This is a genomic window from Thermalbibacter longus (assembly GCF_023806485.1).
Lineage (GTDB): Bacteria > Chloroflexota > Chloroflexia > Thermomicrobiales > Thermomicrobiaceae > Thermalbibacter > Thermalbibacter longus.
Genome location: NZ_JAMSLR010000003.1, coordinates 343,828 through 400,352, shown reverse-complemented (window position 1 = coordinate 400,352; position 56,525 = coordinate 343,828). Strand labels below are relative to the sequence as shown.

Sequence of the window (56,525 nt, the reverse complement as noted above, 5' to 3'; positions counted from 1 at the left end):
GGGCAGCGCGTATGGAACCGGCACCCAGACGGTGGGTTGATCGGGCTGGGCACGTCACCGGTCAGAATGATCCGCTCTCGCTTCTTCTCCACCACTGGGTCGGGGATCGGCACAGCCGAGAGCAGCGCCTTGGTGTACGGGTGGAGCGGATCGTCGTAGAGCGAGTTGCGGTCTGCCAGCTCCACGATCTTGCCGAGGTACATCACTGCCACGCGGTCGGAGATGTGCCGGACGACGCTGAGGTCGTGGGCGATGAACAGGTAGGTCAGCTTGAATTGCTCTTGCAGCTCCTCGAGCAGGTTGATGATCTGGGCCTGGATCGAGACATCGAGCGCCGAGACGGGCTCGTCAGCCACGATGAACTCCGGGTCGGCGGCGAGTGCCCGGGCGATGCCGATGCGCTGCCGCTGGCCGCCGGAAAACTCGTGCGGGTAGCGGTTGGCGAAGTACGGGTTGAGCCCGACCGTCTCCAGCAACTCCTGGACGCGCTCGTTGCGCTGGTTCTTCGGTACCAGGTTGTGGATCTGCATCGGTTCGCTGATAATGCTGCCCACGGTCATGCGCGGGTTGAGCGAGGCATAGGGGTCCTGGAAGATCATCTGGAGATAGCGACGCATCTTCCGCATCTCGCCGGGGCTCAGCTTGGTCAGGTCGGTCCCCTTGAAGATGACCTCACCGGACGTCGGCTTGTAGAGCTGGAGGATGGCGCGGCCGGTCGTGCTCTTGCCGCAGCCGGACTCGCCCACCAGTCCTAGCGTCTCGCCCTTGTAGACCTGGAACGAGATGTGGTCGACCGCCTGGACCCATCCTACCCGGCGTTGCAGGATGATCCCGCGCGTGAGCGGGAAAAACATCACCAGGTCGCGGACGTCGAGCAAGACCTCGCGGCTCTGGCCGTCGCTCTGCTGTGGGGTCGCGCGCACCTCAGTCGCCATCGTTTGCCGTCACTCCTCCCTCACGCTTGCCCGTGGGCCCGGCCAGGCTCACCTCGTCCCAGAACCAGCAGGCCGAGCGATGCACCTCGTTTACGTCCATCAGCGGTGGGTTCTTCTGGCCGCACTTCTCTCGCGCGTAGTCGCAGCGCGGCATGAACGGGCACATGTCCGGCAGATCGATGAGGTCGGGCGGCAGGCCGCGGATCGGGTTCAACTTCTCCTTGCGCGGCGCGTCCAGCCGCGGGATCGAGTTCAGCAGGCCAACCGTGTAGGGATGCTTCGGATTGGCGAACAGCTCCTCCGTCGGCGCGGTCTCGACGATGTGACCGGCATACATGACGTTGATCCGGTCAGTCATGCCGGCGACGACGCCGAGGTCGTGCGTGATCAGGATCAGGGCGGTGTTGTGCTCGGCCTGGAGGTTTCGCATCAGGTCCAGGATCTGCGCCTGAATGGTCACGTCGAGCGCGGTCGTCGGCTCGTCGGCGATCAGCAAGGAGGGATTGCAGGAGAGGGCCATCGCGATCATCACGCGCTGGCGCATACCGCCGGAGAACTGGTGCGGGTACTGGTCCACCCGCTGCTCGGCGTTCGGGATGCCGACCATCTTGAGCAGCTCGATGCTGCGCTGGCGCGCCTGGCTCTTGGTCATGCCTAGGTGCAGCTCGAGCGCCTCGCTGATCTGCCGGTTGATGGTCAACACCGGGTTGAGCGAGGTCATCGGGTCCTGGAAGATCATGGCGATCTTCCGGCCACGGATGGAGCGCACCTCGTCATCGCTCATCTTGAGAACATCTTCACCCTCGAAGATGATCTCCCCGCTGACGATCTTGCCCGGCGGGCTGGGGATCAACCGCATGATCGAGAGTGCCGTGATACTCTTCCCACAGCCGCTCTCGCCCACGATGCCGAGCGTTTCACCAGGCATCAGGTTGAACGACACCCCGTCGACCGCCTTCACCACGCCATCCTGGGTGAAGAACTGGGTTCGGAGGTCTCGCACGTCAAGTAGCGGCTCCATCGCGTCTCCTTCGCCTCACGACCGCGCCACACCGACACCCAGACCACACAGATAAGAGCCAGAAGCGCTCCCGGCTGTCAAGCCGTTCGTTGCTTTCCAGCGTCGCGCTCTTCCTTGTGCCGCTCTCCCAGAACGCCCCCGATCCAGTCTCTGCGTGAGCGGTCAGGATCGCTGGGGGTACTGAACCGGAGTGTACCCATGCCGGATAGAGTCGTCAATACTCTGGTCTACAGCCGCAACCGCCATTGTTCGACGCCGTAGCGCAGCCGGAGGGCAGTTGCCGTGAGCGGTGGCGCCTCGATACGATCGGACCAGAGCACGGTCACCTTCGGGAAGCTGAGCGGCAAGGCCGGCAGATCCTTTAGAACGATCTCCTGCGCCTGCCGGTAGTGGGCCAGCCGCTCTTCCCGGTTGGTGGTCGCGACCGCCTGCGCGAGCAACGCATCCAGCTCGGCATTGGTGTAGTGCCCCATGTTGAGCCCGTCGAAGATCGAGTCGCTCGACCAGACGGTGCTCTGGTCCGGGTCGAGGTCCCACCGCACGCCGAGCAGCAGGACATCGAAGTCTCGCGTCTCGGTCGCCCGGCGACGGACATCGCTCCACTGCTCCAGCTCGAGCTGGACCTCGATGCCGATCTCCGCCCACTGCCGCTGCAGCCAGGTGGCCAGGGCCCGGCGAGTCGGATCGGCACCGGTCGCCACCAGCCGGAAGCTCAGTCGCTGGCCTTCCCGGTGGCGAATCCCGTCGGGCCCCACCTGCCAGCCGGACTCGTCGAGCAACCGGGCCGCCTGTTCCGGATCGTAGGAGTACTCGACCCCGGCTGGCCCCGCGGCCCAGGATGCCGGAGGCTGCGTCCCCCGAGCGACCTCAGCCTGGCCGTGCCAGATCTCGTCGATCATCCGCTGGCGATCCAGCGCCAGCATGAGAGCCTGCCGCACCCGGGGATCGAGGAAGAGCTCGCTCTTGCTCGAATCGAGTTGCAGGACCACCATCACCAGCTCGAAGCCAGGCAAAGATTGGACGCTGACCCCGTCGATCGCTGGGACTGCCCCAGCCTGCGCGGCGTCGACCACCGCCCAATCGATCAGGCCGTCCTGCAGCCCGGCGATCAGTTCGTCCATCGACCCGACGACCTTGTACGTGTACTGGGCCACCTGCGGCGTGCCACGGTAATACTGGGGGTTGCGCTCGAAGACGATCTGCTCCCCGCGCACCCACTGCTTAAGCATGAAGGGCCCGGTGCCGACGGCGCTGCTGAGCCCGAAGGGGTCAGTGATGAGCTGCTCCGGTTGGACGCCTGCCAGGACGTGCTCGGGCACGATGCCGAGGGTTGCCAGGGTCGGCAAGAAGGACGCATCCGGCCTGATCAGCTCGATGACGACAGTCCGCGGATCGACGACGCTGACCACCTTCACCCGCTCGGCCAGGCGCGAGTAGCGCGGCGAGCGGGCGTTTACGTCCAGCATTGTCCGGTAGGTGAACTCGACGTCGCGGGCTGTGAACGGCTGGCCGTCGTGCCAGCGTACGCCGTCCCGGAGATGAAACGTATAGCGCACGCCATCATCGCTGACATCCCAGGAGTCGGTCAATGCCGGAGCGATCTCGCCGGTCGCCGGGTCGACCGTGACCAGGCTGTCGAACACGAGACGGCTGAGCTCTTCGGATACCGGGTCAGCCACGAAGAGGGGGTTGAGCGTTCGCGGCTCCTCGAGACCAGCTTCGACGATCGAGGAGCGCTGGGTTGGCTGTGGCACTTGGGTAGGGACGACTGTCTGTGCCGGACCCGCGGCCTGCCCGGTCACTGGCGCGGCACCGCTTGCCTGACCCGGCGCATCATTCGGTGCTGGCGTCGAGCCCGAGCCGCCGCGCTGGCAACCGGCCAGCAGGAGCGCGGCGATGACCACGAGCAGGATCGCGCCCTGCCAATCGTGCCGCTTCACCCTCACCGTTCCCGCGCCACCTCGTCCCCGCGCTCGCGTCGGCAGCAGGCCCGTACCGTCGGGGGCAAGCGTACCACTTCTCGACCGGGTGGCCGAAAGCCCGTCTCCCAGCTACCCCTAGTCAACCCTTGCGGGGCTGGCCCGAGGGCCTTGTCCCTATCGAGCGCCTGCGGGCTGTTCGATCTTGACCCGGGTCAGATAGTGCTGGTAGGGCGACTCCTCACCGCGCACCAGGGCGAAGAAGACCTGCTGCAGCCGGGCCGTGATCGGCCCGATCTGGCCGTTTCCGACCGGCCGGCCGTCGATCGAGCCGATCGGCGCGATCTGAACGCCGGTTCCGCAGAGGAACGCCTCATCGCAGATGTACAGCTCGCTCCGGTCGATCTCCCGCTCCTCGATCGGAATGCCCAGATCTCGCGCGAACTCCAGGAGCGAGCGCCGGGTGATTCCCTCGAGAATATCGGCCGTGACCGGGGTGGTAATCAGCGCGCCACCGCGGACGATGAAGAGATTCGCTCCGCTCCCCTCGGCCACCTTTCCGGCCGCATTGAGCATGATGGCGTCGTCGAATCCGCACTCCTCGGCCTGGTCGCGAGCCAGGGCGGAGTTGATATAGGCACCGCTCACCTTCCCACGGCTGGGAACGATATTGTCTTCGACTCGCCGCCACGAGGAGACCATGAGCCGGATCGGGTGGGTGATCGGCAGGTACTCCTGGAGCGGGATCATGTAGATCGCGAGCTCGTCGCGAATACCCTTCAGCTTCGGCCCGAGCTCTAGGTCAGCCTTGTAGATGAATGGCCGGATATAGATATCGAAGGTGGGAGCGTTCCGTTTGACCAGCTCGACGATGATCTCGGCCACTCGGTCGGCGTCGTACGGCAGCTCAGCGCGCAGGAAGCGCGCCGACTGCATCAGCCGCCGGGCATGGTCCGGGAGGCGGAAGATGTTGATCGTCTCGCCGTCGCGGTCGAGGTAGCCGCGGATGCCACCGAACACCCCTGTCCCGTACTGGAGGGCATGGGTCGCGATGCTGACCTTGGCCTGATCAGCAGGGACGAATTCCCCTTCGAAGAAGGCGTACGGTAAGAGCTTGCTCTGAACCATGACTCGCTCCGTTCCTCACTACCAGCCGCCCGCGCTCAAGACGCTCCCAGGCTACCCCTTCCTCGCCGCCTCGATCAGTGCCCGCCCGCTCGCCGCCAGCAGAGCCGTGGTATTGGCCGCCACCATCCGGAAACCGCGCTCGATCTGGCGACGTGCCAGCTCCGGCGTCGTCGCCGTCGTGCCGAGTGGCACCCGCCCATCGACCTGCCGGACCACCTGCTCGACGACAGCCTGCACCTCCGGATGGAGCGGCTGACCAGGGTATCCCATCGACTGTGCCAGATCGTTGGGACCGACGAACAGGAGATCGATCCCAGGAACCTCGAGAATCTCCGGCAGCCGCTCTACCGCGGCCAGGCTCTCGATCTGCACGATGGCCAGCGTCTCCGCATTCGCCTGCGCGGTGTAGTCGGAGAGGGACTGCTGGAGCCCGAAACCCGCGGCGCGCACCCCGGCAATCCCGCGCCGACCATGCGGATAGTACCGAGCAGCGGTGACAACGGCCCTCGCCTCATCAGCGCTGTTGACCTGAGGCACCATGATGCCTCCGGCTCCGATATCGAGGTAGCGCAGGATCACCTGCTGCGCGTTCTGCGGCACCCGGATGATGGGAGTCGCTCCGCCCGCCTCGGCCGCCAGCACCATATGGTAGGCCGACTCCACGGAAGTCGGCCCGTGCTCGGCATCGATCAGGACGAAGTCGAACCCGATCAGCCCGCAGATCTCGGCCAGCTCTGCCGAGGGATAGGGTACGAAGCACCCGATTACCGCCTCGCCGGCCTGGAGCTTCCGCTTCACTTTGTTCTCTCGCATCTGCGCCGCTACACTTCCCCGCGAAACCCTGCACGCCCGGCGGCATTCTACAACGCCCGTCACTCGGCGCAACCGCGCTTCGGTTTGCCTTGACCCTCATTTGTACGGTCCAGTATAGTATGCTAGTTGCGCATCTCCGCCAGGAGAGGCGCTGATTCGGAGGTCCCAACGATGATCACGACGCACCTTCACAACGATACGGTCATCAACGTGGCCCAGCTCCTGAAGGCGCGCGTCGGCGCAATGCGTACCGTCACCGTTCATCTCGACGACCTCGCGCTCGACCAGGATCTGGAGGCTCGCTCCCTGGACGCGGGGCTCAAGTTCACGCGTATCGCATCGGGCATCCTGGTGAGCGGCGAGGTTACGGTCACTTCCCCACAGGTCTGCGCGCGCTGTCTCACGGAGTTCGAGGCCACCTACGCCGAGTCATTCGAAGCGGAATACTGGCCGAGCATCGACGTGTTCACCGGTGTGCCGCTACCGGAGCCGAGCGACGACGAGATCTTCGTCATCGACGAGAATCACCAGCTCGACCTGCGCGAGATCCTTCGCCAGGTAGCGATCCTGGCCCAGCCGATCCGGCCGGTGTGCGGTCCGGACTGTCCTGGGTTCCAGACGCTCCTGCCCGAGAGCGAGGAGAGCACAGACGCGCGCTTCGCGGTCCTGCAGACGCTGCTCGAGGACCGCGCGGATTGAGCAGGTAAGGGATCTGGATGGAGCGCCCCCAGGGCGAGTCACCTGGGGGCGTTCGAGCAGGGAAAGGAACTGCCCGCCATGGGAGCACTGCCAAAGCATCGCGTCAGCCGGCGTCGCCAGGGTAACCGGCGCCGGCACCACTACCTGAAGCTGCCGCAGCTCATGACCTGTCCATCCTGTGGGGAGAAGAAGATGACCCACTACGTCTGCCCCAACTGCGGCACGTACCGGGGCCGGCAGGTCATCGAGATGAACCGCGCGAGCCGGCGCAGCCGGCGTACAACCGAATAGGGGCGCGAGAGGATCGCCCGGTCCTCCCGGCCATCGCCGGCTAGGGCCGGGCCGGCCGATCGCATGGCCGCGTCGACGCGGGAACGGGAGGGGTTCGGCAGTGGCCGGACGGCGTGCAGCGATCACGGGGTGGGGCGCCTACGTCCCTGAACAGGTCCTGACTAACCAGGACCTGGAGCGGATGGTCGACACGTCCGACGAGTGGATCGTCACCCGCACGGGTATCCGCGAGCGCCGAATCGCCAGCCCGGCCGAAACCACGCTCCAGATGGCGACTATCGCCGCTCGCCGCGCCGTTGCCATCGCCGGCATCGATCCTCGCCAGCTCGATCTGGTCGTGTTCGCCACGGTGACGCCAGATCTGCTGATGCCGGCCACAGCCTCGTTGCTCCAGGCCGAACTGGGGGCCACTCGCGCCGGAGCGTTCGACCTGGCCGCCGCCTGCTCGGGCTTCGTATACGGCCTCACCGTGGGCGCTCAGTTCATCGCCACTGGCGCGGCCGACGCTGTTCTGGTCGTCGGCGCTGACGCGCTGACGCGCTGGGTCGACTTCACTGATCGCAGCACCTGCGTCCTCTTCGGCGACGGCGCGGGCGCGGTCGTGCTCCAGGCGACGACTGCGGAGGAGGGCGTGCTCTCTAGCGTCCTCGGCTCGGACGGCACCGGGGCCATGCACTTGTATCTCGACGGCTTCCGAGAGCTGCTGAGCGCGAACGGCACCCTGCCATCCAAACGCCCTTATATGCGCATGCAGGGCAGTGAGGTCTTCCGCTTCTCCGTCCGGGTGATGGGCGAGGCCGCCATCGAAGCCATCGCCAGGGCTGGGCTGCGGCTGGACGATATCGACCTGCTGATTCCACACCAGGCCAATCTGCGGATCATCGACGCGGCCGCCAAGCGGCTCGGTCTACCGGCAGAGAAGGTATGGGTAAACCTCGACCGCTACGGCAACACCTCCGCTGCCTCCGTGCCGATCTGCCTGGCCGAGGCCGCTGATGCCGGCGCCCTCCGACCAGGCATGAACCTCGTCCTGGTCGCCTTCGGGGCCGGGCTCTCCTGGGCTGCGAGCGTCGTGCGTTGGGGCTGGAGCGGCGTTCCGGGACGGGAGTAGCGGATGAGCGCAGTCGCCTGGGTCTTCCCCGGCCAGGGAAGCCAGAGAGTCGGCATGGGCCGCGAGCTGGCCCAGCGAGAACCGATCGCTCGCGAGACCTTCGAGACCGCCGACGATGTCCTCGGGTTTCCGCTCTCACACCTCATCTTCGAAGGGCCGGAGGACGAGCTGGCGGCCACTCGCAACCAGCAGCCGGCGATTCTGGCGACCAGCATCGCCTACTGGCGTACCCTCAGCCAGCGCGGTGTGCTCCCGCCGCCCGTTTGCCTCGCCGGGCACAGCCTGGGCGAGTACACAGCGCTCGTCGCCGCCGGCAGCATCGACTTCACCGACGCCGTCCGGCTGGTTCGGCGTCGCGGTGAGTTGATGGAAGAGCACGGGCTGGGGGGTATGGTGGCCGTCATCGGGCTGGATCTCGAGGCACTGGCCGCCATCGCCGAAGAGGTCGGGGTCGAAGTCGCCAACATCAACGCGCCTGGCCAGATCACGCTCAGCGGGCGCTCCGAGCCCCTCGAGCGCGCGGCCGAGCTGGCCAGGCAACGCGGGGCCCGCCGTGTCGTCCGGCTACCAGTCAACGCCGCCTTCCACTCGTCGCTGATGCGCCCAGTGGCGGAGGCGCTGCGCCCGCTGGTGGAATCGATCCACATCGCTCCGCCGATCGCTCCCCTGCTGGCCAACGTCGACGCCCGGCCGCTGAGCGACCCCAACGAGCTCCGCGAGGAACTGCTGGCCCAGATCGCCGCGCCGGTGCGGTGGGTCGACGTGATCAGGGCCGCGGCGGCGCGAGGGGTCAGTCACTACTACGAGCTGGGGCCGGGGCGAGTGCTGAGCGGGCTGATCAGCCGGATCGAGCCTGGCGCGGTGATAGAGACCGCCGAGGACATGCTAGCACGGGTCGCGGTCTCGACTGAGCCGCAAGGAGAGGCATGAGCGCGCGGCACGCGCGAGCCAGGAGGTGATGATCGATGACGGGCGAAGAGCGGGGCGCGGCCATCGTCACCGGAGCGGTGCGCGGCATCGGCCGCGCCACGGCGGTGCGCCTGGCGCGGGATGGTTTCAAGGTGGTCGTCAACTACCGGGGAGAGGCGGATCTCGCCGAGGCAGTCGTGCGCGAGATCGTCGCGGAGGGCGGCACCGCGCTCGCAATCCGCGCCGACGTGACCGATGCTGACCAGATCGGCGAGATGATCACCCAGGCGATCGACCGCTTCGGCCGGCTCGAGGTACTCGTCAACAACGCCGGGATCACGCGGGACACGCTGATCATGCGGATGCGCGACGAGGACTGGAACGATGTCTTGACGACGAACCTGACGGGGGCGTTCCTCTGCTGCCGAGCCGCGATCAGGCCGATGATGCGACAGCGCTACGGCCGGATCATCAACCTCACCTCGGTCGTCGGGCTCGTCGGCAACGTGGGGCAGACCAACTACGCAGCCGCCAAGGCTGGTATTATCGGCCTGACCAAGTCGCTGGCGCGCGAGGTCGGCAGCCGTGGCATCACCGTCAACGCGGTCGCGCCCGGGTTCATCCAAACGCGCCTGACGGAGGCGATCCCGGCGGAGCTGCAGGAACAGATCCTCAAGCAGATCCCTCTCGGCTACTACGGGACCCCTGAGGACGTGGCCGAGGCGATCGCGTTCCTCGCCTCGCCGGCTGCCCGCTACATCACTGGCGCCGTGCTGAGCGTCGACGGCGGCCTGTTCATGGCGACGTGAGGCCGATGTTTCGCAAGGTCCTGATCGCTAACCGCGGAGAGATCGCCCTCCGGGTGCTGCGCGCCTGCCGCGAGCTCGGGATCCCAGCAGTGGTGGCTTACTCGGAAGCTGACCGCGAGTCGCTCCCGGTACGCCTAGCCGACGAAGCGATCTGTATCGGCCCGGCGCCTGCCGAGCGGAGCTATAACCACATCCCGGCCATCATCAGCGCGGCGGTCGTGACTGGCTGCGATGCGCTCCACCCTGGCTACGGCTTCCTGGCGGAGAACCCGCTGCTGGCCGAGATCTGCGCCGAGTGCGGGATCCGCTTTATCGGGCCGCCGGCGCAGGTCCTCTCAGCGCTCGGCGACAAGGCTGAGGCGCGCCGGCTGATGCGCCAGGCCGGCGTGCCGATCATGCCCGGCAGCGAGGATCCGGTCCGCGATGCCAGCGAGGCACGAGCGATCGCGAGGAAGGTTGGCTACCCGCTGCTGGTCAAAGCAGCAGCCGGTGGTGGCGGGCGTGGCATGCGCATCGTGTACCGCGAGGCGGAGCTGGCGCAGGCGCTGAGCCTGGCCCAGCAGGAGGCCCAGGCGGCCTTCGGCGACTCGACAGTCTACCTCGAGCGCTATCTGGAGCGCCCGCGACACGTCGAAGTCCAGATCCTGGCTGATCAGCACGGTCGGGTACTTGCCCTGGGAGAGCGCGACTGCTCGATCCAGCGGCGCTATCAGAAGCTGATCGAGGAAGCGCCAGCACCCAATCTCCCCTCGAAGGTGCGAGACGCGCTGCGCAAAGCCGCGGTGCGCGGGGCCAAGGCGGTGGGCTACGTCGGTGCCGGCACGTTCGAGTTCCTGCTCGACCAGGATGGACACTTCTACTTCACCGAGGCCAACGCGCGCATCCAGGTCGAGCATCCGGTCACCGAGATGGTCACCGGCATCGACCTTGTCCAGTGGCAGCTCGCGATCGCCGCTGGCGAGCGCCTCACGCTGTCAGATCCGGTACGGGCGCAAGGCCATGCGATCGAGGTACGAGTCACCGCCGAAGACCCAGCGAGCCAGTTCGCGCCGCGCATCGGCCGGATCACCGACCTGCACTTGCCGGGAGGGCCGGGTATCCGGGTCGATACCCACCTGTACCCGGGATACGCGGTGCCACCGCACTACGACTCGTTGCTCGCCAAGATCATCGCCTGGGCACCCGATCGCCAGCAGGCGTTGGATCGACTAGACCGCGCTCTGCGCGAGGCGATCATCGCTGGTGTCCCTACCCCGATCCCGCTGTACCGCCGCCTGCTGCGTGACCCGGACTTTCGCGCCGGGCGCCATTCGACGGTGTTCCTGCAAGAGTTTCTCGATCGGGAAGCCGATCTCGCCCCCTCGGCATGAGCCGCCTCCGGCCAGCCGCTCGGCCTGGCCCGGTGCGGCTCCTGTACACTTACGGCAGTGACGTGCGCGGCCGGTGTTCAGACGGACGGTACTGGCGAGCACGCGCCTATGGGAGACCGGAGGCACCTGTGATGACCGTCAGCCGGACACGGCGCCAGGCACGAATCCTCGCGATGCAGATTCTCTACGAGTCCGATGTCGCAGGGCATCCAGTCGAAGAGGTGCTGGCTCGCTACCTGGATGACCAGTCCACTCCCCAGCCGGCACGCCGGTACGCGGAGCGGCTCGTGCTCGGCGTCCTGGAGGATCGGGGACGCATCGATGCCATGATTGCCGAAGCCGCGCCAGCATTCCCGATCGAGCAGCTTCCGCCAGTGGACCGCAACATCCTGCGGATCGCCGTGTATGAGCTCCTCCACGAGTCGGATGTCCCCCTGAAGGCCGCGATCAACGAGGCCGTGGAACTGGCAAAGCTGTACGGCGGCGAGAGTTCGAGCCGGTTCGTGAACGGCGTGCTCGGCACGATCGCAGCCAACCTCGCATCGTCCAGTTGAGTCGTAGAGCTCGACCCAATCCGGCGGTACCGCTTGCGTGCATGCTGGTTCTCGGGCATACTACGCGAACAGTTGGGGAGACTGGCGTGCCCGATGGTGTAGGGGAGGTAGAGGAGTGTCCGCAACATCGCCGATCTTCGAGCGCGTTCAATCGGTCGTCGCTGAGCAGCTCGGCGTCGACCCGAGCGAGGTCACGCTGGACGCCGAGTTCGTCAAGGATCTGAACGCCGACTCGCTCGATCTGGTCGAGCTCATCATGCAGCTCGAGGAGGAGTTCGGCATCGAGATCTCCGACGAGGAGGCCGCCAACATCGTCACTGTCCGGGATGCGATCAATTTCATCGAAGAGCACATCAATCGGTAGAGCACGACACGATCGCACCGCGGGGAAGCCTGGGAAGGCGCCGTACCGCTCGTAGCCGGGACGGCGTCGGTTTTGTTACTCTTCTTGATCGGAGATGTCGACGATGGTGCTCAGCGCAGCGAACAACGAGCGATGGTAAGCCTGCTCGACCGCGTCCGAGGGCGCTCGGTCGTCTCCGCTCCGAGCGAGCCCGAACCAGAGCCCGAGGATCTGTTCAAGGAGATGACCCTCCAGGAACACCTGGAGGAACTTCGCCAGCGTTTGATCTACTCGGGTCTCGCCATCGCCGCCGGCTTCATCGTCGGACTGGTTCTGGCGTTCCCCACGCTCGACCTCATCACCCAGATGACCGGGCTCGATGATCTCCAGGCTATCTCGCCCACCGAGCCCTTCATCACTTATACCAAGGTCGCGCTCTATATCGGGATCGGCATCGCGATGCCGGTCATCGTGTACCAGATCGTCCGCTTCCTGGCACCGGGCCTCACGCGCCGGGAGCGGCGCTATCTCTACCGGGCTCTGCCGTTCGTGACCCTGATGTTCTTGTCGGGCGTCGCGTTCTCCTTCTTCGTCGTGATCCCGCGGGCACTCCACTTCCTGTCCAACTTCGGCAGCCAGGTGTTCGATGCCCAGTTCCGGGCCGAAGAAGTGATCTCCTTCTACATGACCCTGTTACTCTGGGTCGGCGTCGTCTTCGAGTTGCCGGTAGTGATCTTCATCCTGGCCAAGCTCGGCATCGTCGACGCTCGGCGGCTCTCCTCGCTGCGCAAGTACGCCCTGCTGGTGATCATGGTCGGCGCAGCCATCATCACGCCGACGCCCGACCCGTTCAACATGTTCCTGGTCGCCGCCCCCATGTATTTCCTGTACGAGATCGGCGTATTGCTCGCGCGCCTGGCGAAGCCCATCTCCCGCTAGCCACTCGGGCGCTGCACCTGAGACTGGTCACTCGCGCTGGCTCGTCCACCGTGCCGCTCAGCAAACTCGCCCGCATCGGCCACCACACCGCTAGTCCTGCCGCAGGCCGAGCGACTCGGGACTCTGCGGGCGAACATGGAGCGTGCGCTCGTTACGGTAGCTCACCAGGCCGGGGCCGGCGCCAGGAATCCGCCGCACATAGCGCCGCTGGGTCACGTCCACCGGTACCCGGCTCGACCCCCGGCCGTCGCTGTACCAGGCAGCCAGCGCGGCCGCGGTCTCGAGCACGGCTGGATCTTCCGGCCCTGCCCAGTGCACCACCACATGCGCCCCCGCCAGGCCACGGGCATGCAGCCAGGCGTCGTCGGGCCGGGCCAGCTCGAAGGTGATCGAGTCGTTCTCCCGGCCGTGCCGGCCGACATAGATCCGATCGCCGCGCGACGTGACCCAGGCACGCGGGCGGCGGAACGCTGGTGCTCGGCTGCGTCTCCTCCGCGGCGACTCGTGGTCACGCCTCGGCGCCCGGAACAGCTCCCATTCCTGGCGAAGCTGCTCTAGCTCCTCGGCCGACTCGGCCAGCCGGGTCAGGACCGCGAGTTGTTCCAGGTAGGCGAGCTCGCGCAGGGCCTCGTCGATCCGAGGCGGCACCTGCTGCGCTGCCGACTGCGCCTTGCGGTAACGTTCGAAGTAGGCCTGCGCGTTCTCGCTCGGTGAGAGCTCCGGATCGAGCGGGATCTGCAGCCCCTCGACCACCAGCTCTGTCTGCCCAGGCTGGATCGCGGCCAGGTAGGCATAGATCAACTCACCCATCTGCCGCCATTGCTCCGCCTCCCGCGCACGCTCGAGTTCCTGTTCCAGCGCGCGCAGCCGGGCCTCTGCTCGTTCCCTGGCCTCCTCGATCTGCTGCAGCAACCGCTGCCGCCGCCGCGCGTGCCGCTCGGCGATGGCCGCCGGCCCGCTCGCGCGCTGAGCGAAGTAGCGCTCGATCGCCGCGGACATCGTCGGATAAACCTCGACCGTCAACCCGCCGAGGTACGACAGCCGAATCGCCGCGAACGCGACCGGCTGGTCGTCACTGAGGTAGACCGTCGGTTCCCAGCCGCCTCGTTCCAGCGGGGCGATCACCTCGTTCACCGCCCGCGCCAGGCGCTCGGCAGCGACAGGGTCTGCCGCGAGCTCGCCGGCCGTGACCGCAAAGGTGCCACATGCCCGGTAGGTCGCCTCGCGGGCCATCTGCGGGCTGAACCCTGCCAGCGCCTGCACTAGCACGCTCGGTAGCTCGGCGGCCGGCGCTGCCTCTCGGGCCAGGGACAGAACACCGTCGGGTGTCAGGCGCCGGGGATCGCGCTTCACCTGGGGAGGAGGTGGCTCATAGGGCCGGCCAGGCAGGATCGGCCTGGCAGCACTCATCGCCGGCGTGACCCGCTTGATCGCATCGTGCACGCGACCGTCCTCGCTGACCAGAATCAGGTTGCTATGACGCCCCATCAGCTCGATGGCGAGGCGGGTGCGAACGAGTTCGCCAGCCTGGACGGCTTCCCGCCGGCCACGATGCTCGTCCTCCAGGAACTTCTCGAACGTCAGCCACAGGACGCGCTCGAGTGGCGGCTGCCCGACCTCGATCAGCCTCCCTCCTCGGACGTACTTGCGCAGCAGGAGCAGGAGCGGCGTCACCTGCTCCGGGTCACTGGCCGGCCCGCGCTCCGTCAGGAGCAAACGCGGGTCTTGAGGATCGGCATCGGCGATGATCGTCAGTCGCCGGCCCGCATACACCTCGATGGCAAGCGCCAGCGGGCTCGTCTGGACGATCTTCTGCACGCGTCCTCCGAGCAACCGGTCGCTTATCTCTTCGCGAAGGGCAGCAAGAGTTAGGATGTCGAACACGGGGCACCTTCTGGCATCACAGCGGCGGAGGCACAGCGGCCCACCGAGAGGAACAGACCGTTTCGTGCCCAGCATGAGTATGGCAGAATGAGACTCGGTCGGGGGGGGGTTCTCTCACCGGTACACCCGCCCTTCGCGTACCGGTCGGGAGCGCGGCGTACCGGGAGATGCTCCGGGTACGGGCAAGCGCGTGGGAGGTCCATGCCGGTGACGGACGACGTCGGGCTCAATACCCAGGCCGATGAACTACTCGACGAGCTTCGCCAGCGCGTTCGCCCAAAGTTGATCGTCATCTCCGGCCCATCGGGCGTCGGCAAAGATACCGTGATCGAGCGGATGCGTCTGGCCTATCCTGATTTCTACTTCGCGGTAACCGCCACGACTCGCCCGCGTCGACCCGGTGAGATCGATGGCGTTCATTATTTCTTCATGAGCCGGGAGGAGTTCCTCCAGGCACGCGAGCGTGGGGAGTTCCTCGAATCCGCCGAGGTCTACGGGCACCTCTACGGCGTGCCGAAAGATCGTGTGCGCAAGGCGCTGCGCAGCGGGAAGTCCGTCGTCGTCAAGGTCGACGTGCAGGGAGCAGCTTCGATTCGCCGGCTGGTGCCGCAGGCCATCCTGATCTTTCTGGCTCCGCCCTCGATGTCCGAGCTGATGCAGCGCCTGCGCAGCCGCAAGACCGACGACCCCGCGACGCTGATGGAGCGGATCGCGACCGCCTCTCGCGAGCTCGCCCAGGTGTACGAGTTCGACTACGTCGTGTTCAACGAGAACGATCAGCTCGACCAGACGCTGGCGACGATCGAGGCGATCCTGCTGGCCGAGCAGAGCCGGGTGCACCAGCCAGAAGTCATCATCTGAGCGCGAGGCTACTCGGCTGCCTGGGCAGTCTCCGGGGCGGCGACGTCCTCTTCTTCCTCCTCCGGGACATAGCGCAGTGTCGAGCGATCCTCGACCCGGTCGATGAAGAGGATGCCGTCGAGGTGATCGATCTCGTGCTGGAGCACGCGAGCTAGGAAGCCGCTCGCCTTGATCCGCACTTCCTTGTCGTCCAGGTCGCGGGCCTTGACGGTCACGTTCATCGCCCTCGGGACATCGCCGACCCAACCGGGGATGCTCAAGCACCCCTCCGGCCCGACCTGCCGGCCGCTCGCCTTGACGATCTCAGGGTTGACGAGCGTGAGCTTGATCTCCGGATCGTCCTCATGTTCGAAGCCGGCTGGGACACTCACGATAATCAAGCGTCGCAAGACACCGACCTGCGGCGCGGCCAGGCCGACGCCACTGGCTGCGTGCAGCGTATCCCACATGTCCCGTGCCAGCCGGCGCAGGCCTTCATCGATCGACTTGATGCGTACGGCCTTCTGCCGTAGTCGCGGATCGCCCTCGGTGATGATCGTCAGTACCGCCATCGGACCGTATCCTCACGCCACCGCGTCTTCCCAAAAGTATAGCGCATCGGCTGCGCCCCCTCGCCCGCGCCTTCGCGCATACTCGCCGGCGCGAGCGTCGAGCCTCCACGTCGCCGTGGTCACGGCTATCCGTCGGGCAGAGAGTCTGCGATGCGGTCTCGATCCTGCCGCTTTCCGCGCGATCTCCGCTCGATGGGTCACGATGACGCACCGTCAGGGAGGGTTGTCACCCGCTCTGCACGTTCTGGATAACGAGGCGCGACGTTGGCAGTTACTCTGCACCGTCGAGCATACTCATGAGCGCCTGTTCGATGCGCCAGGTCAATTCTCGACGCAACTCTTCCTCGCTGAGCAGGCCGGCTCGATGCTCCACGAGCGCATGCTCGACATCGTAAATAAAGGACTTTGTCTGCTCGTGAGAGAGACGATCTGAATCCCAGGTACGGGTAATGAAGGCATCCTCGAATTCATCCAGGGTAAGCGCCCCCTCGAGGTATCGAGTCACGAGGAGAATAAGTTCATCTGGAATGGTAGTTAGCGTCATGTCTTCAAGCCCTCCGAGCAGTGTTCGCTACGTCAGTGAACAAGAGCTTCGCCATCTCTTCAACGACAGTCACCTCTGGGAGCGAGTCCAACGCGGAGAACTAGAAGCATCCGTCATCCGCGAAAGACATGTATCGAACCGTGCACACTCCGAGTACTGCTCGTACAGCCAGACAGTCCATTACATGACGCGTGATGGAGTACGAATTGCAATTATCCATCAATATAGGAGATCCGACGGCACCCTCGGTGCGAGCGGACGCCCGGATCCCAAATGGCTTCGTATAGGCGACGTCATCTACAAGTCCCGTCGTGCAGGATCACTGGAGAGAGAATAGCATACACCCGAGATTTCCGAAAGGACGAACAGGCAACGGGTCAGAGCAGGCTGATCGGGTCGACGTCGACCACCCAGCCGGGGTCGATCGTACAGGCAGCGGCCAGCCGCTGGGCGTCGGAGCCGCGGAGCAGGATCTGCCACTGGTAGCGTCCGCGCAGGCGGGAGATAAAGGCCGGCGTGGGCCCCAATACTTCGACGTCACCCAGACCGAGCCGGGTCGCCTCCGCGCGCAGGCGCTCGGCCATCGACTCGGCGGCGATCTGGCATGCGAGGTCGTCGCTGTGCCGGTACAGCAGGCGCACGAGTCGCCGGAAGGGCGGGTACCCGTGCCGGCGACGAAACGCGAGTTCTTCCCGGTAGAAGGCCTGGTAGTCGTGCCGGCTGGCCGCCTGGATAGCGTAGTGATCCGGCGTATAGGTCTGGACGATCACCCGGCCGCCCGGACTGCGGCGGCCTGCCCGGCCAGCGACCTGGGTCAGGAGCTGGAACGTCCGCTCCCCCGCCCGGTAGTCCGGCAGATAGAGCTGGGTATCGGCGTTGATCACGCCGATCGTCGACACCAGCGGGAAATCGAACCCCTTGGCAATCATCTGGGTGCCGATGACGATGTCGACTTCATGCCGGCGGGCCAGCCGCACCAGCTCGGCTGGGTCGAGCCCGCGCCGCGCGACGTCCTGATCCCAGCGCGCTACGCGCGCCTCGGGGAAGATCCGTCGTATGTCCCGTTCGACCCGCTGCGTGCCCGCCCCGTAGTAGCTCACGGCACGGCTGTTGCAGGCCGGGCAGGTCGAGGGCGGCGGGCGACGGAAATTGCAGCGGTGGCAGATCAACAGGCCGCGGTCAGCATGGTAGACCAGCGGCACGTCGCAGAACGGGCAGGACTCCACGTGACCGCACGCCCGGCACTGCACGACCGTCGCGAGCCCGCGCCGGTTCAGGAGCAGGATCGCCTGCTCACCGGCCGCCAGCGCCTCGGACAGCGCTTGGAGCAGCGCCTGGCTGAACAGCCCGAGGTTGCCCCGCTGCAGCTCCAGGCGCATGTCGACGATCTCGACGGGCGGCAGCAGCAGCGGCGCCCGCTCCACCTGCCCATCGCTCCGCACCACGCGCGGGCCGACGCGCTCCCGCAGCTCCAGCCGGATCACCTCGCCCTGGTCGCAGGCATAGGCGCTGCTCACGTCCGGAGTGGCGCTCCCCAGGAGCAACACCGCGTCGTGACGGCTCACGAGTTGCCGGGCTACCGCGCGGGCGTGGTACCGCGGCGGCGCGTCCTGCTTGTAGGCAGCCTCGTGCTCCTCGTCGATCACCACCAGGCCCAACCGCGAGACCGGCGCGAAGAGCGCCGAGCGCGGGCCGAGCACCACCGGCGCCTGCCCTCTGGCGACAGCCTGCCAGGCCGCTATCCGCTCCGATCCGCTGAGCGCGCTGTGGAGGAAAACGACCTGGCCAGGGAACCGGGCAGCGAAGCGGCTGAGGACCTGAGTCGCCAGCGCGATCTCCGGCACCAGGACGATCGCCTGTCGACCCTCCCGCAGGCACTCGGCCGTCGCCCGTAGATAGAGCTCGGTCTTGCCACTGCCGGTGACGCCGTGCAGCAGGAATACTTGCGAGCGCTGGCCTCGCAGGGCATCGCGGATATGATTCCAGGCCCGGATCTGCTCCGGCGTCAGGTCAAGATCCACTGGGGAGCCCTGAGGCGCGAGAGCAGCAGGCAAGCGCGGGAGCTCCAGGATCTCGATCGCGCCACGCTCAGCCAGCCCGCTGAGCAGCGAAGCCGTTACGCCCTCGCGGCGCAGCATGTCCCAGGGCACTGGCGCCCCCTCGCGCCGCGCCAGCAAGAGCTGGATCCGCCGGAGAGCCTCTCGCTGCTCCGGCGTCAATCCGTTGCCAGCCTCCGGCCCCAGCCGCACGAAGCGCTGCGTGGCAGCCGGCCCCGACCACGGCCGCACGCGCGCTGCCCGTTCGATCACTCCAGCGGCGACCAGCCGCTCGACCACCGTCGTCAGCCGGCGTCCCAAGGCCCGGCGAGCTGCTTCCAGCGTCATCTCGCCCCGCTCGGCCAGGAGATCCACCAGCGCGCGCTGAACGGAGGTCAGCCGGGGAGCGGCATCGGGCATACCCGGACGCAGGCGCAGGACTTCGACCGTGTGGCCAGAGATCCCTGGCGGCAGGAACGGGGAGACAGCCTCGAAGAGCGAGCACACGGTCTCGTCACAGAGCCACTCCGCTACCTCCCACTGCCAGGGATAAAGGCGGAAGGCGGGCTCCACCGGCGCGTAGAGCGGGCGAACCGGGAACGAAGGTAGTTCGCGATGGCAGCGCACGACCACCGCGAGCGTCAGCTCATCTCGCACCGGAACCCAGACGAGCTGGCGCTCCTCGATCTGACCGATCAGATGCTCGGGGACCGCATACGTCAGCAGGCGCCGCCGCTCGACGGTCGGCACGTCGGCGGCGACATCCACGAGCAGTGGCGAGGCAGGATAGGACACCGGATGTCGCTCCAAGATCCCGTTAGGTGATAGCACGAACGTACAGGCATCCGGCTTTGAGGATACTCGTTTCGGTGGTGCCTCGCTGTCACGACATCCGGCAGGTCCTGAGCTCGTAGCCCCGGCGCGGTGACGCTCTCGACGGCGGACCGAATGCCGCGTAAAATGGGCGGAGTGATTGGTTAACCGTGTCGAAGGTGTACGACGGCGCCTGCGCAGGCGCGGAGGGAAGGGGGAAGCCCATGGCGATCAGTCGCTACGTCGGCGCGCGTGTCCGGCGCAAGGAAGATCCTCGACTTATCACCGGCACCTCGCTGTACGTCGACGATCTCAAGCTACCGGGGATGCTCTACGTCGCCTTCGTGCGCAGCACCTACCCCCATGCACGGATAACGAGGATCGACCCTGCTCCGGCGCTGGAGATGCCAGGTGTCGTCGCGGTGATCACCGGCCAGGATCTCCGAAAGTGGGTCAAGGGAGCTGATCTCAGCGCAGGTGAGGGCACCGCTGGCGAGGAGGAAGAGGGCGCTGGAGCAGTCCCTCAGGTCGATCCCCTGGCAGTCGACGTCGTCCGCTATGTAGGCCAGCCAATCGCCGCCGTGCTCGCAGAGGAGCGCTATCTCGCCCACGACGCTGCTGCTGCCGTGCAGGTGGACTATGAGCCGCTGCCGGTGGTGACCGATCCAGAGGAGGCGATGAAGGATGGCGCGCCGCAGCTCTACCCGCAGGTGAAGAACAACATCGGCGTGCGTTGGGATCACAAGCGCGGCGATGTCGAGGGTGCCTTCGCACAGGCCGACACTGTGGTCAAGCAGCGCTTCCGCAACCAGCGTCTCTCCGGCGTCCCGATGGAGACTCGCGTGGTGGCGGCAGCTCCTGAGCCGTTGACTCGTGGCGTTACCGTCTGGAGCTCCACTCAGGCACCCCATTGGAGCCGAGATGCCATTGCCGGCGCGCTGGGGCTGGCCCAGAGCCAGGTGCGCGTCATTGCGCCGGAGGTCGGCGGTGGCTTCGGGGTGAAGATCGGCGTGTACCAGGAGGACGTCGTCCTGGCGGCACTCGCCCGTCACCTGGGCCGTCCGGTCAAGTGGTTCGAGACACGCTCCGAGCACATGCTGGTGACGAACCATGGCCGTGATCAGGTCGTGGAGTATGAAGCCGCAGTGCGCAAGGACGGCAAGATCCTGGCGCTGCGCGCCAACATCATCCAGAACCTGGGCGCCTACCCGAAGGGCCTGTTCCTCCCCGCCACCACCGGCACGATGCTTGTCGGCTGCTACGATATCCCGGCCGTCGAAATCCATGCGGTCGGTGTCTACACCAATACGATGGCGGTCGGGGCCTACCGCGGAGCCGGGCGCCCTGAGGCCGCCTACTACATCGAGCGCATGGTCGACCTGGTCGCCGACGCGCTGGGGCTCGATCCGGCTGAGGTACGGCGAGTGAACTTCATCCGCCCGGAGCAGTTCCCGTATACCACGGCCACGGGCGAGCGCTACGACACCGGCGAGTACGAGAAGGCGTTGAACCGCGCGCTCGAGGTGGCGAAGTACCAGGAGTGGCGCCAGCGCCAGCAGGAGATGCGCCAGCAGGGTCGCCACATCGGGATCGGCATGGCGTCTTACGTCGAGATCTGCGGCTTCGGCCCCTGGGAGAGCGCGACCGTCCGCGTCGAGCCGAGCGGAGCGGTGAGCGTCTATACCGGCACCTCGCCCCACGGCCAGGGACTGGAGACCGCGCTGGCCCAGCTCGTCGCCGATGAGCTCGGCGCCAACTTCGACGAGGTGGTCGTCCACCACGGTGACACCGCCAGCGTACCGCAGGGGAACGGCACCATGGGGAGCCGCAGCCTGGTCGTCGGTGGCGGCGCTCTCCTGATGGCCATCGAGCGCGTCCGAGAGAAGGCGCGGCGCATCGCGGCCCATCTGCTCGAGGCCGCGGTCGACGACATCGAGTTCGCTGACGGCAAGTATCGCGTCAAGGGCGCGCCCGACCGCGCGCTGACCCTGGCGCAGATCGCCGGCGCGGCCTACGGCCCTGGGCTCCCGGCCGAGATCGAGCCTGGCCTGGTGGCCACCGACTTCTTCGCCCCGCCTGACGAGGTCTTCCCGTTCGGCACGCACGTGGCCGTCGTCGAGGTGATCCCGGAGACCGGCGAGGTCAAGATCTTGCAGTACGTCTCGGTCGATGACTGCGGGCCACGCATCAACCCGCTGCTGGTCGAAGGGCAAGTCCACGGTGGGCTGGCTCAGGGCATCGCCCAGGCACTCTACGAGGAGGTCCAGTACGACGAGAACGGGCAGCTTCTGACGGGCACGCTGATGGACTACGCCGTGCCCAAGGCCAACATGCTGCCCTCGTTCATCACCGATAAGACAGAGACGACGACGCCGCTCAACCCGCTGGGCGCCAAGGGCATCGGTGAAGCCGCCACGATCGGCTCGACGCCCGCCGTTGCCAACGCGGTGATGGACGCGTTGAAGCCACTCGGCATCAAGCACCTCGACATCCCGCTCACGCCACAGAAGGTCTGGGCTGCGATCCAGCAGGCCCAGGCCTAGCCCGGTACGCGAGCTCGAGGGCGCGTCCCCGGCCTTTGGCCGGGGACGCGCTGCGTTTTACCTAGCGGGAGATAGTGCGGCGCGCCCGCCCGTAGTTGGTCGCATCCTCCCAGGGTTGTCCCTCGGCGAAGCGGGTGGACCGGAACGGCCGGAGGTCTGCCGTCTGCGGCCGGCTTTCGGTGATCCACTCGGCCAGGCACTTGCCGATGGCCGGTGCCGTCTTGAACGACGTTCCGCTATCGCCGAGCATCACGTAGAGACCCTGGTACTGCGGCGCCTGATCGATGATCGGCCGGTCGTCCGGGCTCATCATGATCATCCCGGCCCAGGAACCCCTCAGCGGCGCGTCGGCCATGACCGGGAAGCGGCGGGCCAGCGTGGTCCGCGTCGGCTCCACGAACTCCTGGTCGCCGGTCTCGTCGTAGTCGTCGGGGTCGGCACCCAGCACGCCGACTTCCACCCCGACCAGGGTGCAGTTCTCGCCTTCGCGGCGGAACCAGGTGTTCAGCACCGCGTCGATATAGGTCATGTGACGGTGATTGAAGCCGCAGGGCCAGCGGTAGATCATCACCTGCGCACGGCGCGGGTAGAGGCCGTAGTCGAGGCCGAGCGGCTGCAAGAGCCGGTTAGCCCAGGCACCGGGCGCCAGCACCACGACTGGCGCCTCGATCGTCCCACCGCTCGTCTCGACGCCGGTAACCCGATCGCCGCGGGTCAGAACGCGCACGGCCTCGGTGTGCGTCCGCACCTCGACACCCAGCTCCTGTGCCCGCCGGAGGAAGCCGCAGGTGGTCGCGTAGGGGTCGGCGTAGCCGCTATCCGGTTCGTAGGCGACCCAGGTCAGCCCCTCCACGTCGCACCAGGGCTCCATTCTCTTCAGCTCTTCGACCGAGATCACCCGCGCATCGATGCCGAGTGCCTGCTGGTCGGCGACGTTGCGTCGTAGGTGCTCCTCGTACTCCGGCGCCACGACCTGGATGAAGCCAGTGCGGACGAACGGCGACTCGCCCCCGACGATGTCGCTCCACGCTTGGAAGATCTTCAGGCTCTCGAAGGCGAGCTTCGACTCGAAGGGGTTGGTGTAGTGCATCCGCACGAGCGCGCCGGACTTGCCCGTCGCCCCCGCAGCGATGTGGCTCCGCTCGACCACCACGACCCGGCGCACGCCGGCCCGGGCGAGATGGAAGGCCGTGCTGGCCCCGTTCACCCCAGCGCCGACCACCACGACGTCGGCTGTATCTGGCATGGCTCCACCTCCCTGCGTTCAGGCCGTTGCATCCCAGCCGGCTCACCGGCCGGGCTTCGAGGATTAGCTCATGGCCGCCAGCGGCTGTCAACCACGCGAGGAATCCGCTGCGAGCGCGTCCCGCATCTCAGCCCAATCGGTTTGGGCGGCCAGCACGTCGTCGGCACTGGCCAGCTCCCCGTAGCGTGCCGCCAGGTAGCGGCCGGTGAGATCGGCCAACGGTTCTGTCACCGCCGGCCACGTCTCAACGACCCTGGGTAGGTACTCGAGCGGGGTCTCGTCCGCCCGGCGCGGGAGGCCGCGCATCGCCAGCAGCGCCAGCGCGTACCGGTATGCCTCGCGCACCGACCGCGGCGGGCGGCCGAGCTGCGCCGCATCCAGCCGGCGGGCCCGTCCCCGGCGCGGCCGCCACCGGTGCAGGGCATCGCTGAGCTGCTGGAGCATGAGCTGGCCCGACCAGGTGCTCTCGTGAACTTCCTCGAGAGCCCGCTGCGGCTCCCGCAGCCGGTAGCGGCGCAGCGCGCGGAGTACCAGCCACAGCAGTGCGGCGGCGATGGCGATACCGAGCGCGACCTCCACCAGAACGAGCAGCGGCTGCGGGATGGCCAGTCGAGCGCGCTCAGCCACCTCCGGAAACTGCGGCAGCGCCGGCGGCGAGATCGGCTGCGGCTGCTCTTCGCCCCGAGCTCGACCCACGAGCCAGGCGACCGGCGTGAGCACCAGGAAGAAGACATAGGCGACCGCCGCCAGGACCCAGAACAGCGCGGTTCCGAGACCCTCGAGCGCTAGTCGTAGCGGCGTGGCGAGCCAGCGCCAGGCGTGCGGCCCAGCGAAGGCGCTCAGCACCGTCGCCAGAACGAGGATCCCGAGCGCCAGCGCCAGCGCCGCACCGAGCCAGCCCGACCCGAGACGCCCCCGGTTCGCCTGGGGCGACGCCGCAGCTTGCACCTCCTGGGCCAGGACGGCCGCGGCGCACAGCAGCCGGGTGACGAGGAGGAGGGGGACAGCCCACGCGAGCGTCGCGCCGGCCACGCTCCCCATCGCCGGGCTGAGCCATGTCACCAAACTGGCCCCGCCGATCAGGCCGAGGTCGCGGACGAAGCTGAAGCGGATGAAATCTGGGGTGAACGGTCGCGGGTCGGCCCCGAGCGCCAGCCCGCGCCACCACGCCACCAGCCCCAGCGCGAACAGGGCCACCGTCGCGCCATCGAGCGTGAGGAGCCGGTCGACCATGACCAGCGGCGCGCGTAGCCAGGTGTCTGTCCGCGCCGCGAACCAGACGAGCATCGCACTGAGCCAGACGAGCGCGCTCAGCGCCCGAGCCGCGCCGAGATCCCAGCCAGCGCTCAGGAAAGCGCGGGTCGACCAGAACGCGAGTAGCCCCACCAGAGCGAGCACGACGGGAGACGGCACTCGAGCCTCGGCATGACCGGTGAAGGCAGCGGCGATCCACAGCCAGGGCGCGATGGCCGCCGCCTCCGCCACAGCGACCAGCACGGAGATCAGCGGCTCAAGCGGTATGCCTCGCCACCGTACCATCTGCGCCTCCCTCGATCCGGTACGCCGTGAGGCCCGGGTGGGCCGGCAGGTCAGGATCCACCCCGACCGCCAGCAGCGTCACGGCGTGCCCCTCCCGGCGCAGCGCGAGCAGCGTCCGCCGGAGCGCCTCGCTCACCACGCTCGTGATAACGACGATCGTCGATCCCCAGGGGAGCAGGCGCGCCTCGGCTCCCAGCAGCAGCTCGATCCGGTAACCGGTGTAGGGAACGAGGAGCGCGAGCGCCTCGAGGATCCGCTGGAGCTGGCGGGGGTGCCGGCTCGGCGGGAGCCGGATGAAGCGCTCGCCGCCCGCCCGCGGCGCGTTGACATAGAGCCCGACCTGATAGCGCTCCTCCAGCCCCCAGGCCGCCAGCGAGGCACAGAGGGAGATACCCCGTTCCAGCTTTTCGGGATCGAGCCCCTCCCAGAAGTGCTCGAAGGTGTTGATGTCCAGGAAGAGCGCCAGCGCCGGCATAGCCGCCTGCTCGAACTGCTTGGACTGGACCTCTCCAGTGCGCGCCGTCGCCCGCCAGTGGATGCGCCGGGGAAGGTCTCCGGGGACGTAGGGGCGGACACCGCGGTAGCGCGTGGGGTCGTCGAGCAGGGGCCGCACCGGCCGTCGGTCGCCCAGCGGCTGCTTCGCCGGCAGGCCGAAGGCCGGCAGCGGCTCGATCGCCGGGTAGACGATCAGCTCGTCAGTCGCTGCGTCGTCGCAGGCCGCCAGCGCCAGTCCGAAGGGATCACTGGTGCGCAGCCGGACCCGGCTGAAGCGATAGTAGCCCCGCTGGGTCGCCACCACCCGGTAGCGGCGCCGCACCCGCTCGTACGGGCGCAGGGAGAAGAGCGTGCGGAAGACCGCGGTCTTCGGCTTCGGCGAGGGATCGAGCTGGAGACCGGGGAACGCGAGGTCGGCCGGGAACTCGTCCTCGACCTCAAGCCAGGGCAAGGGCAGCAGCTTGTTGTTCTCGACGCTCAGCTCCAGCCACAGCTCTTCGCCGGGGAACGCCCGCGACTGGGAGAAGCGGCGGCGGTAGCGCACGGCGACCAGCCCGAAGCGCTGCCAGGCGAGCGCCACGACCAGCGTCAGCGCCACCGCGAACCCGGCCACAGCCAGCACCGGCTGGCGCAGTGCCACCGCCACCAGGCCGAGCAGGGCCGCGGCGACCAGGAGCGCCCGCAGGCGCTCCTGGCGCTGGCCGGCGAAGAGCGCGCGCGCGTCGTCCATCGTTAGGCCCGCAGCTCCAAGTCTTCCTCCACCGGCACCGGCACCTCGGCGAGGATCGCCTCCAGGATCTCCTCTCGCGTTCGACCGTGCAGCTCGGCGCGCGAGGTCAGCATCAGCCGGTGCCCAAGCGCCGGCACGACCAGCGCGCGCACATCGTCGGGGATCACGAAGGATCGGCCGTTCAGCACTGCTAGCGCCTGCGCCCCTCGCGCCAGGGCCAGCGTCCCCCGCGGGCTGACGCCCAGCTCTACCTCAGGATGCTCGCGCGTCCGCCGGACGATCTCCAGCAGGTAGTCCTCCACCGCCTGCCCGAGGTAGACCCGGCCCACCTGCTCTATGGCCGCCGCCAGCTCGCCGGGCTCGGTGACCGGCTCCACGTCGACGATCGGGTCGCGGCGCAGCAGCCGGCGCACCATCTCGCGCTCGTCCTCGCGCTCGGGATACCCCACCTGCAGCCGCAAGAGGAAGCGGTCGAGCTGCGCCTCCGGGAGCGGAAAGGTACCTTCCAGCTCGACCGGGTTCTGGGTCGCGACGACCAGGAACGGGCGCGGCAGCGGATGCGTCTGGCGCTCCACGGTCACCTGGCGCTCCTCCATCGCCTCCAGCAGCGCCGACTGCGTGCGCGGCGTCCCCCGGTTGACCTCGTCAGCCAGGATCACGTTGGCGAATATCGGCCCAGGATGGTAGGCGAAGGCGCCGGACTGCGGCTCGTAGACCAGCGAGCCGAGGACGTCGGTCGGCAGGAGATCCGGCGTAAACTGGATCCGCTGGAAGACCCCGCCGAGCGCCAGGCACAGCGACCGTGCCAGCCTGGTCTTGCCGATGCCGGGCACATCCTCGATCAGGACGTGCCCCTCGGCGAGGAGGGCCACCAGTAGCCGGTCGATGACGTCGCGCTTGCCGACGATGACCCGCTCCACCGCCTCGCGGATACGTCGAGCCATCGAATGGATGCGCTGCGCCTCCTCCGATCCGAGCCGCTCGTCGCGGGCACGAGGCTCATCCACTCCGGTCCTCCCTTCGTAGCGTGTCGAGCAGCCGGACCGCCAGTTCCCGGACACCGGCAGCCGGATCCTCGGCAGCCACCCTGGCCAGCACAGCGCGCGCCGTCTCGGCGTCGAGCCGGGCCAGCGCGCGGACCGCGGCACGGCGAACGCCAGCATATCCTTCTTCGAGCACCCACAACAGCGCAGGGACTGCCGACGGGTCACCGATCTGGGCCAGCGCCTCTACCGCTGCGGCGCAGACGGCGATGTCGCGCGGGCGACGCTGGACGAGCTCGCAGAGCGGCCCCACGGCGCGGGCGACCCGGCGCTGGCCGAGCACCCAGGCACAGATCTCGGCCACCTCCGGCCGCTCGTCGGCGAGCCCGGCGATGAGCTGGTCATCGTAGCTCGACCCGGTCGCGTCGCCGGGCACTCGCGGATCAGTGGCTGCGGGCATCACACTCGCTCCTCGCCGTACAGCCTCTATCCTACTCGCATCGCCTCCCGGGCGAACCGGAAAGCGGATCGTGCAGCCCGACGCCCGGCGTCTCCCCAGCGAAGCGGGCCACGACCTGTCGCCAGCTCCGGCGCTGGGCCGGCGTCAGCTCGCCGGTAAAGCGGTAGTCGGCGCTGGCGATGAACCCCTCGAGCGCCTCCGCCAGCCGCTCCAGCCCCTCGAGCGCAGCTCGCAGCGCCTCGCGAGACCCGGTTGCGACCAGAAGCTGGCGCAAGTGTCCGAGGCAGAGAGGATCGACGGCAGTATCCGGCGCTCGCAGCGGAGCAGGATGGCCGAGCCGGCCGACTGGGTTCGGGAGGCCCTGGGCTAGCGCCTCGGCGACTCGTTCCGGCGCGTCCCGCAATGCAACCCAGGCATGCAGCCGCGACCGTTGCCAGGAATCGTCATCGAGGAGGGACCGGCGTGCCCGCGCGCAGGCGGGGCAGGAGACTACTCGCGGGGGAAGCTCATGCGGCTGCCGGCCGAAGAGCAGGGCGAGCCGCTCCTCAACCGTGCTCTCGTCAAGTGCCTGCTCCTGCCGCGCAACGATCCCGCGCTCGAGGGCCAGTCGCCGCTCGGCCGGGACGTACTCGATGAGAGCGGCAGCATGCGGCCGGCAGAGCACCGCCGGGCCCTCACTAACAAGGCCAGGATCTCGTCCGGCAAGCCAGACCAGTGCCCACAGCAGCGTGTCCTCGGCCGCGCGGTTCCACTCGCAAGCCGGGCATGGGCCATCCGGTCGCAGCCATCGCCGGGCGGCTTCGACGCCCCCGGTGCCGGCTCGTGCCAGAAAGTCGCGCAGCAGCCGGTCGAGGATGATCGCCACGCCATGGTGACTGTGCACCAGGTGCCCGGCGGGGATCAGTGCCCAGGTATGCTCGAAGCAGAAGCCACGCGAGGCGAGGAGTCGCCGGTGTGTCAGGGGATCGGTGACTTGCTCCCAGAGTAATGCCTCGAGCCCGCGCAGCTCCTTGCGGGCCTGGAGGCGGCAGACCGGGCAGCCGGCTCGTACCAGCTCCTCCTCGAGAGCACCGAGGAGATAACGGTCGGGCGCCGGCTCTCGAACGCCGAGGAGCCGCTGGGCACCAGCGAGGATCCCGGACAGCCAGGCGGATAAGCGGAGCGTGTCCGCGGGGCCGACGACCAGTCGATGTGACCCGAACACAAAAGCCTCCACGCACCGACCGGAGGTCACGCGTAGAGGCTATCAGCCAGGATTGGCGGTTCGGCGGCTGACTCGCCGCCAGGCGAGCCTCATCGCCCTGTCCAGCCCGAGTATACCACAGCGGCGTGCTCCTCTTGCTGGAGGATCTGGCCTCGCTCTGGACGCTGTCCCGTCGCCTCCGCTGCACGAGGCGCTATGATGGTGCCGGCGCGGCCGGCCGTGACGGAGTGACCGGACAGAGAGCAGTGGAGGGCAAGACGGTGAGCACCAGAAGCGAGGGCACGCCGGACGTCATCGTCGTCGGCGGCGGGGTAGTCGGTGCCGCGATCGCCTATGCCTTCGCCCGGCGGGGGGTCTCTTGCCTCCTGCTCGAGCAGGGCATCATCGGCCAGGGCACCTCGGAGGCGTCCGCAGGGATCGTCAGTCCGCCCTCGAGCAGTGCCATCCCCGCCGAGCGGCTGGAGCTTGCCCGGCGCAGTTTCCAGGCCTATCCCTGGCTGGTCGCGGCTGTACAGGAGGACAGCGGCCTTGACGCCGGCTACCGGCAATGGGGAGAGCTCCTGGTTGCCGAGACTGAAGACGAGGTCACCTCGCTGAGAGAGCTGGCCGGCTGGCAAGCCAGCGCAGGGTTCGAGAGCGAATGGGTCGATGGGAAGACGGCCCGTGAGATCGAGCCGCTGCTGCCTGAGCGGATCCATGGCGCGCTGCTCGCCGACGAGGGCGGCAGCCTGACCGTCCAGCGCCTGGTACGGGCGCTCGCGCTGGCTGCCGCGAGTCGAGGCGCGCGAGTCGTGGAGCGGGCACCGGTGACTGGCTTCGCCGTCGAAGGGGATCGGGTCGTCGCGCTCGAGACCCGGCAGGGTCGCTACCTGACCGTCCAGGTCGTGCTGGCGGCCGGGGCCTGGACAGGGCATCTGGCCGGGCAGCTCGGCCGGCCTCTCCCGACGCTCCCGGTCAAGGGGCAGATGACCCTCATCTCCGGAGGGGCGACCGTGCTCCGCCACGTGCTCGGTTCGGCTGACGGGGCCGGGTACCTGGCCCCACGTACCGATGGACTGATCTGGGCTGGTGGAACCAAGGAGCGTGGCGAGTGGGATACGCGGGTGACGCCCGCCGGCATTGCCCACTGCCTACGCCTCGTCGAACGACTGGCTCCGACATTGCTCGAGGGCGAGCTCGTGGCACTCGGCGCCGGATTGCGGCCGGGCACGCCGGACGACGAGCCGATCATCGGCCCACTGCCAGGCTACAGCAACGTCTGGGTCGCGACCGGCCACTACCGCACCGGCGTGCAGCTCGCGCCGGCCACCGCCGACCTCGTCGTGGAGGGGATCCTGAGCGGCGAGCCGGATCCGCTGCTCGCGCCCTTCAGCCCGGCTCGCTTCGTCCAAGCGCAATAGCGCCCGGCCGGCACCCTACCCTGGCGCGATCCGCTTCGCGAGCCAGATATCGGGCTTGCCCGGGCCGTTCGCGTCCGGGAGCAAGCCGATCACGACGAAGCCGAGCGCCCGGTAGAACCCGACCGGGTGGTTGCCGAGCACGGCCAACCGCCGGGCATGCTCCAACACATCGGGGAAGAGCTCGACGCCCGCTGCGCTGGTCTCGCCCGTCTCGTCGTCGCTACCGACGAAGAGCGTGAGGCAACCTCCTTCGCGGAGCAGCCGCTCCAGGTCGCGCACCAGCGCCGAGCCGATCCCCTGCCGCTGGCGATCCGGGCGTACCACCAGCGGGTGCAGCTCCCAGGCGTGGGAGTAGCGCTGGATCGCGCCGATCCACCCCAGCACCTCGCCGCGCTCGTCTACCGCGACCCGGCTCAAGCGGTCTGGCCCGAACGACGCCCAGACCTCGGAGCGGGCCGACTCGACGGTAGGCCAGCCCTGCGGCAGGGTTTGTTGCAGGATCCGGGCTGCCTGGGCGATCCAATCCCGGCGCCGCGGGGTGAGATCGACGATCTCCATGTTCTCTCCACCACGAGCCGTGGCCCGGAGCGGGTCACCTTGCGCTGGTGGAAGCGACCGGCACTGCCTCGGGCCAGCGGAGCTTCGGGATCACCTGCTCGCCGTACGCCTTGATGAACTCCTCCTGGTTGCGCCCTACATTGTGGACGTAGACCTCGGTGAAGCCGAGATCGATGAAGTGCTGGATGTGCTCGCGGTGCACCTCGAGGTCGGCCGAGATGAGCACGCGGCCGCGGAAGTGCTCCGGGCGCACGAGCCTGGCCATGGCCGCGAAGTCCTCCGGGTTGCGGATGTCGCCCTTGGGGAAGGCCATTCCCCCGTTGGGCCACTCGCGCACTGCCGCTTCGGTCGCCGCCTCATCGCTCTCGGCCCAGGAGACATGGAGCTGGATCATCCGCGGCATCTTGGCCGGATCCTTGCCGGCTTCGCGGGCCCCCTGCTCGAAGCGGCCCATCAGCATGCGCAGCTTCTCGTCGGGCGCGCCGGGAGTGAGGAAGCCGTCGCAGAGCTCGCCGGTGCGCTTGGCCATGATTGGCCCAGCGGTGCCGACGATGATCGGCGGCGGGGTCTCGGGCATGGTGTAGAGCTTGGCGCTCTCGAGCCGGAAGTACTTGCCCTCGTGCTTGACCACCTTGCCGGTAAAGAGCTTCTGGATGACCTCGATCGCCTCGACCAGCATCCGCACCCGCTCGGCGGGTTCCGGCCAGTAGCCGCCGACGATGTGCTCGTTGAGCGCCTCGCCGGCCCCCAGCCCCAGCCAGAAGCGGCCGGGGAACATCGCCTCGAGCGTCGCCGCTGCCTGGGCCACGATCGCTGGGTGATAGCGAAACCCGATCGGCGGGGTCACGCCAGTGCCGAAGCGCAGCCGCGTGGTCGCCGCTCCCAGCGCGCCGAGCCAGGCCCACACGAAGGCGCTCTGCCCTTGTTCGGGCGTCCAGGGGTGAAAGTGGTCGGCTGCCAGCACCGAGTCGAACCCGTAGTGCTCAGCAAGCTGGCACCAGCGTAGCATGTCGGTGGGGTGGAACTGCTCGAAGCTGGCCGAGTATCCCAGTCGGCTCATCGACTCCTCCGTCCCTCCGCGCACGGTCCGGCCGACATCATAGTCCGAGTATGCCAGCCCAGCGCAAGCCGGACTCGTCGGAACAGTAACGACGCCGGCGGCGAGCGGTCAGTCGTCGTTTCGCGGGCCATCCGACCCCTCCGCAGCCGATAGCTCCTGCGACTCCAGTTGCTCGACCCTGAGAGGGAAGCAGCTCACCGCGACCAGCGGCACCAGCGCCAGGAACCCGAAGGCCAGCCGCAGGTCGATGTCGGCCAGGTAGCCAGCTACCAGCTTCATCGCCAGCGCGTAGGCGCCCTCCAGCATCGAGACCACCGAAATCGTGGTCGCCCGGTTGTACGAGGCGATGTGCCGGTTCTGCAAGGCCGCGATCAGCGGGTAGCGGATCTGCATTGCGCCGTAGGTCATTACGAAGAGCAGCGGCGCCAGGTACGGCCCGGCAAGGCCGGCCATCGCCAGGTAGCCGGCAACGGGTAACAGGTTTGCCAGAACGAACGCCCGCAGCGCCCCCAGTCGACGCTCCAGCCCGAATGCGCTCCTCGCACCCAGCGCCCCGAGCGCAGCGGCCGCAGCCGATGAGAGACCGTAGAGCGCCGCGGGCGTCCCAGCGAGCTGGTAGTACGGTTGGAAGAGGAAGAGCAGTGCATACGGCAACGGGTCTGCCAGGACGGACAGGGCGACGATGCGCCGGAGTGCCGGATGCGCGCGGATCAGCCGGATGCCGTCCCGCACCAGGCGCAGGCTACCTCGCTGCCGGGCCAGCTCGGCCTCGGTCTGCCGGTTGGGCACCGTGAGCACCAGGACAGTGCCGAGCAGCATCGCGGCCGCGCTCAGCTCGAGCGCCAGCACGAACGACGGCTCGCTCATCTCGCGTACCACCAGCGCCGCGAGCACGGCAGAGGTCGTGCGCCCGGCCAGCGACGCGGCCCAGAACGCGCCGTGCGCCTGGCTCATGCGATGCTCCTCACCACGCGCCTTGAGCGTCTCGTAGATCCAGGCCTCGCTCGCTCCCGAGCGAAAGCTGATCGCCATTCCGAGCACCGCGTAGCCGGCCAGGAACTGCCAGTACTCGCGCGCAAGCACCAGGAGTCCGACCCACACAGCCTGGAAGAAGAACCCCAGCGTCACTGACCGCTTGAGCCCGATGCGATCGGCGACGACGCCGGTCGGCACCTCGAGCAGGATGGTGGCGAGTCCCATGAAGGCTTCCAGCGAGAGCACCTGGAAGAGCGAGAGGCCGCGACCGGTGTAGTAGAGCACCAGGATAGGCGAATAGATGGTGAGCGAGAGGAAGAAGGTGGCCAGGTTGAATCGGCCGAGCGGATCTCGCAGTGCCGCCAGGGGTATCCCTAGAAGCCGGTTGGGGGATAGGCTACCGATGACGCCAGCCACGCTGCCGAGACGCACAGGGGCTCCTTCTCATCGCCACGATCTCACGCCGATCGCCCCGTCACTGGCAACTCGGGCCGGTCCCTCACCGCGCCAGCTCGAAGGCAGCCAGCTCGGGTGCGAGAATGGAGCATGGTCGATCGATCTGGCTGTGTCCCTGTCCATTCGGACAGGCGGCCCCGCGCTCAGTAGAGACGGATAACGAAAGACCCGAGGCTGGAGGGGATGCGATGTGGGAGCGAGACGCGCCGGAGGAGATGGGCGACCTGACCCGCTGCGCGCACGGTGGCGAGGATCTCCTTCCGTCGGCGACTGATCCACTCACGCCGCCGATCTGGCAGACCGCGGCGTACGCCTACCCTGACCTGGACACCCTCGACGCGATCTATGAGGGCAGAGAGCGTGGCTTCATCTATGGCCGGTACGGCTTGCCAAACCACGTCCAGCTCGAGCGGGCGCTGGCGGATCTCGAGGGGGCCGAGGCCGCCCTGGCCACCGCGAGCGGGATGAGCGCGATCAGCTCGCTGCTGTTCGCGCTCCTCGCGCCGGGCGATCGCGTGGTCGCGAGCGAGCTGGTCTACCGTGGTACCAGGAACCTGCTCGACCTCGATCTCGCTCGTTTCGGAGTCATCGTCGAGTACGTCGACGCGACTGACCTCGCTGCCGTCGAGGCGTCCCTCCAGCGACCCGGGCAGCCGCCCCGGTTACTCTACGTCGATTTCCTGACCAACCCGACGATCCTGGTCCATGACGTGCCCTCGCTGGCCGAGCTGGCACACCGGCATGGCGCGCTGCTGGTGGTCGACAGCACGTTCGCTACGCCCTACCACGGCCGGCCGATCCAGCTCGGGGCCGATCTCGTCGTGCACTCCACAACCAAGTTCATCGCCGGGCACCACGATGTCTCCGGTGGCGCCGTGGTGGGCAGGTCGGAGCTGGTCGAACGGGCACGTCGCCAGGCGATCCGGATGGGCGGTATCGGCGGGCCGTTCGACGCCTGGCTGGCTCTGCGCGGCCTGCGCACCCTGGCGCTGCGCATGGGCCAGAGCAGCCGGAGCGCCCTGGCACTCGCCTCCCGGCTCGTGGAGCACCCGGCAGTCGAGCGCGTGAGCTATCCCGGCTTGCCAGGCCACCCGCAGCACGACCTGGCGCGTGGACTCCTGGCGAACGGTTTCGGCAGCATGCTCGCGTTCGAGGTCGAGGGCGGCCGCGCCGCCGTCGCCCGGCTAGTGCGCGCGCTGCGCCTGATCCGCTTCGCCGAGACGCTGGGTGGAGTCACGACGACCATCGTCCACCCGGCTTCGACCTCTCACCGATCGGTCGAGCAGGCAGCGCGCGCCGCCCACGGGATCGGCGAGGGTCTGCTCCGGCTCTCCGTTGGGATCGAAACGACGGAAGACCTAGTGGAGGACCTGGAGCGAGGACTAGCGAGTCTGGCCTGAGCCACGCGCGCCAGACAGACCAGTGCGGTCACGGAGATTCTGGAAATGCCACGACCCCCGCCGGGTTGTCGCCCGCGGGGGTCGGCGCATACCTGGGACTGGCGTTGAGCGTCAGCGGATATCGAGCAGGCGGAACCGCCGGATCCGCTGGACGAGCGGCTGCTCGACCCGCTCACCCTTGGTCTCCTGGGCCGGCGCGGCCTCGACGACCGAGGTCTCGATCCTCCGCGGCACCGGCACGGCCCGGATGACCGGCCGCCCGTCCTGGTTGGTGATGGTGTAGCGGATGTAGGTCTGCATCGGCCCACCTCCTTTCTTGCCAGGTTCACACTACTGACAAGTCGCCCCCGGACTGACCGGGGGCGCGGAGGTGCTAGCCTACACTGTCGCGCTCAGAGGCACCCAAGCCGGTCAGCCCGTGGAGCAGGTACTGCGTTCTGGGACTCCTCCGGAATCCACCGATCTACCCTCCACGGTCGACTTCTGCACGCTCCCCACGCGGAGAGCGACTCGCGCTGTGCTCTTCTTGAGACACAGCAATGCGGCGGAACAGGTCTCGCCGCACATTCAGCCTGAGCGCTCCAGCGCTCAGCACATCCAGGATACCTCACCCGCCCCGGCCTGTCAATGCCTATACGGACGTGTCTCGTGTTCACCAGCGGCGCGGCACACGGTACGAGCCAGGAACGATACCAGCCTCAGGCTACTTCTCGAGACTGCCGCGCGCAGGGAACCCGCGGTGACCGCAAGGACTCCGGGCCGGCCCTGGGCAGCTTGCAGGTCGTGGAGTAACAGGCGCGCCAGACGCGAGCGCCAGCGCGGCCGTAGAACGCCGGCAAAGTCGTCTAACAGATCACGGCAGACGCGCTGCCGTGCGCGCGGCCACTCCGCAGCCTGGAGAACGAGCTCCAGCCCGAGCGCCCGTCCGTGTAGCTCCGGTTCCAGTCGTAGTGAGCCCAGCTCGCCGCGGGGCACTCGCGAACCGCTCCGGCGCGACTCCGACCTGGCGGCCTGATGTCCACGGTGTACACGCCCGGTTGCCGGGAGTACGCTCGTAAAGGGCGCTCGGCCCAGTTTCGGGCAGAGTCCCGGCCCAGGCGAGGCTTCAGCGAAGCGAGGGAGCGACGCGATGGCACGCCGCATGTCTGCAGGCGAGCGCTGGGAGATCGACGGGGTCGAGGTCGAGGTCACGCACCTGGACAAGGTGCTTTGGCCAGCCGAAGGGTTGACCAAGCGCGACCTGCTCGACTACTACCGGCACACCGGCCCGGCGATGCTCCCGTACCTGCGCGGCCGCCCGGTGACGCTGCGCGTGTTCCCCGATGGCATCGAACGGTCCGGCCACTACCAGCGCAACGCGCCCGCGCGCCTGCCCGGCTGGCTGCGCACGGCTCCCTACCGGCCGCAGACGACTGGGCAGGCGCGACGTCTCCCTCTGATTGAGAACGTCGCCGGGCTGATCTGGTACGCCAACCGCGGCGCGATCGAGTTCCACCAGTGGCACGCGCCGGCCGAGCACCCGGATAGGCCTGACTGGGCGATCCTCGATCTCGACCCTGGCCCACGGGCCGGCTACGAGCGCGTCTTGCGGGTCGCGCTGCTGGTGCGCGAGCGGCTGGCCCGGGACAAGATTGCTGCTCTGCCCAAGACGAGCGGCGGCTCCGGGCTGCACCTCTTCCTCCCGCTGGAGCCGGTTCATCCGGTCGAGGCAGTACGAGAGTGGGTGCATCGATTGGCCGAGGAGCTGAGCCGGGAGCATCCCGATCTGGTGGCCACCGGCGACGGCGCGACCCACGACGAGGACGAGCGGGTGACGATCGACCACGCCCAGAACAGCCTGGCGCGCAACACCGCGGCCCCGTATACCCTGCGCGCCCGGCCCGGAGCCCCGGCCTCGGCCCCGCTGGCCTGGGAGGAGGTGGAGGAGGGCCAGGTGCGCCCGGAGCACTTTACGATCCGCACGCTGCCCCAGCGGCTGGACGCGATCGGTGATCCGTGGGCCAGAGCGAAGGTTCAGCCCCAGCGGCTGCCGCTTGATCGCTGACAGATGGCCAGAGCGCGCCAACGCATGGTGCCACCGTTCTTTGCATACGTACGCTCATGTATACTGCCGGGGCAATGGATCTAGGCCGGGCTGCGAAGAGGTGCGAGGTCGTTAGGTGCGAACGGCTAGCTTGTGCAGCGCGTCCGTTAGCCAGCGGCGGAATTCCGTCTCATTGAAGACGTGGGCTCGACTCTGCACCAGTGCGTGCTCGATGTCCTTGACCACCTCATCCAGCGAAGCGTCCCCCAACTGGTGCGCGTTCCAGGTCAGCCCAACAAAAGCCTGCTCGAACGAGCCAAAATCTAGCTCGCCGACCAGGTAGTCCGAGATCAGCCCCGCCAGCTCGCGGGCGAGGGAGTCAGCGTGCATGCGTGCACACTCCGATCCACAGGTGCAGGTCGTCTCCGAGGCAGAGATCCGCCGGCTCTTCAATACCCTCCGCTATTGGGAACGCGTCCAGAACGGCGAGCTGCGAGCGGAGGTCATCCGCGAAAGCCATGTCACGAGTCTCACTCATACCGAGCACTGCTCCATGAGCCAGACACTGCGTTACTACGGGCATGACGGCACGAAAATCGCAATCGTGCACCAGTACAGGCGCCGGGATGGCACGATCGGAGCAAGCGGTCATCCCGATCCCAAGTGGCTCCGGGTGGGCGACATCGTCTACGTTCCACAACCTCCTGCCAGCAGCCCATAGCATAGCACAGAGGCGTTCTTTGCTCTACATGAAGAAGAGTAAGTGGCCTGGACGTCGTGCTCAGGCGAAGGCCAGGGCCCAGCGCTGCGCCAGGTCGAGCACCGGGCCGGAGAACAGCCCCAGCGCGAGGTTGCCGAGCGCCATCACCGCCAGCCCGGCGCCGAGCAGCGGCGTCCGAGCGGGCTGCCAGGCTCCGGCCGGCTCGTTGAAGTACATCACCGCCACCACGCGCAGGTAGAAGAAGGCCGATACCGCGCTCATGATCACGATCGCGACCGCTAGCCAGAGCAAGCCGGCCTCGATCAGCGCCAGGATCACGTAGTACTTGGCATAGAAGCCGATCAGCGGCGGCATGCCCATCAGCGAGAGCATGAAGATCGTCATCGCGATGGCGGCCAGCGGGCTACGCGCGGCCAGTCCCTGGAAGTCTTCCAGGTCGACGCCCTGCCCGCGCTCCTGCAACCAGGCCACGACCCCGAAGGCACCGATATTCATGAAGGCGTAGGCGAACAGGTAGAAGAGCATGCTGCCGACGCTGCGGTCGCCGGGCTGCAGGCTGGTGAAGGCAGCCAGACCCGCCAGCATGTAGCCGGTGTGGCCGATCGAGGAGTAGCCGAGCATTCGCTTGACGTCGCGCTGGGCGATCGCGACCACGTTGCCGTAGACCATCGTGATGAACGCCAGGATGGCGATCAGGAGCAGCCACTGCTCGCTCAGCGGGCTCAACCCTTGCACCAGAACCCGCGCCATAGCCGCGAAGCCGGCCACCTTCGGCACCACCGACATGTAGGCCGAGACCGGCGTCGGAGCACCCTGGTAGGCATCGGGCGTCCACATATGGAACGGCACCGCCGCCACCTTGAACCCGAGCCCGACAGCTAGCAGCAGCAGCGCTAGCAGAAGCGACGCCTCGACCGGCGCGTCACCCTGGACGATATCCCGGAGCGCGCCGGCGATGTCGTCGAGCATGATGCTGCCGGTCAGGCCGTAGACCCAGGCGATGCCGTACAGGAAAATGGCCGTGGCGAAGGCGCCCAGCAGGAAGTACTTCAGCGCGCCCTCGATCGAGGTCAGCCGCCGGCGAGCGAAGGCCGTCAGCGCGTAGACGGCCAGCGAGCTCATCTCGATGCCGAGGAAGATCATCAGCAGGTCACCCGCCGCACCGACCAGCATCGTGCCCAGCACCGAGAAGAGCAGCAGCGAGAGGTATTCGGCTAGCGCCATTCCCCCCGGCTCGATACCCGACTCGACGTAGCCGGCCGAAACGAGGATGGACAGGATACCGGCGACCAGCGCCACCAGGGAGACGAAAAGACTGAACGAGTCGGCCCGATACATGCCACCGAACGTGCTGGCGCCGGCCGTCCAGTCGATCGCCAGCAGCGAGACCAGAGACACTGCCAGCCCGAGGAGCGCAACCACGGTGAGCCCGGCCTGCCGCTCGCGCGGGAGCACCAGGTCTGCCGCGAGGAGCACCAGGATCGTCCCGAGCACGACCAGCGGCGGGACGAGCAGCGACCAGTCGGGGGCAACGAGTTGCACCGGCACGGTTCTCTCCTCTGATCTCCGTTCTCAGAGCCCGATGCGCCCGAACGCCGAGAGCACCTGCTCGATCGCCGGCTGCAGGATGCGCATCACGTACCCTGGATAGACACCGAGCCAGACCGTCAGTACTGCGAGCGGTGCCAGCGTCGCGAATTCCTTCCAGTTCAGATCCGGGAAGGTGCGCGGGTCGACGGTATGCCCGTGCGGCCCAGCGCCTCCAGCCGCCGGCGGTACCGCGTAGGCGTTCGCCAGCCGCAGCTCGGGATCGTCGGGGTCTGGTGGCTCCCCCGGCGCGCGCATCATCACGATCCGCTGGAGCATCCAGAGCATGTACCAGGCCGCCAGGATCACCACGACCATGGCAATGACGCCGGCCCAGCGATAGGCCCGGAAGCCACCGAGAATCGCCAAGAACTCGCCGACGAAGCCGCTGAGCCCCGGCAACCCGAGCGAAGCGAACGCGAAGAGGCCCCAGAAGGCGGCCGCCAGCGGCATGGAGCGGTGTAACCCGCCGAAGGCGCTGATCTCACGGGTATGCGCACGCTCATAGAGGACACCGACCAGCAGGAAGAGGGCACCAGTGACTAGCCCGTGGCTGATCATCACGATCATGGCGCCGTACAGTCCCTGCGCGTTCAGCGCGAAGATGCCGAGCGTCACGAAGCCCATGTGGCTCACCGAGGAGTAGGCCACCAGCTTCTTGAGGTCCGGCTGGACGAGCGCCACCAGCGCGCCGTAGATGATCGCGATCAGCGAGACAACGATGATGAACGGCGCCCAGGCTCGGGTGGCGTCCGGGAAGAGCGGAAGGTTGAAGCGCAGGAAGCCGTACCCACCCATCTTCAGCAGGATGCCGGCGAGGATCACCGAGCCCGCCGTCGGGGCCTCGACGTGGGCGTCTGGCAACCAGGTGTGGAAGGGCCACATCGGGATCTTGATGGCGAAGGCCAGGAAGAAGGCCGCGAAGGCCCACATCTGGAACGCTTGCCCGTAGGTGCCCTGGGCCAGCTCCAGCACGTTGAGCGTGCGCACGCCGGTCTGCTCGAAGTACGCCTGATAGACCGCGACGATGCCCACCAGCATCAGCAGGCTGCCGGCGAGCGTGTAGAGGAAGAACTTGACTGCCGCGTATACCCGGTTCGCGCTGCCCCAGATCCCGATGATCAGCGCCATCGGGATCAGCATCACCTCCCAGAAGATGTAGAACAGGAAGAGGTCGAGGCTGACGAAGACGCCGAGCATGCCGGTCTCGAGCAGCAGGAGCGAGATGTAGTACTCGCGTACCCGCCGCTTGATCGGATCCCAGGAGGCGATGATCGAGATCAGGCTCAACAGCGTCGTCAGCACCACCAGCGGCGCGCTGATACCGTCCACGCCCAGCCGGTAGGCGATCCCCAGCCCCGGCAGCCAGTCGATGAACTCGGTGAACTGCATGCCCGTAGCCGAGCGGTCGAACGCAGCGAGCAAGGCGAGCGAGAGGACGAAGGAGACGCCGGCGCCGAGCAGGGCGATCCAGCGCGCCGCGCGCTCCGTCGCGCGGGGCCAGAGGAACAGGACGAGCGCGCCGGCCAGCGGCGCATAGGTGATCAGGCTGAGGATCGGGATCTGATCCACCGCTTCGCTCCCCTACCTGAACAGACTGCTGCCGGCCACCAGGTACGCGCCGACGATGATCACGGTGCCGAGCGCGATGGCCAGCACGTAGTTGGCCACCAGGCCGGTCTGGGCCCGGCGCCAGAGCTGGCTGGTCCACACCACCAGGCTGGCCACGCCGTTGACCGCCGCGTCGATGACCCCGACGTCGATCTGCCGCCAGAGGAAAACGGCGGAGGCGCGCGCCGGCTCGACGATGAATCGCTGGTAGATGTCGTCGAAGTACCACTTGTTGTGGGCCAGCCGGTACAGCGGGCCCAGCCGCTCCGCCACGGCTGCCGGCGAGACGGAACGGAACACGTAGGCGGCCGCGGCCGCGTAGAGCCCGGCCAAGGCGACTAGAGTGGAGACGACACCGAACGTCAGCGTCGTCGCCAGGCTCACCTCGTGGTGCTCGGTGCCCTCGAACACCGGCTCCAGCAGGTGGTGGAACCAGCCCTGCTCCGGCGGTACGCCGACGAAGCCGGCCACAGCCGCTCCGACCGCCAGGATCACCAGCGGCACGGACATCGTCCACGACGGATCGTGCGGGTGCAGGTGCTCCCGGTCGAATCGCTCCTCGCCGTGGAAGGTCATGAATACGGCCCGGAACATGTACAGCGAGGTGAAGAAGGCCGCCGCTAGGGCGATGAGGGCGATCACCGGGTAGCCCGCGACCCATGCCCCCACGATGATCTCGTCCTTGCTCCAGAAGCCGGCCAGCGGCAGGATACCAGCATTGGCCGCCGCCCCGATCAGAAACGTCCAATAGGTCAGCGGCATGTAGCGCTTCAAGCCGCCCATCCGCCGCATGTCCAGCTCGTCGTGCAGGCCGTGCATCACGCTGCCCGAGCCGAGGAAGAGCAGCGCCTTGAAGAAGGCGTGGGTGAACAGGTGGAAGATGGCAGCGATCCACGCGCCCGTGCCCAGCGCGATGGCCATATACCCGAGCTGGCTCACCGTCGAGTACGCGACGACCCGCTTGATGTCGTACTGCGTCACCGCAATGGTCGCGGCGATGAACGCCGTGAGCGCCCCAACGATCGCGACGACCAGCATCGCCGTGGGCGAGGCGACGAAGATCGGGTGGGCGCGCGCCACCATGAAGATGCCCGCCGTGACCATCGTCGCCGCGTGGATCAGGGCCGAGACCGGCGTGGGGCCCTCCATCGCGTCCGGCAACCAAACGAAGAGCGGCACCTGTGCCGACTTCCCGACGGCGCCGGTGAAGAGAAGCAGCGCGATGGCGGTGACTGTGCCGGCGCTGAGCGTCCCGACTCGCTCGAAGACCTCGGCGTAGTTCAGCGTGCCCAGCGTGACGAAGATCAGCATGACGCCGACGCCGAAGCCGAAGTCGCCGACCCGGTTGACGATGAACGCCTTCTTGGCCGCGTCGGCCGCCGAGCGGCGACGGAACCAGAAGCCGATCAGGAGGTACGAGCAGAGGCCGACCGCCTCCCAGAAGACGAACAGGACCAGGAAGTTGCTGGCCAGCACCAGCATCAGCATGGAGAAGACGAACAGTGGCAGGTACGCGAAGAAGCGGTGGTACCCCGGGTCGCCGTGCATGTAGCCGATCGAGTACAGGTGCACCAGGAAGCCGACCCCAGTCACGACGAGCAGCATGACCGCGGTGAGCTGGTCGACGTAGAGCGTCACCGGCACTTGGAAGTCGCCGGCCGGGATCCAGGTATAGAGGTGCTGGCTCAGCGGCTCATGGTGCTGGGCAACAGCAAGGAAGGCCGGAATGCTGGCCAGGAAGGAGATCCCGACCGCCGGCACGGCGATCCAATGGGCCCGGTCACGGATCCACCAGCGCCCGAGCAGGAAGTTGACGGCCGCCGCTACCAGCGGCGCCAGCGGGATAATGAACAGCCAGTCGGCGATCCACTCCATGCCTCTGCTCTCCCGTACCTCCCCGCCCGCGTTGCCTGTCGCCTGCCGGCTCAGCTACCGGAGATCCCCACGCGGTGGAGGACAGCCGTTACTCGCGGAGCTGGCGCACCTCGTCGATGTCTACCGTATCCAGCCGTCGACTGAGTGCCATCACGATCCCCAGGCCGATCACCGCCTCGGCGGCGGCGACTGCGATGACGAAGAGCGCGAAGATCTGCCCGGTCAGCGCGTTCTGCTCCCAGGCGAAGCCGATAAAGGTGACGTTCACCGCGTTGAGCATCAATTCAACGCACATGAAGATGATCAGCACGTTGCGCCGGGTAAGCACGCCCACCATTCCGATGATGAAGAGCGCCGCGCTCAGAAACAGGAAGTGCGCCGTCGTGAGCTCGCTCATCGTCGACTCTCCCCCCAGGCCGGCTGCTCAGTGAACTCTTCGGCAGTACGCGCCATCACCAATGACCGGTCGCCCCCGGCTGGTTTGAGCTGGCCATCCTGCGGCGCGGGCAGCTCGGCCACCGGCTGCAGCGTATCGACCCCGCGCGGGTGAGCGAGCGAGATCGTGAACAGCCGCCGTGCCACTGCCAGCCGCTCCTCGACCAGCTCCGGCCGGGCCAGGAACAGCGCGCCGATCGTCGCGGCCAGCAGCAGCAGCGCCGTCGCCTGGATCGGCAGCATGTAGGCGGAGTAGAGTTCGCGACCGATGGCCTGGATATTCCCGCCGACTGCAGCCACGGCCTCCGGTGTCCAGGAGCCGGGTGCCCCGCGGAGCGAGCGCGTCAGGATAGCCGCTGCCACCTCGGCCAGCAGGGCCAGCCCCAGTAGAAAGCCGACCGCCCGCCGTAGCGGACGGCCGCCGTGAAACTCGGGCAGGTCTTGCTGCTGTACCAGCATGAGCACGAAGAGCACCAGCACGATGATCGCGCCGGTGTACACGATGATCTGGGCCACGGCAAGAAACTCGGCCCGCAGCACCACGTAGATGGCCGCCACGTTGATGAAGGACAGAACCAGCGACACCGCGCTGTGTACCGGGTTGCGTGCCAGCACCACCCCGGCCGCGGCAGCGATCGCGACCCCCGCCAGCAGATAGAAGATCAGGACTTCGATCGCCATCAGTCGGTCTCAGCCTCCCAACCCAGCTCCGCCGGCGACGAAAACACGGTCATCGCCCGGCTCACAGCGCCCCGATCCCCCAGAGCCGCACCAGTCCGGTGACGCCGATATTGATCAGCGCCAGCGGGAGCAGCACTTTCCAGGCCAAGCCCATGAGCTGGTCGTAGCGGAAACGCGGCAGCGTGGCGCGGAGCCACACATAGAAGAACAGGAAGATGAACGCTTTCGCCACCAGCCACCAGATACCGTCGATGAACGGCCCGTCGATCCCGCCGAGGAAGAGCGTGGCAGCGATCAGCGAGACCACGATCATGTTGATGTACTCAGCCAGGAAGTAGAACGAGAACCGGAAGCCGGAGTACTCGGTGAAATAGCCGGCGATCAGCTCAGTCTCGGCCTCTGGAAGGTCGAACGGCGCGCGGTTGGTCTCGGCCACGGCGGCGATCAGGAACAGGACGAACGCCAGCGGCTGGCTCAGGATGAACCAGTTGGGCAGCTCCAGCCCGCCGAGGATCAGCGTTCGCTGCTGCGCGCGCAGGATCTCGACCAGGCTCAGCGAGCCGGTCAGGATGAAGATGCCGACCAGCGAGAGCCCGAGTACCAGCTCGTAGCTGATCACCTGGGCAGTAGAGCGGAGCGCGCCCAGGAGCGAGTAGCGGTTCCCCGAAGCGTAGCCCCCGAGGATGATGCCGTAGACGCCCATCGAGCCGACCGCCAAGAAGTAGAGTGTTGCCACGTTGATGTCGATAACGTAGAGGTTGATCTGGCGACCGAACAGCGTGATCGAGTCCCCGAACGGGACGACGAGCGCGCCGAGCGGCGCCAGCACGAAGGAGAGCAGCGGCGCAACCAGGAAGATGAGCCGGTCGGCGTTCGCTGGGACAATATCCTCTTTGCTGATCAATTTGACACCGTCGGCGATCGGTTGGAGCAGGCCGAACGGCCCAGTACGGTTCGGCCCGATCCGATCCTGGAAGAACGCCACGAGCCGGCGTTCGAACCAGGTCATGTAGGCCATCAGCACGAGCAGGATGTTGAGCAGGACGAAGCCGAGCAGGTAGCTTACGATCAGCGCTTCCCAGTCCATCGGTTCCGGCGATCACTCCCGTTCGTGCCGCACAGCCGCTCGTCGCCCTCGTCTCGCGTGACCCGTTCTCCGGATCTGGACGGCGACGACGGCGTACCCATCGCGCTCCTAGCGGTCGACCGAGCCGAGCACGATATCGATCGTCCCGATCAAGGCGACCACGTCCGCCAGCATCGCGCCCTGCGCCATGTAGGGCAGCGATTGCAGGTTCACGAAGTCTGGGGATCGGATCCGCATCCGGTAGGGTATCGGCGACCCATCGCTCACGATGTAGTAGCCGAGTTCTCCCTTCGAATGCTCGACGGCGTGATAGACCTCGCCCTTCGGTGGCGAGAACCCCTTGATGACCCAGATGAAGTGGCGCTGCATGTCCTCGGCCGTCGTCATCACCGTCTCGTGCGGCGGGATGACATAGTTCGACTCGTAGGCCATCAGCGGCCCGTCTGCCGGCACCTGGTCGAGGCACTGCTCGATGATGCGGACGGACTGTCGCATCTCCTCGACACGCACAAGGTAGCGGTCGTAGACGTCGCCGTGAGTACCGAGTGGCACCTCGAAGTCGATCCGATCGTAGAGGAGGTACGGCATCGCCTTGCGCACGTCGTAGTTCACCCCGGAGCCGCGCAGGCAAGCACCGGTCAGGCTGTAGTTGATTGCGACCTCCGGCTCGACGATTCCCACGCCCTTCGTCCGGGCCAGCCAGATCGGATTCTCCGTCAGCAGATCCTCGTACTCTCGGATCGCCTTCGGGAAGTATCGGCAGAAATCGCGCACCATCCCGGGGAGCTCGGGCGGGATCTCGCGGGAGAAGCCGCCGATCTCCATCATGTTGGTGGTGAGCCGGGCGCCGCAGAACTTCTCGAAGATGTCGAGGATCAGCTCGCGGTCTCGGAACGTGTAGAGCGAGACCGAGAGCGCGCCGATATCCAGCGCGTGGGTGCCCAGCCATACCAGGTGCGAGGCGATCCGCGCCAGCTCGGCCATGATCATGCGCCAGTACTGCGCGCGCTCCGGCGCCTCGATGCCGCACAGCTTCTCCACCGCCAGCACATAGCCGAGATTGTTGGACGGGGCAGCAACGTAATCGGTCCGGTCGGTCCAGGGGACGATCTGCGCGTAGCGGTGCGATTCGCCCAGCTTCTCCACGCCGCGATGGAGATAGCCGATCACCGGGTCGCACGCGATGACCGTCTCGCCCTCCAGGGTGAGACGGACACGCAGCACGCCATGCGTGCTGGGATGCTGGGGGCCCATGTTGAGGACCAGCTCGCGGCGAGTCTCGGTGATCTGCCGCTCTTCGCTCAGGAGAACCGGTGTCGCCTGCGTGAAATCGATCATGGCCTCGGCCTCGGCAGTGAGCCACGCACCCGCGGCGCCGGACGCTCGAATCCCGGCTGCACGTAGTCACGGTAACCGCGGAGCGGGTAATCCTTGCGCAGCGGGTGTCCCTCGTCCCAGTCATCGGGCAGCAAAATGCGTCTGAGGTCTGGATGCCCCTCGAAGACGATGCCGAACATGTCGTAGCACTCGCGCTCCAGCCAGTTGGCCCCGGCAAAGAGCGGCACCAGCGAGGGCACGGTCTCCCCGTCGTTCACGCCGCACTTGACGCGCAGCCGCTGGCGGCGGGGGATGGAGTAGAGCTGGACCACGACGTCGAAGCGCGGCTCGTCGCGCAGGTTGAGCATGTCGACCGCGGTGAGATCGGTGAGGTGGTTGTAGCGCAGCTCCGGATGGTCGCGCAGGAACTCCACCACCTCGCGCAGCGCCTCGCGCTTGACCCGGATCGTCATCTCGTCGCGGAAGTTGACCGCCTCCTCGAACGCCTCCGGGAAACGCGCGCGCACGGCGATGACGGCCGGGTGCTCTTCGGGATTCGTCGGCCCCCAGTAGCCGGTCTGCCACGGCTGGCGTGGCTGGACGGCCGGGACCGGTGCCTGCTGGCGCTCGTCGCTCATCGTCTCGCACCCTCGCCCTAGCGCCGCGGACCGAGCGCTGCCCGCGCGGCCTCGCGCTGAGCCTGGCGATCGGCCTCGGCCGCCTCCTTGCCCTGCTTTTTCTTGATCGAGTCGTAGCGGATGACCCGGTTCTGCAACTCGAGCACGCCGTAGTAGAGCGCCTCGGGCAGTGGCGGGCAACCCGGCACGTAGACATCGACCGGGATCACCTGATCCACGCCCTGCACCACCGCATAGGTGTCGAACGGCCCGCCGACGTTGGCGCAGCTCCCCATGCTGATCACCCACTTGGGGTCAGCCATCTGGTCGTAGAGCTGTCGCACGACCGGAGCCATCTTCTTGGTCACCGTGCCGGCGACGATCATCAGATCTGCCTGGCGCGGCGAGGCCCGGTAGAGCATGCCGAAGCGCTCGGCGAGGTCGAACCGGGGCATCGCAGCGCTGATCATCTCGATAGCGCAGCAGGCCAGTCCGAACTGTAGCCACCAGAGACTCGAACGCCGTGCCCAGTTGAACACCCAGTCGACGCTGGTCGTGAAGATATTCCGCTGAACCTGTTCCTCAACCGCTACACCCATTCGAGGGCTCCCTTCTTCCACTCGTACAGGAGCCCGACCAGGAGCAGCCCTACGAAGAGCGCCGCCTGGACGTAGCCATAGAGTGCCAGTGCGTCGAACGCCACTGCCCAGGGGTAGAGAAAGATCGCTTCGACATCGAAGATGACGAACAGCAAGGCCACCAGGTAGAAGCGCGGCGTAAAGCGCGCCCGTGGCGGGTTCACGTCCGGCACGCCGCTCTCGTACGGTTGCAGCTTCGCGGGCGTCGGCCGGCTGGGCCGCACGAAACGCCCGACGAGCAGCAGCGTCGTGCCCATAATGGTGGCCGTGATCAGCAGCAGGCCGATGACGGCATAGCTTGCGAGCGACACCTGGTCACCTCACCCCAGGCAGGTCCTTGCCCCGTTTGTGTACTATAGCACAATCTCGGATCTCAGGCTGCCTGGAGAGGAGCGCGTTCATCCCCTCGTCCCCACCTCGCCCCGCCGTACCTGGGACACGGTACCGGCCGGACGGGTCGGGGACGAGGGGAGCACTCTTGGTCAGGGTGCCTGCGAGCGGGTCCGCAGGTGTATCGACGCGGGACAGACGCGGGCTCGCCGCTCACCGCTCGATCGGCACGCCGACCATTGAGCCGTATTCGGTCCAGGAGCCGTCGTAGTTCCGCACATTGGGATAGCCGAGCAGGTGCTTGAGCACGAACCAGGTGTGTGAGCTCCGCTCACCGATGCGGCAGTAGGCGATGATCTCTTTGTCTGGCGTGATCCCCTTGCTGCCGTACAGCTCCCTGAGCTCCTGGGCAGGCTTGAAGGTGCCGTCCTCGCGCACGGCCTGGCTCCAGGGGATGTTGACCGCCCCCGGGATATGGCCGCCGCGCTGGGCGCCCTCCTGGGGCAGGTTCTCCGGTGCCAGCAGCTCGCCACTGTACTCCCGGGGCGAGCGCACGTCTACGAACGCCCGGCCGGGCACGCCGACGCTGCTGAGGACCTGGTCGCGGAAAGCCCGGATCGAGTAGTCCGGGTCCTTCGCCTGATACTGCGTAGCCCGGTGTTGGGGAGCGTCCGTCGTCATCGGACGGCCTTCCGCCTCCCACTTCTTGCGCCCGCCGTCCATGATTCTGACGTCACGGTGGCCGAACATCGTGAGGTGCCAGAAGGCCCAGGCCGCGAACCAGTTATTGTTGTCGCCGTAGAGCACAACCGTCGTCTCGGGGGAAATTCCGGACTCGCTGAGGAGCTTCTCGAGCTCGGCCTTTGCGGGAATATCGCGGCGGATCGTGTCGCTGAGCTGGGTCTGCCAGTTCCAGCCGACCGCGCCCGGGATGTGACCGCTATCGTAGGCGCTCGTGTCGACATCGACCTCGACGAGCCGGACGCGGGGATCATCGAGATGCTGTGCGACCCACGCAGTGTCGACCAGCGCGCTTTTCGTGGCGTAGTCACCAGGCTGCTGTGACATGACCATGCCTCCTCGGCTCGATACCAGGCAAGAGCGGTCACGACGCACGAGAGGCCACCTGAAACTCCTTTCTGTTCAGGCATCGGGCGATGGTTCGCGTCACCGGGAGTGTGGGGCGGACCAGCCAGGAAGGCAAGAGATACCGCCGCCCATTTTTACCAACCAGTGGACGTAGCTGGAGAACCCCGGCGACTGCTGGCGTTCACTGGCCTGGCAGGTCCGGCGTAGGAGCCGGTTCGTTCCCGTTCCCCCCGCCGTCGGGCCCGGCCTGTTCCGGAGGCTGCGGAACCGGCGTGAGCACCGGGATGGTGAATGGATCCTCTTCAGGTGCCGGCGTGCCGGCCTGGGGCGTCGGTGTCGGAGTCTCGGGCGGAGCGCCGATCTGCGGCGTCGGGAGCGGCTGCTGCCGCTCGACGTCGATGACGGGACTCCGGCCCACCATCGCCGCGTATGCGTTCAAGTTCGCGCGACCTCTCGCCGTCATCCCTTTGGGGGTCGCGAGCGCGGCGCGCAGCTCGCGCAGCTCCCACTCGTTCACCTGGTCGCAGCGCAGGCTCGGCCCACCGTCGCGCACCAGGATCTCGGTCACGGTGCGAGCGCCGGGGATCGGTCGCTTGCCAGTCGCGGCACAGACGGGGGCCTCGATGATCCCTGGCGGACGCGGGAAGTCCGGCGGGATCGGCTGGCCATCTGGCCCCAGCAAGGTCTGAGCGAGCGCCGGATCCTGGTGGACTCGGACCATGAAGTCATGCCAGATGAGGGCAGCGCTGCTCACCCCGTCCAGCCCTCGGGTGGGGCTGTTGTCGGTATTGCCTACCCATACCCCGACGACGAGGTCGGTCGTGTACCCGACTGTCCAGAGATCGCGCGCGTCCTCGGACGTACCCGTCTTAGCCGCTACCGGCCGGTTATCCAGCTCCGGCAGGATCAACGGGTTATTGCTTCCGAAGATCATCGAGCGCGCGCGGTTATCGGAGAGGATATGGGTGATCTGGTAGGCATACTCGGCCCGGACGACCTGTTCCGCCTGGTTGAGGACGTTGGCGCGATCGAGCCGGTAGATCACCTGGTTACCAGGCGCGATGATCTCCAGGATCGGGTTGTACGGAACATAGCGGCCGTTGTTGGCGATGGTCGCGAAGGCATTCGTCAGCTCGATAGGCTTCACCTCGCGCCCGCCGACCGTGATCGACAGGTCGCACGGATTCGGATCTTGCCAGAACGACGTCTTGATTCCCAACCGCTGGGCCATGTCGAGCATCGCCGGGATACCGACGGCCTCGAGCGCCTGGATCGCCGGGATGTTGAGCGAGTTGCCCAGCGCCTCGCGAACCGTGATGGCGCCGTAGTGCTGGCCGGTGGCGTTCCGAGGCGAATACGGCTTGCAGTTCGGGAGGCGCCAGGTCTTGGCATAGTCGAAGATGACCGTCCCCGGATGCCAGCCGAGCGACTCGAAGGCGGCGAGATAGGTGATCGGCTTGATCGCGCTGCCCGGCTGCTGCGGAGTATCGGTCACGTTGACCTGCCCGTCGATCGCCTCGTTGTAGAAGTCAGCGCTCCCCACCATGGCGATGATCTCGCCGCTCCAGGGCAGCATCGCCACCAGCGCGCCGTTGTTGACGCGAGAACCGGACAACCGGGAGACCCAGTCGCTGACGATCTGCTGGGCCGTCTCCTGCACCGAGAGGTCGAGCGTCGTCCGGACGAGCAACCCTCCCCGGTTGACCGCGTTCGCGCCGTAGCGCTGTTCCAGATACTCCTTGACGAAGTTGACGAAGTGCGGGGCGAGCGTGGTTCGATCCTGGCGCGTCTGGGGGAAGAGCGGCTCCTGATAGGCAGCGTCTGCCTCCTGCCGCGTGATCATGCCCAGCTCGACCATCCGCTCCAGCACGTAGCGCTGGCGCGCCTTCGCCAGCTCGTAGTTCTGCGTGGGGTCGTAGATGCTCGGCGCTTGGGGTAAGCCGGCGAGCATAGCCGCCTCGGCCAGGCTCAGTTCCCAGGCGAACTTGTTGAAGTACGACTGGCTAGCCGCATCGATACCGTAGGAGCGGTTGCCGTAATAGACATTGTTCAAGTACATCTCGAGTATTTGCTCTTTGGTGTAGTGGCGAGTGAAGCGAATCGCCATGACGGCCTCGCGCAGCTTCCGGGAGTACGTGCGCTCGGTACCGATCTTCTCCGGGTAGAGCAAGCGCACGACCTGCTGGGTAATCGTCGAGGCCCCGGAAATATTCTCGCCACTGAGGTTCGTAATGAAGCTGCGGATGATCGCTCGCGGCTCGACACCGGGGTTGACCCAGAAGCTCTCGTCTTCGGCAGCGATGGTCGCATCGATGATCCAGGCCCGGTGAGGCTTGTCCGGGTCATCCTGCTGTTGCTCGATGTGGTCCATGATCTCTTGATAGCTGATCGCCCAGCGCCAGCCGGTATACGGGTCAGTCACCTCGCTGAGCAGCCGCCAGTTGCGGTCGTAGATCTTCGTGGTCTGGAACTGGGGAGCTTCGATCTGATCGGGTGAGGGGAGATCACCCATCAGGTACGACCAGGCGAAGAGGCCAGTCGCGCCGGCCGCCCCGGCGGTACCGACGACGAGCAAGGTCACCAGCAGCAACGCGCCAGCGAATACCCGGGTCAGCACATCCCGTCCGGAGTTGCGCTTTCTGCGAGACCGCGTCCGGAGGAGCCAGGGCGGAACCCGTCGCACACGGGCGGCGCGGCGAGAACGCGGCGGATAGCCATTGCCCCCGCCAAAAGCCCCGTTGCGCCCGTTGCGTCCGTATCGCCGCCGATCCACCGGTGCTTGTCCCTCAGTGACCCGATACGGGCTTCCTGAACACAGTGTGGACATAAGCAATGTGCCCGCGGTTCAAGATGATACCACGCGGTTCAAACGCGTCTTCAAGGCGACAGCGCGCCGGACGGGAAGCCGAACGCCTTCCGTTACAATCAGCCCCGGCGGAGAGTTCGTCCGTCCGGCGAGGGGAGGACATCGATGGATCTCGGACTCCAGGGCAAGGTGGCGTTGGTCGCCGCGGCGAGCAAGGGGCTAGGGTACGCAGTCGCGCGCGGCTTCGCGCGTGAGGGAGCTTCTGTCAGTATCTTCTCCCGAGATGCTGGGAGGATCGAGGAAGCCGCTGAGCGCCTCCGCCAGGAGACCGGCGCGAGCGTCCTGGCCCAGGTGGCTGACGCCCGGGACTCCGCCCAGGTACAACGCGTCGTCGACGAGACCGTGCGACACTTTGGCCGGCTCGACATCTTGGTGACCAACGCTGGCGGGCCTCCTGGTGGTGGCTTCGAGGACTTCGACGAGCAGGCCTACCTCGACGCGATTCAGCTCAACTTGATGAGCACGATCCGGCTTTGCCGGGCAGCTGTGCCCTATCTCAAGCGGCAAGGCGGCAGCATCGTCACCATCACCTCGATCTCGGTCAAGCAGCCGATCAGCGGGCTGATTCTCTCGAACACCGCCCGCCTGGGCGTCGTCGGGTTCGCCAAGACGCTCGCCGACGAGCTGGCGCCGTACAACATCCGGGTCAACAATGTCGGCCCGGGTTCGACCCGCACTGACCGCATCGTCGATCTGGCCCGGCAGCGCGCGGAGCGCCAGGGGATCACGCTGGAGGAAGCGCTGCAGGACAGCGCCAGTGGGATCCCCTTGGGGCGGCTCGGCGAGCCCGAGGAGTTCGCCAACGTGGTGGCCTTCCTGGCGTCGCCGGCTGCCAGCTACGTAACGGGCCAGACAATTCTCGTCGACGGCGGCCTGTACCGCGGCAGCCTGTGAGCGGCTAGCGGGGCATCGACCGATTCTGCGGCAGAGACAGGTGACAGGGCGCAAGTCCAGCGCGGGACAACAGGTCCGACCTTCGGTTATGATGACGATCGAGGACTCGAGCCGGAGAGCCTGGAAGGGACGTGGACCGTGGACATCAAAGACCTCAAGGGACTGGCGGTGGTCGCGGTCCAGGACGGCCAGCGGCTCGGCGAGGTGTCCGATGTCCTGCTCAGCCCGGGCGACCGGCGGGTCGTGCGCTTGCAGATTAGCAGCGGCGGGCTGCTCAGCGGGCGCACGACCTTCGTCGAGATGGACGCGGTGACCAGCATCGGCCCCGACGCCGCAATGATTCCCGGCCGCGACGTGGTGCGGGCAGAGTCCGATGACTCGAACCGGGAACTGCTGAGTCTCAGAGAATTCACCAGCCTCCGCGTGGTAAGCGATCAGGGGCGCCTGCTAGGCACTGTGGCCGGCGGCGAGATCGACACGCCATCCGGTCGCCTCACGACGATCGAGATCGCGCCGGTGGGGCTTGCAGGGCTGTTCGGCCGGCGGCAGTCGGTTCCGATCGCGCAAGTGATCAGTATCGGCCGGGATGTGGTCGTCGTGCCGGAGAGCGCGGTCGAGACGGACGAAGCGGGGACGGCAGAGACCGGTGGGGCAGCAGGCCGGTAAGCCTGGGGATCCCGGCATCAGAGCAGCCGGCCGAACAGGAGACCGAGCAGCAGCCCTGGTAGAAGATCCTGGAGCAGCCGCAGTCCGAGCTGGGAGAGACGCATGGGTTGCGGCCTGGGTCGCAACAGAAGCCAGGCAGTGGCCAGCAGCCACCAGAGGCCGGCAGCGAACAGCGCGGCGGCCCAGTTCATCGTGATCCCCCCTCCCGGCCGGATCGGGTCATGCGGCGGTCGCCTGGATGCGGGACAGCATGCGCCATGAAGATCCTCCTGGTCTCACCCTTCGACTTCACCTTCCCCGGCGGCGTCAACGAGCATATCTTGCACCTCGATGCCCAGTTCCGGAAGCGTGGGCACGAGACGCGCGTGCTTACCCCGCGCTCGCTCGGCGAAGACGAGTACGATGACGGCCACTTCATCAAGCTCGGGACGGCTGTCCCAATCCCGGCGAACGGCTCGACGGCTCGTATCACGCTCTCGCCCTTCGTCTCGGGCAAGGTCAAAGATCTGCTCCAGCGGGAGCGGTTCGATATCATCCACCTCCACGAGCCGCTGGCGCCCGCTCTGCCGCTTCTCGTCCTGCTCCACTCACGGACGGTCAACGTGGGAACGTTTCACGCCGCGCGCTCGCACAACCTCGGTTATCTCTACGGTAAGCCGGTACTCGCGCATTTCTTCAGCAAGCTCCATGGGCGGATCGCCGTCTCACCGGCAGCGCTGGAGTTCGTGAGCCGCTACTTTCCGGGCCACTACGAGTTGATCCCGAACGGGATCGATGTGGAGGTGTTCCGGCCGGATGTGCCGCCCATCCAGCGGTTCGGTGACCGGCCGACGATCCTCTTCGTCGGCCGGTACAATGAGTCGCGGAAAGGGTTCAAGTATCTCCTGGAAGCGCTGGCGCTGGTGCGGCGCGAGTTTCCTGCCTGCCTGCTCCTGGTCGTCGGCCCAGGCGATCCACGCCGGTTCCAGTGGTTGATCGATCGCTACGAGCTGGAGTCGCACCTCCACTTCGTCGGGCCGATCGCGCCACACGAGCTGCCGCGCTACTACACATCCTGCGACGTGTTCTGCTCCCCGGCCACCGGCCGGGAGAGCTTCGGGATCGTCTTGCTGGAGGCGATGGCGAGCGGCAGACCCGTGGTCGCCTCCGACATCCGGGGCTACCGCTACGTGGTCCGGCATGGAGTCGAGGGATTGCTGGTGGAGCGCAAGAATCCGGAGGCGCTGGCGCTGGCGCTCGTGCACCTGCTGGCCGACCGTGACCTGCGCGAGCGGCTGGGCCGGGCAGGGCGGCAGCGTGCCGAGCGATTTTCCTGGTCGGTGATCGCCGAGCAGACGCTGGCCTACTACGAGCGACTGCGGGCCGTGGACATCCGGAAGGCGGCAACGCCGGTTCCCCGGCCGTCGATCACCCGCATCCCGCTGCGTGGCTGGTGGAGTGGTGAGACACCATGATCAGCTCCATCGTGGCCGACCGCGTACGCGGACGACTCCATCGGGTCGGGGAGTTCGTCGCCCGCACCCGGCTCTCGCCGAACGCGCTGACCGTGATCGGGTTCTTCCTCAACTTCGGGGTGGCTCTGGTCATCGCTTCCGGTCATCTCAGGCTGGCCGGAGTGCTAGCGCTCCTTGCCGGCGCTTTCGACATGCTGGACGGCGCGGTTGCCCGCGCGACCCGGCGTGTCACCCGCTTCGGGGGCTTCCTCGACTCGACGCTGGATCGGTACTCGGAGGCGGTCCTCGTCGGCGGGCTGCTCGTCCATATCCTGCGCGCAGGCCTGGGAGAGGTCGCTGTGCTGCTCTGTTATGCCACCATCGTCGGCTCGCTGATGGTCAGCTACGCCCGCGCGCGGGCCGAGGCAGCCGGAGTGCCATTGACTGCCGGCCTGTTCGCGCGACCTGAACGGATCGTCGTGCTGGCGCTGTTCCTGCTCCTCAACCGGCCGGTCTGGGTTCTCTGGATTCTGGCGATCGCGACCAATCTGACGGTGCTACAGCGCACCTATCTGATGTGGCGCCGGAGCCGGGCACTCGACCGGCCCCAACAGCCTGGCACACCTCGGGGATGATGCCGTGGTACGAGGTCGAAGGGCCCGGCGGGAAAGATTTCGCCTGCCGGCCTGGGTGCTGCTACTGGGCCTGCTGCTCCTGGCCGCGCTCACGCTGCTGGCCCGTTCCGGCTGGCTACGCGGTACCAGCGTAGAGCCGTCCGCAAGTGGCGGTCAGACGACCATCGCCTTCCTCGACGTCGGGCAGGCCCTGGCCGTGGCCGTCGTCACGGCCGACGGTCACGCGCTGCTCTACGACGCCGGCAACAGCGCGCGCGACGTGCAGGAAGTCATCGGCCCATTCTTCGAGGCCCGGGGAGTAAGCCGGCTCGACTACCTGCTCTTGAGTCACCCCGATCAAGACCACGTCGGCGGCATGCCCGTGGTGCTCGACTCATTCGCGATCGGCACCTTCGTCGATCCCGCGCTGCCGTCGACCAACCAGGCATACCTGGAGACGCTGGAGCGTGTGGCCGATCAGGCCGTTCCGGCTCAGCGGGCCCGCCGCGGCCAGGCGTTCATGCTGGGAGAGCACGTCAGGCTGGAGATCCTCTGGCCGCGCGATCCGCTCCTGCGAGACGAGAGCGGCGAGGTCGCGGACAACGACAACGCGCTGGTGGTCCGTCTCGTGCACGGCGCGGTCACGGTCCTGTTGACCGGTGACATCGAGGCACCAGCGGAGCGCCAGCTCGTCGCGCTGGAAGACGGCGGGCTACGCGCACCGGTCTTGCAGGTTCCCCATCATGGCAGCCAGACCTCAACCACGCCCGAGCTGATCGACGCGGTGCGGCCAGCGATCGCGGTCATCTCAGCCGGTGCAGATAATCCCTACGGTCATCCGCACGCCGAAGTGGTCAATCGCCTCCGTGCTGCCGGCGTCGCAGTCTACCGGACCGATGTCGACGGCACGGTGCTTATCGAGAGCGACGGGACGAGCTATCGGGTACAGGTCAGCGGAGGGCCCGTCGATGGGTAGCGAGCCGGCACTTATTGCCGCTGTGGACCGGATCGAGTCGGACGAGCGAGGGGAACCACTTGCCGTGCTGGTGCTGGACGACGGCCAGCAACTGGTCGTCCCGCTCGCCATTCTGCCGAAGGGAACCCGGAGGGGTTCTGTCCTCCGGCTGCGTTGGGAGCCGGATCCGGCGACCGAGCGCGAGCGGCGAGAGCGGATCCGGAGCCTGCAGCAGCGTCTCTTCGGTCCCGAGCCGGGGACAGAGCAGGGGTAGGTGACTGGCCAGCACCGATCGCTGCTATGCTTAGCGGCGGAAAGGACCGAGCTTCGAGTGGGAGGGGCTATGGGCCGGCAAGGGTCTGCACCCGATGCCTGGCGCGCGCTGCGGTGGGTGAGGCTTCTGCTCTGCGGACTGCTGACGGCGAGCTGTCTCGGCCTGAGCGAACCGGAGGCGACTCCGACACCGAGCGCCACGCCGACTCCCACGTCCCCAGTGATGCTCGAGAT

Annotated in this window: 55 protein-coding genes and 1 riboswitch (2 of these 56 only partly in view); of the genes, 22 read left to right on the top strand and 33 right to left on the bottom strand. The window is 67.3% G+C overall.

The genetic code is table 11. The features are described from left to right. From NET02_RS06720 to NET02_RS06700, 5 genes are all read right to left on the bottom strand, one after another. Positions 1-935, bottom strand: the 5' portion of a protein-coding gene (locus tag NET02_RS06720) for an ABC transporter ATP-binding protein (protein WP_284056618.1). The gene continues 100 nt to the left of window position 1, outside the view; only the first 935 of its 1,035 coding nucleotides appear in the window; its start codon is at positions 933-935; its stop codon lies beyond the left edge, outside the window. Continuing rightward, positions 925-1,956, bottom strand: a complete 1,032-nt coding sequence (locus NET02_RS06715; protein WP_284056617.1) for an ABC transporter ATP-binding protein — start codon at positions 1,954-1,956, stop codon at positions 925-927. Before NET02_RS06715 ends, NET02_RS06720 begins: the two co-directional genes overlap by 11 nt. A 227-nt stretch (positions 1,957-2,183) precedes the next feature. Beyond that, on the bottom strand, positions 2,184-3,896 hold the full coding sequence (locus tag NET02_RS06710) for an ABC transporter substrate-binding protein (protein ID WP_284056616.1): 1,713 nt from the start codon (positions 3,894-3,896) through the stop codon (positions 2,184-2,186). 156 nt (positions 3,897-4,052) lie between these two features. Further along, positions 4,053-5,003, bottom strand: a complete 951-nt coding sequence (locus NET02_RS06705; RefSeq protein WP_284056615.1) for a branched-chain amino acid transaminase — start codon at positions 5,001-5,003, stop codon at positions 4,053-4,055. Positions 5,004-5,054: 51 nt separating this feature from the next. Further along, the gene (locus tag NET02_RS06700) at positions 5,055-5,816 is read right to left on the bottom strand and encodes an HpcH/HpaI aldolase family protein (RefSeq protein ID WP_284056614.1); all 762 of its coding nucleotides are present in this window, start codon (positions 5,814-5,816) and stop codon (positions 5,055-5,057) included. A 171-nt stretch (positions 5,817-5,987) separates the two neighbouring features. Here NET02_RS06700 and NET02_RS06695 point away from each other — a divergent pair, with 171 nt between their 5' ends. The 9 genes from NET02_RS06695 (at position 5,988) to tatC (ending at position 12,841) form a co-directional block, all read left to right on the top strand. Next, entirely contained in the window at positions 5,988-6,515 is a 528-nt protein-coding gene (locus NET02_RS06695; protein WP_284056613.1) for a YceD family protein, read from the top strand. A gap of 78 nt (positions 6,516-6,593) precedes the next feature. Then, positions 6,594-6,806, top strand: a complete 213-nt coding sequence (rpmF, locus tag NET02_RS06690) for a 50S ribosomal protein L32 (protein ID WP_284056612.1) — start codon at positions 6,594-6,596, stop codon at positions 6,804-6,806. A gap of 100 nt (positions 6,807-6,906) precedes the next feature. Continuing rightward, the gene (locus NET02_RS06685) at positions 6,907-7,917 is read left to right on the top strand and encodes a beta-ketoacyl-ACP synthase III (protein ID WP_284056611.1); all 1,011 of its coding nucleotides are present in this window, start codon (positions 6,907-6,909) and stop codon (positions 7,915-7,917) included. Between the two features lie 3 nt (positions 7,918-7,920). After that, positions 7,921-8,847, top strand: a complete 927-nt coding sequence (gene fabD, locus NET02_RS06680; RefSeq protein ID WP_284056610.1) for an ACP S-malonyltransferase — start codon at positions 7,921-7,923, stop codon at positions 8,845-8,847. Between the two features lie 35 nt (positions 8,848-8,882). Further along, the gene (gene fabG / locus NET02_RS06675) at positions 8,883-9,635 is read left to right on the top strand and encodes a 3-oxoacyl-[acyl-carrier-protein] reductase (RefSeq protein WP_284056609.1); all 753 of its coding nucleotides are present in this window, start codon (positions 8,883-8,885) and stop codon (positions 9,633-9,635) included. A 5-nt stretch (positions 9,636-9,640) separates the two neighbouring features. After that, the gene (gene accC, locus NET02_RS06670) at positions 9,641-11,005 is read left to right on the top strand and encodes an acetyl-CoA carboxylase biotin carboxylase subunit (RefSeq protein ID WP_284056608.1); all 1,365 of its coding nucleotides are present in this window, start codon (positions 9,641-9,643) and stop codon (positions 11,003-11,005) included. Positions 11,006-11,136: 131 nt separating this feature from the next. Further along, positions 11,137-11,559: a transcription antitermination factor NusB gene (nusB, locus tag NET02_RS06665; RefSeq protein WP_284056607.1), complete on the top strand. Its 423-nt coding sequence runs from the start codon at positions 11,137-11,139 to the stop codon at positions 11,557-11,559. Between the two features lie 115 nt (positions 11,560-11,674). Continuing rightward, entirely contained in the window at positions 11,675-11,923 is a 249-nt protein-coding gene (gene acpP / locus NET02_RS06660; RefSeq protein WP_284056606.1) for an acyl carrier protein, read from the top strand. A 132-nt stretch (positions 11,924-12,055) separates the two neighbouring features. After that, positions 12,056-12,841: a twin-arginine translocase subunit TatC gene (tatC, locus tag NET02_RS06655; RefSeq protein WP_284056605.1), complete on the top strand. Its 786-nt coding sequence runs from the start codon at positions 12,056-12,058 to the stop codon at positions 12,839-12,841. A 90-nt stretch (positions 12,842-12,931) separates the two neighbouring features. Here tatC and NET02_RS06650 read toward each other — a convergent pair whose 3' ends face one another. Continuing rightward, positions 12,932-14,725 carry an Rqc2 family fibronectin-binding protein gene (locus NET02_RS06650; RefSeq protein ID WP_347711005.1) on the bottom strand — a complete coding sequence of 598 codons (1,794 nt, stop codon included), beginning with the start codon at positions 14,723-14,725 and terminating at the stop codon, positions 12,932-12,934. A 207-nt stretch (positions 14,726-14,932) separates the two neighbouring features. On the opposite strand from NET02_RS06650, the gene NET02_RS06645 reads away from it, so the two are divergent. Further along, a complete protein-coding gene (locus NET02_RS06645) occupies positions 14,933-15,586 on the top strand; it encodes a guanylate kinase (protein WP_284056603.1) in 654 nt (217 codons plus the stop codon). An 8-nt stretch (positions 15,587-15,594) separates the two neighbouring features. On the opposite strand, the gene def is transcribed toward NET02_RS06645, so the two are convergent. The 3 genes from def to priA all read right to left on the bottom strand — a co-directional run bounded on the left by def (position 15,595) and on the right by priA (position 19,512). Continuing rightward, positions 15,595-16,137, bottom strand: coding sequence for a peptide deformylase (gene def / locus NET02_RS06640; RefSeq protein WP_284056602.1), 543 nt, complete (start codon positions 16,135-16,137; stop codon positions 15,595-15,597). A 271-nt stretch (positions 16,138-16,408) separates the two neighbouring features. Further along, on the bottom strand, positions 16,409-16,681 hold the full coding sequence (locus NET02_RS06635; RefSeq protein WP_284056601.1) for a hypothetical protein: 273 nt from the start codon (positions 16,679-16,681) through the stop codon (positions 16,409-16,411). Between the two features lie 377 nt (positions 16,682-17,058). Next, the gene (priA, locus tag NET02_RS06630; protein WP_284056600.1) at positions 17,059-19,512 is read right to left on the bottom strand and encodes a replication restart helicase PriA; all 2,454 of its coding nucleotides are present in this window, start codon (positions 19,510-19,512) and stop codon (positions 17,059-17,061) included. A gap of 242 nt (positions 19,513-19,754) precedes the next feature. Here priA and NET02_RS06625 point away from each other — a divergent pair, with 242 nt between their 5' ends. Then, positions 19,755-22,073, top strand: coding sequence for a xanthine dehydrogenase family protein molybdopterin-binding subunit (locus tag NET02_RS06625; protein WP_284056599.1), 2,319 nt, complete (start codon positions 19,755-19,757; stop codon positions 22,071-22,073). Between the two features lie 61 nt (positions 22,074-22,134). Here NET02_RS06625 and NET02_RS06620 read toward each other — a convergent pair whose 3' ends face one another. The 6 genes from NET02_RS06620 to NET02_RS06595 all read right to left on the bottom strand — a co-directional run bounded on the left by NET02_RS06620 (position 22,135) and on the right by NET02_RS06595 (position 28,730). Next, the gene (locus tag NET02_RS06620) at positions 22,135-23,319 is read right to left on the bottom strand and encodes an NAD(P)/FAD-dependent oxidoreductase (RefSeq protein ID WP_284056598.1); all 1,185 of its coding nucleotides are present in this window, start codon (positions 23,317-23,319) and stop codon (positions 22,135-22,137) included. Between the two features lie 87 nt (positions 23,320-23,406). After that, positions 23,407-24,858: a DUF4129 domain-containing protein gene (locus NET02_RS06615; protein ID WP_284056597.1), complete on the bottom strand. Its 1,452-nt coding sequence runs from the start codon at positions 24,856-24,858 to the stop codon at positions 23,407-23,409. Further along, positions 24,830-26,083, bottom strand: a complete 1,254-nt coding sequence (locus tag NET02_RS06610) for a DUF58 domain-containing protein (RefSeq protein WP_284056596.1) — start codon at positions 26,081-26,083, stop codon at positions 24,830-24,832. Before NET02_RS06610 ends, NET02_RS06615 begins: the two co-directional genes overlap by 29 nt. A 2-nt stretch (positions 26,084-26,085) precedes the next feature. Further along, the gene (locus NET02_RS06605; protein ID WP_284056595.1) at positions 26,086-27,090 is read right to left on the bottom strand and encodes an AAA family ATPase; all 1,005 of its coding nucleotides are present in this window, start codon (positions 27,088-27,090) and stop codon (positions 26,086-26,088) included. Continuing rightward, positions 27,083-27,526 carry a HEAT repeat domain-containing protein gene (locus NET02_RS06600; protein WP_284056594.1) on the bottom strand — a complete coding sequence of 148 codons (444 nt, stop codon included), beginning with the start codon at positions 27,524-27,526 and terminating at the stop codon, positions 27,083-27,085. Before NET02_RS06600 ends, NET02_RS06605 begins: the two co-directional genes overlap by 8 nt. A 31-nt stretch (positions 27,527-27,557) precedes the next feature. Next, a complete protein-coding gene (locus tag NET02_RS06595; RefSeq protein WP_284056593.1) occupies positions 27,558-28,730 on the bottom strand; it encodes a hypothetical protein in 1,173 nt (390 codons plus the stop codon). A gap of 26 nt (positions 28,731-28,756) precedes the next feature. Next, positions 28,757-28,836: riboswitch (Fluoride riboswitch) on the bottom strand. A gap of 154 nt (positions 28,837-28,990) precedes the next feature. On the opposite strand from NET02_RS06595, the gene thiO reads away from it, so the two are divergent. Beyond that, the gene (gene thiO, locus NET02_RS06590; protein ID WP_284056592.1) at positions 28,991-30,130 is read left to right on the top strand and encodes a glycine oxidase ThiO; all 1,140 of its coding nucleotides are present in this window, start codon (positions 28,991-28,993) and stop codon (positions 30,128-30,130) included. A gap of 15 nt (positions 30,131-30,145) precedes the next feature. Here thiO and NET02_RS06585 read toward each other — a convergent pair whose 3' ends face one another. The 3 genes from NET02_RS06585 to NET02_RS06575 form a co-directional block, all read right to left on the bottom strand. Then, positions 30,146-30,688, bottom strand: a complete 543-nt coding sequence (locus tag NET02_RS06585) for a GNAT family N-acetyltransferase (protein ID WP_284056591.1) — start codon at positions 30,686-30,688, stop codon at positions 30,146-30,148. 34 nt (positions 30,689-30,722) lie between these two features. Further along, the gene (locus tag NET02_RS06580) at positions 30,723-31,748 is read right to left on the bottom strand and encodes a TIGR03557 family F420-dependent LLM class oxidoreductase (RefSeq protein WP_284056590.1); all 1,026 of its coding nucleotides are present in this window, start codon (positions 31,746-31,748) and stop codon (positions 30,723-30,725) included. Positions 31,749-31,856: 108 nt separating this feature from the next. Then, positions 31,857-33,155, bottom strand: coding sequence for an MFS transporter (locus tag NET02_RS06575; protein WP_284056589.1), 1,299 nt, complete (start codon positions 33,153-33,155; stop codon positions 31,857-31,859). A 212-nt stretch (positions 33,156-33,367) separates the two neighbouring features. Here NET02_RS06575 and NET02_RS06570 point away from each other — a divergent pair, with 212 nt between their 5' ends. Next, positions 33,368-34,579, top strand: a complete 1,212-nt coding sequence (locus NET02_RS06570) for a trans-sulfuration enzyme family protein (protein ID WP_284056588.1) — start codon at positions 33,368-33,370, stop codon at positions 34,577-34,579. 111 nt (positions 34,580-34,690) lie between these two features. On the opposite strand, the gene NET02_RS06565 is transcribed toward NET02_RS06570, so the two are convergent. Then, entirely contained in the window at positions 34,691-34,879 is a 189-nt protein-coding gene (locus NET02_RS06565; protein ID WP_284056587.1) for a hypothetical protein, read from the bottom strand. An 829-nt stretch (positions 34,880-35,708) separates the two neighbouring features. Here NET02_RS06565 and ligD point away from each other — a divergent pair. Further along, positions 35,709-36,623, top strand: coding sequence for a non-homologous end-joining DNA ligase (gene ligD, locus NET02_RS06560; RefSeq protein WP_284056586.1), 915 nt, complete (start codon positions 35,709-35,711; stop codon positions 36,621-36,623). Between the two features lie 111 nt (positions 36,624-36,734). On the opposite strand, the gene NET02_RS06555 is transcribed toward ligD, so the two are convergent. After that, positions 36,735-36,992: a hypothetical protein gene (locus tag NET02_RS06555; RefSeq protein ID WP_284056585.1), complete on the bottom strand. Its 258-nt coding sequence runs from the start codon at positions 36,990-36,992 to the stop codon at positions 36,735-36,737. Here NET02_RS06555 and NET02_RS06550 point away from each other — a divergent pair. Then, positions 36,991-37,323, top strand: coding sequence for a hypothetical protein (locus tag NET02_RS06550; RefSeq protein ID WP_284056584.1), 333 nt, complete (start codon positions 36,991-36,993; stop codon positions 37,321-37,323). The two genes, NET02_RS06555 and NET02_RS06550, sit on opposite strands and share 2 nt — an antisense overlap. Positions 37,324-37,383: 60 nt before the next feature. On the opposite strand, the gene NET02_RS06545 is transcribed toward NET02_RS06550, so the two are convergent. From NET02_RS06545 to NET02_RS06490, 12 genes are all read right to left on the bottom strand, one after another. Further along, the gene (locus NET02_RS06545; RefSeq protein ID WP_284056583.1) at positions 37,384-38,871 is read right to left on the bottom strand and encodes an NADH-quinone oxidoreductase subunit N; all 1,488 of its coding nucleotides are present in this window, start codon (positions 38,869-38,871) and stop codon (positions 37,384-37,386) included. Positions 38,872-38,895: 24 nt separating this feature from the next. Beyond that, positions 38,896-40,482: a complex I subunit 4 family protein gene (locus NET02_RS06540; RefSeq protein ID WP_284056582.1), complete on the bottom strand. Its 1,587-nt coding sequence runs from the start codon at positions 40,480-40,482 to the stop codon at positions 38,896-38,898. Between the two features lie 12 nt (positions 40,483-40,494). Continuing rightward, positions 40,495-42,396, bottom strand: a complete 1,902-nt coding sequence (gene nuoL, locus NET02_RS06535) for an NADH-quinone oxidoreductase subunit L (RefSeq protein WP_284056581.1) — start codon at positions 42,394-42,396, stop codon at positions 40,495-40,497. Between the two features lie 88 nt (positions 42,397-42,484). Next, positions 42,485-42,793: an NADH-quinone oxidoreductase subunit NuoK gene (gene nuoK / locus NET02_RS06530; RefSeq protein ID WP_284056580.1), complete on the bottom strand. Its 309-nt coding sequence runs from the start codon at positions 42,791-42,793 to the stop codon at positions 42,485-42,487. Further along, positions 42,790-43,512 carry an NADH-quinone oxidoreductase subunit J family protein gene (locus NET02_RS06525; RefSeq protein ID WP_284056579.1) on the bottom strand — a complete coding sequence of 241 codons (723 nt, stop codon included), beginning with the start codon at positions 43,510-43,512 and terminating at the stop codon, positions 42,790-42,792. Before NET02_RS06525 ends, nuoK begins: the two co-directional genes overlap by 4 nt. Positions 43,513-43,573: 61 nt before the next feature. Further along, a complete protein-coding gene (nuoH, locus tag NET02_RS06520; protein WP_284056578.1) occupies positions 43,574-44,599 on the bottom strand; it encodes an NADH-quinone oxidoreductase subunit NuoH in 1,026 nt (341 codons plus the stop codon). Between the two features lie 108 nt (positions 44,600-44,707). After that, complete coding sequence (nuoD, locus tag NET02_RS06515) at positions 44,708-45,937, bottom strand: NADH dehydrogenase (quinone) subunit D (RefSeq protein WP_284056577.1); 1,230 nt, start codon at positions 45,935-45,937, stop codon at positions 44,708-44,710. Next, positions 45,934-46,554, bottom strand: a complete 621-nt coding sequence (locus NET02_RS06510) for an NADH-quinone oxidoreductase subunit C (RefSeq protein WP_284056576.1) — start codon at positions 46,552-46,554, stop codon at positions 45,934-45,936. The genes nuoD and NET02_RS06510 overlap by 4 nt, the downstream gene beginning before the upstream one ends. A gap of 17 nt (positions 46,555-46,571) precedes the next feature. Next, positions 46,572-47,132: an NADH-quinone oxidoreductase subunit B gene (locus NET02_RS06505; protein WP_284056575.1), complete on the bottom strand. Its 561-nt coding sequence runs from the start codon at positions 47,130-47,132 to the stop codon at positions 46,572-46,574. Further along, complete coding sequence (locus NET02_RS06500) at positions 47,123-47,428, bottom strand: NADH-quinone oxidoreductase subunit A (protein ID WP_347711013.1); 306 nt, start codon at positions 47,426-47,428, stop codon at positions 47,123-47,125. The genes NET02_RS06505 and NET02_RS06500 overlap by 10 nt, the downstream gene beginning before the upstream one ends. A gap of 286 nt (positions 47,429-47,714) precedes the next feature. Beyond that, the gene (locus tag NET02_RS06495) at positions 47,715-48,569 is read right to left on the bottom strand and encodes a sulfurtransferase (RefSeq protein WP_284056573.1); all 855 of its coding nucleotides are present in this window, start codon (positions 48,567-48,569) and stop codon (positions 47,715-47,717) included. 202 nt (positions 48,570-48,771) lie between these two features. Beyond that, positions 48,772-51,207, bottom strand: a complete 2,436-nt coding sequence (locus NET02_RS06490; RefSeq protein ID WP_284056572.1) for a transglycosylase domain-containing protein — start codon at positions 51,205-51,207, stop codon at positions 48,772-48,774. Between the two features lie 354 nt (positions 51,208-51,561). Here NET02_RS06490 and NET02_RS06485 point away from each other — a divergent pair, with 354 nt between their 5' ends. Further along, positions 51,562-52,350, top strand: a complete 789-nt coding sequence (locus tag NET02_RS06485) for an SDR family oxidoreductase (RefSeq protein ID WP_284056571.1) — start codon at positions 51,562-51,564, stop codon at positions 52,348-52,350. Positions 52,351-52,488: 138 nt separating this feature from the next. Then, a complete protein-coding gene (locus NET02_RS06480) occupies positions 52,489-53,016 on the top strand; it encodes a PRC-barrel domain-containing protein (protein ID WP_284056570.1) in 528 nt (175 codons plus the stop codon). 17 nt (positions 53,017-53,033) lie between these two features. Here NET02_RS06480 and NET02_RS06475 read toward each other — a convergent pair whose 3' ends face one another. After that, the gene (locus tag NET02_RS06475) at positions 53,034-53,207 is read right to left on the bottom strand and encodes a hypothetical protein (protein ID WP_284056569.1); all 174 of its coding nucleotides are present in this window, start codon (positions 53,205-53,207) and stop codon (positions 53,034-53,036) included. Positions 53,208-53,273: 66 nt separating this feature from the next. On the opposite strand from NET02_RS06475, the gene NET02_RS06470 reads away from it, so the two are divergent. The 5 genes from NET02_RS06470 to NET02_RS06450 all read left to right on the top strand — a co-directional run. Then, positions 53,274-54,470 (top strand): glycosyltransferase family 4 protein, encoded by a 1,197-nt coding sequence (locus tag NET02_RS06470; protein ID WP_284056568.1) that lies wholly within the window; start codon positions 53,274-53,276, stop codon positions 54,468-54,470. Further along, positions 54,467-55,084 (top strand): CDP-alcohol phosphatidyltransferase family protein, encoded by a 618-nt coding sequence (locus tag NET02_RS06465; RefSeq protein WP_284056567.1) that lies wholly within the window; start codon positions 54,467-54,469, stop codon positions 55,082-55,084. The genes NET02_RS06470 and NET02_RS06465 overlap by 4 nt, the downstream gene beginning before the upstream one ends. A 4-nt stretch (positions 55,085-55,088) precedes the next feature. Then, the gene (locus tag NET02_RS06460) at positions 55,089-56,039 is read left to right on the top strand and encodes a ComEC/Rec2 family competence protein (protein ID WP_284056566.1); all 951 of its coding nucleotides are present in this window, start codon (positions 55,089-55,091) and stop codon (positions 56,037-56,039) included. Beyond that, a complete protein-coding gene (locus NET02_RS06455) occupies positions 56,032-56,292 on the top strand; it encodes a DUF3006 domain-containing protein (RefSeq protein ID WP_284056565.1) in 261 nt (86 codons plus the stop codon). The genes NET02_RS06460 and NET02_RS06455 overlap by 8 nt, the downstream gene beginning before the upstream one ends. Positions 56,293-56,361: 69 nt before the next feature. Continuing rightward, positions 56,362-56,525, top strand: the start of a protein-coding gene (locus tag NET02_RS06450; RefSeq protein WP_284056564.1) for a LysM peptidoglycan-binding domain-containing protein. It continues 268 nt past the right edge of the window; 164 of the gene's 432 nt are visible here — the first part of the coding sequence; it begins with the start codon at positions 56,362-56,364; its stop codon lies beyond the right edge, outside the window.

Bases quoted from the DNA above. Each gene is read 5' to 3' on its own strand.
- accC (WP_284056608.1), top strand. From the start codon at position 9,641: ATGTTTCGCAAGGTCCTGATCGCTAACCGCGGAGAGATCGCCCTCCGG.
- NET02_RS06485 (WP_284056571.1), top strand. From the start codon at position 51,562: ATGGATCTCGGACTCCAGGGCAAGGTGGCGTTGGTCGCCGCGGCGAGC.
- NET02_RS06620 (WP_284056598.1), bottom strand. From the start codon at position 23,319: ATGCCAGATACAGCCGACGTCGTGGTGGTCGGCGCTGGGGTGAACGGG.
- NET02_RS06550 (WP_284056584.1), top strand. From the start codon at position 36,991: ATGCGTGCACACTCCGATCCACAGGTGCAGGTCGTCTCCGAGGCAGAG.
- NET02_RS06695 (WP_284056613.1), top strand. From the start codon at position 5,988: ATGATCACGACGCACCTTCACAACGATACGGTCATCAACGTGGCCCAG.
- nusB (WP_284056607.1), top strand. From the start codon at position 11,137: ATGACCGTCAGCCGGACACGGCGCCAGGCACGAATCCTCGCGATGCAG.
- NET02_RS06505 (WP_284056575.1), bottom strand. From the start codon at position 47,132: ATGGGTGTAGCGGTTGAGGAACAGGTTCAGCGGAATATCTTCACGACC.
- NET02_RS06475 (WP_284056569.1), bottom strand. From the start codon at position 53,207: ATGAACTGGGCCGCCGCGCTGTTCGCTGCCGGCCTCTGGTGGCTGCTG.
- NET02_RS06555 (WP_284056585.1), bottom strand. From the start codon at position 36,992: ATGCACGCTGACTCCCTCGCCCGCGAGCTGGCGGGGCTGATCTCGGAC.
- NET02_RS06495 (WP_284056573.1), bottom strand. From the start codon at position 48,569: ATGTCACAGCAGCCTGGTGACTACGCCACGAAAAGCGCGCTGGTCGAC.
- NET02_RS06715 (WP_284056617.1), bottom strand. From the start codon at position 1,956: ATGGAGCCGCTACTTGACGTGCGAGACCTCCGAACCCAGTTCTTCACC.
- NET02_RS06525 (WP_284056579.1), bottom strand. From the start codon at position 43,512: ATGGCGATCGAAGTCCTGATCTTCTATCTGCTGGCGGGGGTCGCGATC.
- NET02_RS06600 (WP_284056594.1), bottom strand. From the start codon at position 27,526: ATGCCCGCAGCCACTGATCCGCGAGTGCCCGGCGACGCGACCGGGTCG.
- def (WP_284056602.1), bottom strand. From the start codon at position 16,137: ATGGCGGTACTGACGATCATCACCGAGGGCGATCCGCGACTACGGCAG.
- tatC (WP_284056605.1), top strand. From the start codon at position 12,056: ATGGTAAGCCTGCTCGACCGCGTCCGAGGGCGCTCGGTCGTCTCCGCT.
- nuoD (WP_284056577.1), bottom strand. From the start codon at position 45,937: ATGATCGATTTCACGCAGGCGACACCGGTTCTCCTGAGCGAAGAGCGG.
- NET02_RS06625 (WP_284056599.1), top strand. From the start codon at position 19,755: ATGGCGATCAGTCGCTACGTCGGCGCGCGTGTCCGGCGCAAGGAAGAT.
- NET02_RS06565 (WP_284056587.1), bottom strand. From the start codon at position 34,879: ATGCAGACCTACATCCGCTACACCATCACCAACCAGGACGGGCGGCCG.
- nuoK (WP_284056580.1), bottom strand. From the start codon at position 42,793: ATGAGCGAGCTCACGACGGCGCACTTCCTGTTTCTGAGCGCGGCGCTC.
- ligD (WP_284056586.1), top strand. From the start codon at position 35,709: ATGGCACGCCGCATGTCTGCAGGCGAGCGCTGGGAGATCGACGGGGTC.
- NET02_RS06510 (WP_284056576.1), bottom strand. From the start codon at position 46,554: ATGAGCGACGAGCGCCAGCAGGCACCGGTCCCGGCCGTCCAGCCACGC.
- fabD (WP_284056610.1), top strand. From the start codon at position 7,921: ATGAGCGCAGTCGCCTGGGTCTTCCCCGGCCAGGGAAGCCAGAGAGTC.
- fabG (WP_284056609.1), top strand. From the start codon at position 8,883: ATGACGGGCGAAGAGCGGGGCGCGGCCATCGTCACCGGAGCGGTGCGC.
- NET02_RS06455 (WP_284056565.1), top strand. From the start codon at position 56,032: ATGGGTAGCGAGCCGGCACTTATTGCCGCTGTGGACCGGATCGAGTCG.
- NET02_RS06570 (WP_284056588.1), top strand. From the start codon at position 33,368: ATGTGGGAGCGAGACGCGCCGGAGGAGATGGGCGACCTGACCCGCTGC.
- nuoH (WP_284056578.1), bottom strand. From the start codon at position 44,599: ATGGACTGGGAAGCGCTGATCGTAAGCTACCTGCTCGGCTTCGTCCTG.
- NET02_RS06500 (WP_347711013.1), bottom strand. From the start codon at position 47,428: ATGGGCACGACGCTGCTGCTCGTCGGGCGTTTCGTGCGGCCCAGCCGG.
- NET02_RS06615 (WP_284056597.1), bottom strand. From the start codon at position 24,858: ATGGTACGGTGGCGAGGCATACCGCTTGAGCCGCTGATCTCCGTGCTG.
- NET02_RS06580 (WP_284056590.1), bottom strand. From the start codon at position 31,748: ATGAGCCGACTGGGATACTCGGCCAGCTTCGAGCAGTTCCACCCCACC.
- NET02_RS06610 (WP_284056596.1), bottom strand. From the start codon at position 26,083: ATGGACGACGCGCGCGCGCTCTTCGCCGGCCAGCGCCAGGAGCGCCTG.
- NET02_RS06470 (WP_284056568.1), top strand. From the start codon at position 53,274: ATGAAGATCCTCCTGGTCTCACCCTTCGACTTCACCTTCCCCGGCGGC.
- NET02_RS06635 (WP_284056601.1), bottom strand. From the start codon at position 16,681: ATGACGCTAACTACCATTCCAGATGAACTTATTCTCCTCGTGACTCGA.
- nuoL (WP_284056581.1), bottom strand. From the start codon at position 42,396: ATGGAGTGGATCGCCGACTGGCTGTTCATTATCCCGCTGGCGCCGCTG.
- rpmF (WP_284056612.1), top strand. From the start codon at position 6,594: ATGGGAGCACTGCCAAAGCATCGCGTCAGCCGGCGTCGCCAGGGTAAC.
- NET02_RS06465 (WP_284056567.1), top strand. From the start codon at position 54,467: ATGATCAGCTCCATCGTGGCCGACCGCGTACGCGGACGACTCCATCGG.
- NET02_RS06705 (WP_284056615.1), bottom strand. From the start codon at position 5,003: ATGGTTCAGAGCAAGCTCTTACCGTACGCCTTCTTCGAAGGGGAATTC.
- NET02_RS06700 (WP_284056614.1), bottom strand. From the start codon at position 5,816: ATGCGAGAGAACAAAGTGAAGCGGAAGCTCCAGGCCGGCGAGGCGGTA.
- NET02_RS06585 (WP_284056591.1), bottom strand. From the start codon at position 30,688: ATGGAGATCGTCGATCTCACCCCGCGGCGCCGGGATTGGATCGCCCAG.